56 protein-coding genes (2 of these 56 cut by a window edge) are annotated in these 57,671 nt (G+C 51.2%); 33 read left to right on the forward strand and 23 right to left on the reverse strand.

The window, feature by feature from the left end; all coding sequences use genetic code 11:
• From F608_RS0114135 to F608_RS0114160, 6 genes are all read right to left on the reverse strand, one after another.
• A protein-coding gene (locus F608_RS0114135) for an efflux RND transporter permease subunit (RefSeq protein WP_022666300.1) crosses the window boundary here: on the reverse strand, positions 1-2,864 show its 5' portion. Its footprint begins 403 nt before the window's first position; 2,864 of the gene's 3,267 nt are visible here — the first part of the coding sequence; its start codon is at positions 2,862-2,864; the stop codon falls past the left edge of the window.
• Positions 2,861-4,012 (reverse strand): efflux RND transporter periplasmic adaptor subunit, encoded by a 1,152-nt coding sequence (locus tag F608_RS0114140; protein WP_022666301.1) that lies wholly within the window; start codon positions 4,010-4,012, stop codon positions 2,861-2,863. Before F608_RS0114140 ends, F608_RS0114135 begins: the two co-directional genes overlap by 4 nt.
• 161 nt (positions 4,013-4,173) lie before the next feature.
• Positions 4,174-4,674 carry a hypothetical protein gene (locus tag F608_RS0114145; RefSeq protein ID WP_022666302.1) on the reverse strand — a complete coding sequence of 167 codons (501 nt, stop codon included), beginning with the start codon at positions 4,672-4,674 and terminating at the stop codon, positions 4,174-4,176.
• A 339-nt stretch (positions 4,675-5,013) separates the two neighbouring features.
• Entirely contained in the window at positions 5,014-6,264 is a 1,251-nt protein-coding gene (locus tag F608_RS0114150; protein WP_022666303.1) for a thiolase family protein, read from the reverse strand.
• Between the two features lie 41 nt (positions 6,265-6,305).
• A complete protein-coding gene (locus F608_RS0114155; protein WP_022666304.1) occupies positions 6,306-8,114 on the reverse strand; it encodes an acyl-CoA dehydrogenase in 1,809 nt (602 codons plus the stop codon).
• A 22-nt stretch (positions 8,115-8,136) separates the two neighbouring features.
• Positions 8,137-8,994: a 3-hydroxybutyryl-CoA dehydrogenase gene (locus tag F608_RS0114160; protein WP_022666305.1), complete on the reverse strand. Its 858-nt coding sequence runs from the start codon at positions 8,992-8,994 to the stop codon at positions 8,137-8,139.
• Positions 8,995-9,281: 287 nt separating this feature from the next.
• Here F608_RS0114160 and F608_RS0114165 point away from each other — a divergent pair, with 287 nt between their 5' ends.
• A complete protein-coding gene (locus F608_RS0114165) occupies positions 9,282-10,856 on the forward strand; it encodes a sigma-54-dependent Fis family transcriptional regulator (RefSeq protein ID WP_022666306.1) in 1,575 nt (524 codons plus the stop codon).
• Positions 10,857-11,134: 278 nt separating this feature from the next.
• Here the strand turns inward: F608_RS0114165 and F608_RS0114170 are convergent, their stop codons facing one another.
• Positions 11,135-12,106: an integron integrase gene (locus F608_RS0114170; RefSeq protein WP_022666307.1), complete on the reverse strand. Its 972-nt coding sequence runs from the start codon at positions 12,104-12,106 to the stop codon at positions 11,135-11,137.
• A gap of 128 nt (positions 12,107-12,234) precedes the next feature.
• Between F608_RS0114170 and F608_RS0114175 the strand changes: the two genes are divergently transcribed.
• The 11 genes from F608_RS0114175 to F608_RS0114225 all read left to right on the forward strand — a co-directional run bounded on the left by F608_RS0114175 (position 12,235) and on the right by F608_RS0114225 (position 20,501).
• Positions 12,235-12,771: a SecDF P1 head subdomain-containing protein gene (locus F608_RS0114175; RefSeq protein WP_153307509.1), complete on the forward strand. Its 537-nt coding sequence runs from the start codon at positions 12,235-12,237 to the stop codon at positions 12,769-12,771.
• Between the two features lie 115 nt (positions 12,772-12,886).
• Positions 12,887-13,315 (forward strand): hypothetical protein, encoded by a 429-nt coding sequence (locus tag F608_RS0114180; RefSeq protein ID WP_027362758.1) that lies wholly within the window; start codon positions 12,887-12,889, stop codon positions 13,313-13,315.
• A 334-nt stretch (positions 13,316-13,649) separates the two neighbouring features.
• Positions 13,650-14,588 (forward strand): tetratricopeptide repeat protein, encoded by a 939-nt coding sequence (locus F608_RS0114185; protein WP_027362759.1) that lies wholly within the window; start codon positions 13,650-13,652, stop codon positions 14,586-14,588.
• A 73-nt stretch (positions 14,589-14,661) separates the two neighbouring features.
• Entirely contained in the window at positions 14,662-15,075 is a 414-nt protein-coding gene (locus F608_RS0114190) for a hypothetical protein (protein WP_153307510.1), read from the forward strand.
• Between the two features lie 164 nt (positions 15,076-15,239).
• A complete protein-coding gene (locus F608_RS0114195; RefSeq protein ID WP_022666312.1) occupies positions 15,240-15,455 on the forward strand; it encodes a hypothetical protein in 216 nt (71 codons plus the stop codon).
• Entirely contained in the window at positions 15,452-15,832 is a 381-nt protein-coding gene (locus F608_RS35730) for a transposase zinc-binding domain-containing protein (protein WP_084681153.1), read from the forward strand. The genes F608_RS0114195 and F608_RS35730 overlap by 4 nt, the downstream gene beginning before the upstream one ends.
• Before the next feature lie 676 nt (positions 15,833-16,508).
• Positions 16,509-17,057, forward strand: coding sequence for a CD3072 family TudS-related putative desulfidase (locus F608_RS0114205; RefSeq protein ID WP_341833813.1), 549 nt, complete (start codon positions 16,509-16,511; stop codon positions 17,055-17,057).
• Positions 17,058-17,191: 134 nt separating this feature from the next.
• On the forward strand, positions 17,192-18,277 hold the full coding sequence (locus F608_RS0114210; protein WP_022666315.1) for a hypothetical protein: 1,086 nt from the start codon (positions 17,192-17,194) through the stop codon (positions 18,275-18,277).
• Positions 18,278-18,326: 49 nt separating this feature from the next.
• Positions 18,327-19,118: an ABC transporter substrate-binding protein gene (locus tag F608_RS0114215; RefSeq protein ID WP_022666316.1), complete on the forward strand. Its 792-nt coding sequence runs from the start codon at positions 18,327-18,329 to the stop codon at positions 19,116-19,118.
• A 13-nt stretch (positions 19,119-19,131) separates the two neighbouring features.
• Entirely contained in the window at positions 19,132-19,794 is a 663-nt protein-coding gene (locus tag F608_RS0114220; RefSeq protein ID WP_022666317.1) for an amino acid ABC transporter permease, read from the forward strand.
• Positions 19,782-20,501, forward strand: a complete 720-nt coding sequence (locus tag F608_RS0114225; protein WP_022666318.1) for an amino acid ABC transporter ATP-binding protein — start codon at positions 19,782-19,784, stop codon at positions 20,499-20,501. Before F608_RS0114220 ends, F608_RS0114225 begins: the two co-directional genes overlap by 13 nt.
• Before the next feature lie 169 nt (positions 20,502-20,670).
• Here the strand turns inward: F608_RS0114225 and F608_RS34850 are convergent, their stop codons facing one another.
• Entirely contained in the window at positions 20,671-21,243 is a 573-nt protein-coding gene (locus F608_RS34850) for a class I SAM-dependent methyltransferase (protein ID WP_022666319.1), read from the reverse strand.
• 166 nt (positions 21,244-21,409) lie between these two features.
• Positions 21,410-22,186: a class I SAM-dependent DNA methyltransferase gene (locus F608_RS31990; protein ID WP_022666320.1), complete on the reverse strand. Its 777-nt coding sequence runs from the start codon at positions 22,184-22,186 to the stop codon at positions 21,410-21,412.
• Between the two features lie 780 nt (positions 22,187-22,966).
• Here F608_RS31990 and F608_RS0114240 point away from each other — a divergent pair.
• Both F608_RS0114240 and F608_RS0114245 read left to right on the forward strand, forming a co-directional pair.
• Positions 22,967-23,647 (forward strand): FadR/GntR family transcriptional regulator, encoded by a 681-nt coding sequence (locus tag F608_RS0114240; protein ID WP_022666321.1) that lies wholly within the window; start codon positions 22,967-22,969, stop codon positions 23,645-23,647.
• A gap of 42 nt (positions 23,648-23,689) precedes the next feature.
• On the forward strand, positions 23,690-24,487 hold the full coding sequence (locus F608_RS0114245; RefSeq protein WP_022666322.1) for a sulfite exporter TauE/SafE family protein: 798 nt from the start codon (positions 23,690-23,692) through the stop codon (positions 24,485-24,487).
• Between the two features lie 96 nt (positions 24,488-24,583).
• Here F608_RS0114245 and F608_RS0114250 read toward each other — a convergent pair whose 3' ends face one another.
• Positions 24,584-25,282, reverse strand: coding sequence for a GntR family transcriptional regulator (locus F608_RS0114250; protein WP_027362762.1), 699 nt, complete (start codon positions 25,280-25,282; stop codon positions 24,584-24,586).
• 204 nt (positions 25,283-25,486) lie between these two features.
• Between F608_RS0114250 and F608_RS0114255 the strand changes: the two genes are divergently transcribed.
• The 8 genes from F608_RS0114255 (at position 25,487) to F608_RS0114295 (ending at position 34,589) form a co-directional block, all read left to right on the forward strand.
• The gene (locus tag F608_RS0114255; RefSeq protein WP_022666324.1) at positions 25,487-27,247 is read left to right on the forward strand and encodes a thiamine pyrophosphate-binding protein; all 1,761 of its coding nucleotides are present in this window, start codon (positions 25,487-25,489) and stop codon (positions 27,245-27,247) included.
• A gap of 132 nt (positions 27,248-27,379) precedes the next feature.
• Entirely contained in the window at positions 27,380-28,399 is a 1,020-nt protein-coding gene (locus tag F608_RS0114260) for a TAXI family TRAP transporter solute-binding subunit (protein ID WP_022666325.1), read from the forward strand.
• A 138-nt stretch (positions 28,400-28,537) separates the two neighbouring features.
• The gene (locus tag F608_RS0114270; RefSeq protein WP_022666327.1) at positions 28,538-30,436 is read left to right on the forward strand and encodes a TRAP transporter permease; all 1,899 of its coding nucleotides are present in this window, start codon (positions 28,538-28,540) and stop codon (positions 30,434-30,436) included.
• Complete coding sequence (locus F608_RS0114275) at positions 30,433-31,605, forward strand: NAD(P)/FAD-dependent oxidoreductase (protein ID WP_022666328.1); 1,173 nt, start codon at positions 30,433-30,435, stop codon at positions 31,603-31,605. Before F608_RS0114270 ends, F608_RS0114275 begins: the two co-directional genes overlap by 4 nt.
• The gene (locus tag F608_RS0114280; RefSeq protein ID WP_022666329.1) at positions 31,598-31,897 is read left to right on the forward strand and encodes a (2Fe-2S)-binding protein; all 300 of its coding nucleotides are present in this window, start codon (positions 31,598-31,600) and stop codon (positions 31,895-31,897) included. The genes F608_RS0114275 and F608_RS0114280 overlap by 8 nt, the downstream gene beginning before the upstream one ends.
• Positions 31,881-33,266: an NAD(P)/FAD-dependent oxidoreductase gene (locus F608_RS0114285; RefSeq protein ID WP_022666330.1), complete on the forward strand. Its 1,386-nt coding sequence runs from the start codon at positions 31,881-31,883 to the stop codon at positions 33,264-33,266. The genes F608_RS0114280 and F608_RS0114285 overlap by 17 nt, the downstream gene beginning before the upstream one ends.
• A gap of 1 nt (position 33,267) precedes the next feature.
• A complete protein-coding gene (locus tag F608_RS31995; RefSeq protein ID WP_022666331.1) occupies positions 33,268-33,948 on the forward strand; it encodes an aspartate/glutamate racemase family protein in 681 nt (226 codons plus the stop codon).
• A 62-nt stretch (positions 33,949-34,010) separates the two neighbouring features.
• Positions 34,011-34,589: a class I SAM-dependent methyltransferase gene (locus tag F608_RS0114295; protein WP_022666332.1), complete on the forward strand. Its 579-nt coding sequence runs from the start codon at positions 34,011-34,013 to the stop codon at positions 34,587-34,589.
• Between the two features lie 284 nt (positions 34,590-34,873).
• On the opposite strand, the gene F608_RS0114300 is transcribed toward F608_RS0114295, so the two are convergent.
• Together F608_RS0114300 and F608_RS32000 are read right to left on the reverse strand one after the other, a co-directional pair.
• Positions 34,874-35,575, reverse strand: coding sequence for a YkgJ family cysteine cluster protein (locus F608_RS0114300; protein ID WP_022666333.1), 702 nt, complete (start codon positions 35,573-35,575; stop codon positions 34,874-34,876).
• Positions 35,576-35,719: 144 nt separating this feature from the next.
• Positions 35,720-36,568 (reverse strand): hypothetical protein, encoded by an 849-nt coding sequence (locus tag F608_RS32000; RefSeq protein ID WP_022666335.1) that lies wholly within the window; start codon positions 36,566-36,568, stop codon positions 35,720-35,722.
• 121 nt (positions 36,569-36,689) lie between these two features.
• On the opposite strand from F608_RS32000, the gene F608_RS32005 reads away from it, so the two are divergent.
• From F608_RS32005 to F608_RS0114340, 6 genes are all read left to right on the forward strand, one after another.
• Entirely contained in the window at positions 36,690-37,571 is an 882-nt protein-coding gene (locus F608_RS32005) for a LysR substrate-binding domain-containing protein (RefSeq protein ID WP_022666336.1), read from the forward strand.
• Positions 37,572-38,082: 511 nt separating this feature from the next.
• Positions 38,083-38,607, forward strand: coding sequence for a GNAT family N-acetyltransferase (locus tag F608_RS0114320; RefSeq protein ID WP_022666337.1), 525 nt, complete (start codon positions 38,083-38,085; stop codon positions 38,605-38,607).
• 631 nt (positions 38,608-39,238) lie between these two features.
• Positions 39,239-40,012, forward strand: a complete 774-nt coding sequence (locus F608_RS0114330) for a carbon-nitrogen hydrolase family protein (RefSeq protein WP_022666339.1) — start codon at positions 39,239-39,241, stop codon at positions 40,010-40,012.
• 76 nt (positions 40,013-40,088) lie between these two features.
• Positions 40,089-40,736, forward strand: a complete 648-nt coding sequence (locus F608_RS0114335; protein WP_022666340.1) for a class I SAM-dependent DNA methyltransferase — start codon at positions 40,089-40,091, stop codon at positions 40,734-40,736.
• A gap of 72 nt (positions 40,737-40,808) precedes the next feature.
• Positions 40,809-41,531, forward strand: coding sequence for a 4Fe-4S double cluster binding domain-containing protein (locus F608_RS35735; RefSeq protein ID WP_084681156.1), 723 nt, complete (start codon positions 40,809-40,811; stop codon positions 41,529-41,531).
• 88 nt (positions 41,532-41,619) lie between these two features.
• Positions 41,620-42,216 (forward strand): DJ-1/PfpI family protein, encoded by a 597-nt coding sequence (locus F608_RS0114340; protein ID WP_022666341.1) that lies wholly within the window; start codon positions 41,620-41,622, stop codon positions 42,214-42,216.
• A gap of 232 nt (positions 42,217-42,448) precedes the next feature.
• Here the strand turns inward: F608_RS0114340 and F608_RS0114345 are convergent, their stop codons facing one another.
• The 7 genes from F608_RS0114345 to F608_RS34855 form a co-directional block, all read right to left on the reverse strand.
• Complete coding sequence (locus F608_RS0114345) at positions 42,449-43,129, reverse strand: MlaD family protein (RefSeq protein WP_084681157.1); 681 nt, start codon at positions 43,127-43,129, stop codon at positions 42,449-42,451.
• The gene (locus F608_RS0114350) at positions 43,126-43,584 is read right to left on the reverse strand and encodes a DUF1178 family protein (RefSeq protein ID WP_022666343.1); all 459 of its coding nucleotides are present in this window, start codon (positions 43,582-43,584) and stop codon (positions 43,126-43,128) included. The genes F608_RS0114345 and F608_RS0114350 overlap by 4 nt, the downstream gene beginning before the upstream one ends.
• Positions 43,585-43,691: 107 nt before the next feature.
• Entirely contained in the window at positions 43,692-45,056 is a 1,365-nt protein-coding gene (locus tag F608_RS0114355; RefSeq protein WP_022666344.1) for a B12-binding domain-containing radical SAM protein, read from the reverse strand.
• A complete protein-coding gene (gene ahbB, locus F608_RS0114360) occupies positions 45,046-45,534 on the reverse strand; it encodes a siroheme decarboxylase subunit beta (protein WP_022666345.1) in 489 nt (162 codons plus the stop codon). The genes F608_RS0114355 and ahbB overlap by 11 nt, the downstream gene beginning before the upstream one ends.
• 26 nt (positions 45,535-45,560) lie before the next feature.
• Positions 45,561-46,670, reverse strand: coding sequence for an S-methyl-5-thioribose-1-phosphate isomerase (mtnA, locus tag F608_RS0114365; RefSeq protein ID WP_022666346.1), 1,110 nt, complete (start codon positions 46,668-46,670; stop codon positions 45,561-45,563).
• Positions 46,671-46,737: 67 nt separating this feature from the next.
• Entirely contained in the window at positions 46,738-47,385 is a 648-nt protein-coding gene (locus F608_RS0114370) for a DUF2959 domain-containing protein (protein ID WP_033398489.1), read from the reverse strand.
• Between the two features lie 179 nt (positions 47,386-47,564).
• Complete coding sequence (locus F608_RS34855) at positions 47,565-49,700, reverse strand: diguanylate cyclase (RefSeq protein ID WP_022666348.1); 2,136 nt, start codon at positions 49,698-49,700, stop codon at positions 47,565-47,567.
• 455 nt (positions 49,701-50,155) lie between these two features.
• Between F608_RS34855 and F608_RS0114395 the strand changes: the two genes are divergently transcribed.
• The 4 genes from F608_RS0114395 (at position 50,156) to F608_RS0114415 (ending at position 52,220) form a co-directional block, all read left to right on the forward strand.
• Positions 50,156-50,686, forward strand: coding sequence for a GNAT family N-acetyltransferase (locus F608_RS0114395; RefSeq protein WP_022666351.1), 531 nt, complete (start codon positions 50,156-50,158; stop codon positions 50,684-50,686).
• 148 nt (positions 50,687-50,834) lie between these two features.
• Positions 50,835-51,245 carry a hypothetical protein gene (locus F608_RS0114405; protein ID WP_022666353.1) on the forward strand — a complete coding sequence of 137 codons (411 nt, stop codon included), beginning with the start codon at positions 50,835-50,837 and terminating at the stop codon, positions 51,243-51,245.
• Positions 51,242-51,745, forward strand: coding sequence for a hypothetical protein (locus tag F608_RS0114410; protein ID WP_027362771.1), 504 nt, complete (start codon positions 51,242-51,244; stop codon positions 51,743-51,745). The genes F608_RS0114405 and F608_RS0114410 overlap by 4 nt, the downstream gene beginning before the upstream one ends.
• Positions 51,746-51,806: 61 nt before the next feature.
• Positions 51,807-52,220 (forward strand): GNAT family N-acetyltransferase, encoded by a 414-nt coding sequence (locus F608_RS0114415; protein ID WP_022666354.1) that lies wholly within the window; start codon positions 51,807-51,809, stop codon positions 52,218-52,220.
• Between the two features lie 259 nt (positions 52,221-52,479).
• Here the strand turns inward: F608_RS0114415 and F608_RS0114420 are convergent, their stop codons facing one another.
• From F608_RS0114420 to F608_RS34860, 4 genes are all read right to left on the reverse strand, one after another.
• Positions 52,480-53,352: an aspartoacylase gene (locus tag F608_RS0114420; protein WP_161626863.1), complete on the reverse strand. Its 873-nt coding sequence runs from the start codon at positions 53,350-53,352 to the stop codon at positions 52,480-52,482.
• Between the two features lie 19 nt (positions 53,353-53,371).
• Positions 53,372-55,102 carry a TRAP transporter permease gene (locus tag F608_RS0114425; RefSeq protein WP_022666356.1) on the reverse strand — a complete coding sequence of 577 codons (1,731 nt, stop codon included), beginning with the start codon at positions 55,100-55,102 and terminating at the stop codon, positions 53,372-53,374.
• 138 nt (positions 55,103-55,240) lie between these two features.
• Positions 55,241-56,185: a TAXI family TRAP transporter solute-binding subunit gene (locus tag F608_RS0114430; protein WP_022666357.1), complete on the reverse strand. Its 945-nt coding sequence runs from the start codon at positions 56,183-56,185 to the stop codon at positions 55,241-55,243.
• A 265-nt stretch (positions 56,186-56,450) separates the two neighbouring features.
• Positions 56,451-57,155, reverse strand: coding sequence for a GntR family transcriptional regulator (locus tag F608_RS34860; protein ID WP_022666358.1), 705 nt, complete (start codon positions 57,153-57,155; stop codon positions 56,451-56,453).
• A 219-nt stretch (positions 57,156-57,374) separates the two neighbouring features.
• On the opposite strand from F608_RS34860, the gene F608_RS0114440 reads away from it, so the two are divergent.
• A protein-coding gene (locus F608_RS0114440) for a GntR family transcriptional regulator (RefSeq protein WP_022666359.1) crosses the window boundary here: on the forward strand, positions 57,375-57,671 show its 5' portion. Its footprint extends 432 nt past the window's final position; 297 of the gene's 729 nt are visible here — the first part of the coding sequence; its start codon is at positions 57,375-57,377; its stop codon lies off the right edge, out of view.

Genomic DNA, 57,671 nt, shown 5'->3' on the forward strand with positions numbered 1-57,671 from the left:
ATGATGCCCACCCCGGTCATGATGATGCCGAAGGGGGAGTTGATCACCGCAAGGCCCCAGAAGGCCCCTCCCAGGGAGAGGATAACGCTGGTTAATATGATGGCGGGCTGGACCACCGAGTTGAACAGGGTCACCAGGATCAGAAAGATGAGGAACAGGGCCAGGACAAATGCCCTGGACAGGAACTCTTCGGCATCTTTCTGCTCTTCGTTTTCCCCGGTGAACTTGTATTTATATCCCAGGGGCAGTTCCATCTCCCTGAGCAGCTCTTCCACCTGGACCCGGGCCACGCTTCCCGGAACCTTGGTCTCGTCCACGTTGGCCTTGACCGTGACCACCCTTTCGTGATTTTTGCGGATGATGTCCCCTATGGTGCCCCTGTACTCAATATCGGCCAGGGTGGTCAGGGGAATAATCTGCCCTGAGGGGGCCGGGATCATGAGTTTATAAAGCACATCCGAGACCCTGCGGTCGGGCTCGGCCAGCATGACCATGATGTCAAAGTCTTCATCCCCTTCGTAATAGGTGGATACGTCCAGGCCGTTGTAGGCGGTTTTCAGGGCATTGCCGATGGCGCTGGTGGTCAGGCCGAACAGGGCGGCCTTCTGCCGGTCGATGATCACCTGGACCGAAGGCAGGCCGCCCTGGTAGTCATCCCTGACATCCTCGACATGGGGAACGGATTCAACGATCTTCTTCATTTTCTCCGCGATCCGGCTTAGGACAATAAAATCATCCCCGGAGATTTCAATGTTGATGGGCGGGCCTGTGGGCGGGCCTTCCTGCTGCTCATCCACGGTGATTCTGACCCCGGGAATCAGGGCCACCCTTTTGCGGATCTCTTCCAGATCATCTTTGGCCGGGGTCTTTCGTTTTTCAAAATCTATGAACTGGATCCCGATATGGTTGGGCAGATTGGAGTCAAATGCCGAAGATCCCCCGGTGTTCTGAACCACCCGGGTATAGATATGCTCGACATTGTTGATGTTTGAGGGGGCCATGAATTTCGTGCCGTTCCGGGTCTCGTGCTCCTGGAGGGCAATGGCTTCGTGGTAATCTTTGCTTTCAGAACCGGTGATGGCCATTTCCACCTGTTTGACGGTCTGGTCGATGAAATCCAGGTCTGCCCCTTCCGGTGTGTCAATGTTCACATAAACGGATCTGGGATCAATGGGCGGGAAAAATTCCACGGGCTTTTCAACCCCGATCCTCAGCATCCAGATCTGGTAAAGAAGGATCAGGACCAGGAAAGATGCGGCAAGCACGGTGATCTTATACTTGAGGGCGAGTCCCAGGATGCCGGAATAGGCCTTTAAAAAGACGCCTTTGATCTCAATGGGCTTTTCCCCCTGATCCTGGATCTCTTCCGGGGTCAGGGCCTTGCCATTGGATTTTTTGTCTTTCATGAAATAGGCGCACATGGCCGGGTTGATGACCATGGCCACGAACAGGGAAGAGGTAAGGGTGACGATGAGGGTAATGGGCAGGTAGCGCATGAACTCCCCCATGATCCCGGGCCAGAAGAGCATGGGACAGAAGGCGGCCAGGGTGGTCAGGGTGGATCCGATGACCGGCCAGGCCACCTCTCCCGTGGCTTTCATGGCCGCCTCGACCCTGGGAACTCCCTGCTGCATATACCGGAACACATTTTCAATGATCACAATGGCATTGTCCACCAGCATGCCCAGGGCAAGGGTAAGGGAAAAGAGGACCACCATGTTCAGGGTGATCCCCAGGGCACTGAGCGCGGCAAAGGAGAGGAACATGGAAAAGGGGATGGCAAGGCCCACCAAAAGGGCGTTTCTGATCCCCAGGGCAATGAAGAGGACCCCCACCACCAGGATCAGGCCTGTGATGATATTGTTCTCCAGGTCGGCCACCATGTTCTTGATGTCCTTGGATTTGTTCATGAGTTTGGAGACGGTGGTGTTCTTGGGGAAGGTTTTTTGGGCCTCTTCAATGATATGGTCGATTTTGTCTGAAATGGCAACGATGTTCTCCCCCACCCTTTTTTTCACGGCAATATTGATGGAATCCACCCCGTTGAGCCGGGACCGGGAGGTTTCCTCCCGAATGCCGTCCACCACCCGGGCCACGTCCTTGAGATATACGGGACGGCCCTGGTGGGTGGCCACTACAATGGTAAGGATCTCCTCCGGGGTTTTAAATTCTCCGGGCACCTTGAGCTGGTATCTTCCATGGCCCAGGGTGATGGCTCCCCCCGAGGTGTTCTGGTTTTCACTGGTTACGGCCGCCTGGAGGCTGGTGATGGGGATCCTGTAATAGGCCAGCTTGTCCGGGTCCACCTCCACCCGGATTTCCCGGTCCTGGCCTCCGGTGACATCCGCTTCCAGAACCCCGGGAACCCCTTCGATATCATCCTTGAGATCATCGGCAATTTTTTTGAGCATCCTGGGGCCGCAGTCCCCGGCCAGGGAATAGATCACAATGGGCATTTCCGAAATATTGACCTCATACACGGAAGGGTCGTTTTCCAGATCCGTGGGCAGATCGTTTTTTGCCTCATCCACCTTGTCCTTGACCTTGGTCAGGACCTCGTCAATATCGGTCCCGGGCAAAAATTCGATATTGATCTGGGACAGGCCCTGGGAAGAGACCGAAGAGATGTTTTTCACCTTGTCCAGGCCCTTGAGTTTTTTCTCGATTTTTATGGTGATGGCCGTTTCAATATCCGAGGCAGACACTCCCCTATAATCGGTCTGGACAAAAACATAGGGGATGGTAATGTCCGGGTCGCTTTCCCGGGGCAGGGAAAAATAGGCGGACAGTCCGATGCCCGTGATGATTACAGCAAGGACCAGGACGCTGATTCGGTTCTTTACCGCCGTATCCGAGAGAATCATGGATTGAGCCCCTCCATGGTTTTGGCCGTTGCCGTCACATTGACTTTTTCTCCGTCCTCAATGATCCTGTGGCCCATGACCACCACATGTTCCTGGGGCTCAAGGCCCTGAACGATCTGGGTTTTCCATCCGTCCTGGAACCCGGTCCGGACCGGCCGGAAATGGACCATCCCCTGTTTTTCCACAAAGACCCCGGTCTGGTTTTTCAGGCTGACCAGGGAGTACATGGGGACGGCAAGGCCCTGGGGATCCGTATTCTTCACGACAGAGACCCGGACAAACATATCGGGAAGAATCTGGAGGTCTTCATTGTCCACCTGGATCTCAAGGGTGTAAAGCCGGGCCATGGAATCCGTGCTCTTGTATAGATAGTGAAACTCCCCCTGGTAGGGTTTATTCCCCAGGGCGTCAATGGTCATGTCAAAGGCGGTCAGTTTTCTGACCGCGTCCACATCGGATTCAGGAATCCCCACTTCAATTTTCAGTTTATCCATTTTAAGGAGTTTCACCACAGGATCGCCCACGGCGAGAAAACTGCCCGGTTCGATATAGGTTCGGTCCACCACACCGTTCATGGAGGCTCGGATGGTGCAGCGTTCCAGATTGAGTTTGGCGTTTTCCATGGCTGCCCGGGTGGTTTTTACCCGTGCGGCAGCATCGTCCAGCTGGGACTGGGTGACAAACTGCTTGCCCGAAAGGGCGGCAAACCGCTTTTTATTGATCAAAGCCGTCTCATAGGAGGCCAGGGCCGAATCATAGGAGTTCTGATAGTCCCGTTGGTCGATGACGGCCAGGATATCCCCCTTTTTTACCTGGCGGCCCTGGTCGATCTTCCTGATAACCTTTCCCTTGACCTCGGACACCACCTCCAGGGAGATCCAGGGCTTGGCCACCCCGGGAAGGCTGATCTTTTCCGTGAGCATCTGGGGCACGAGTTCCAGGGTGGTGACATTGGTCAGGGCCCTGTGATCACCGGTCTGTTTGAGGCGCAGGGCCTGAAGGTCGGCTTTTTTGGCGGCAATTTTTTTGTTCAAGGGCAGAATCACAAGCACGATTACCACCAGTACTGCGGCAAAGGGAATGGCCCGCCAGATCAGGGGAAGTAGAGATTTGAAAAAAGAGGAAGATTTCCCGGTTTTGGATTCCATTTAAAATATCCTATATTTTGGGTTTAGTGGCCATTAACATATTACCGATTCCAATGATTTCAAGAGCCGGGGTTTACATGAAAAAAAGGTGGTGATTTGCCCGGAATGGAGCATATATACGAAGATTCCAGCCTAGGTTGGAATTGAATGTGATCTTTGACTCATGCTGTCCGGGCCAGGGTCATTACATAGGTTTCCTGAACAATAAAGGCATCGGTGGAAGCCCGGTGGCGTGTCAGGCTGAATTTTTCGATGATTCCGGTCTGGGTCTCATGCCAGATTTCCATCTGATCTTCCGATAAAATTCGCTCAAGGGGACTGACGGAAAATTGCCGGCGCAGCCCTGCGGCTTCAAAAAGCCGGGTCACCCAGGGCTTGTCCACGGACCATCCGTCCGTGTAGACCACACTGCCGTCCAGAAGCCGGTTCAGCTCCTCTGCCACCTTTTTTGGAGGACTGCCGTGCCGGTAGAGAACCTTTCTCGGGATTTTGTGAACAGCCTCAGCTTTTCTGTCCCAGTGGGTCCATTTTCTGGTTGGAAGTATCAATTTGCAATACCGGTGATCCGGTTCCATGGCCAGGCCGATTTCAATGGGATAGCTGAGCTGTCCGAAACCTGAGGCTTCCACATCAATGATAAAGGGTCTGAAGTTTTTTTTCATAAGACCTGGATCAAAACCTAAAGGGTGCCCTGCTTTTGCCCATGCCCCTAGCGCAGAGATCGATTTGCATGGACGGCGAAAAAAGACTCCATGCCTCCCGGAGGAAGGGGACAAACTCAAAACTGCGGATCTCAACCATGACATACCAGGACCCTGGTTTTTGTCAAGGAAAATCAGGGTGCCGAAAACTTCGTGCTATTCGTTTCCTTGGTGGTTTTCCCATTTTCCATACAAGATTAGGAAATCCACGAAGAGCTCCCTGCCAAACCGGCTCCGGGGCCGGTTTGGCAGGGAGTCGTTTCCCCCCAGCCGTGGGGAAGCGGCCTGTCTTCAGGTGATCTAGATCATCTCCAGGGCACAGGCCATGGCCACCCCCCCGCCGCCGCAAAGGGTGGCAAGACCCAACGTATTGCCCCTCTTTTTCATGGCATGGATCAGGGTGACCATGATCCGGGCGCCGGTGGAACCCACGGGATGGCCAAGCCCGATGCCGGAGCCGTTGATATTGGTGATTTCCCGGTTGAGGTTCAGATCTTTTTCACACCCCAGGTACTGGGCGGCAAAGGCCTCGTTGACCTCGATCAGCTCGAAATCCTCAATGGCAAGGCCTGATTTTTCCATGAGGTCGTTCACGGCCGGAACCGGGGAGAGCCCCATGACGCTCGGATGGCAGGCCCCCATGCCGCTGGCTTTGATCCGGGCAATGGGCGTAAGACCCAAATCCTTTGCCTTGTCTTCGGACATGATGATCATGCCCGTGGACCCGTCGTTGATGCCCGAGGAGTTGCCGGCCGTGACCTTGCCGGTCTTGGGAACAAAGGCAGGGGGCAGGGAGGCCAGTTTCTCCATGGTCATGCCCGGCCTGAAATGCTCGTCCCTGTCAAAGACAAGGGGATCTTTCCTGCGCCGGGGAACATGGATGGGAACGATTTCTTCGGCAAAGGAGCCGTCATCGTTGGCCCGTTCCGCGTTGTTGTGGCTGCGCAGGGCCACCTCATCCATTTCCTCCCGGCTGATGTTCATGTGCTGGGCAATAAATTCGGCAGTATGGCCCATGATATAGGGTTTGCCCAGAAAATGGCTTGCCGGGGCCTTTGAGGTATCCACGGGGCTGGTCTCATCAAAGGGCAGGAGATAGGATCCGCAATGGAGGGCATGGATCATGGCATCCACGAACTGGGTGTCCTGGAGCCGGCATCCCCATCTGGCCCTGGGCACGGTATAGGGCACCCCTGACATGTGCTCCACGCCCCCGGCCAGGATGATTTCTGCCATGCCGGCCTGGATCATGGCCGCACCCGAAAGCACGGATTCCATGCCTGAGATGCAGACCCGGTTGATGGTGGCTGCCGGGACCGTGTCCGGGATACCGGCCATGAGGGCGGCCACCCGGGTGGTGTTGAGGGTGTCATGGTGTTCCACACAGGTGCCGTACCTTACATCGTCGATGAGTTCCGGATCAATTCCGGCCCGTTGGACCGCCTCTTTCATGGTCACGCTGGCAATGGCGGCTCCGTTCATATCTTTTAAGCTGCCTCCGAATGCGCCGATGGCGGTTCTGCAGGCCGAAACAATGACTATATCTTTCATTTTACCTTTCCTTATCAATGGTTGATTTTGAGTTCCCGGATCTATCCAAAAGAATCGTCGGATATCTCCAGGGCCGAGGGGTCACAGACCCGGATGGCCTCCATCTTCCCCCGGGTGGCCGGAAGAACCGTGTTGATGAAAAACCGGGCGCTTTTCACCTGTCCCTCATAAAAGGCGACCTCCTTTTTTTTGACCTTTCCTCCCAGTTTTCCCACGGCAATGGAAGCCCGCCAGAGCAGCATCCAGGCCATGAGGGTGTCGCCGATGACATCCAGGAAGGGCCGGGCATAGGCAAAGGCCTCATTGACCTTTCCCTTTCCCAGGTCTGCGCCCAGTTTCTCTGCGGTTTCCAGCAGCCGGGTCAGGGTGGCTTCAACCTGCTCCGACAGGGCGGAAAGGCTTTCTTCCTTTTTGGCGGCGTCAATTGTCTTTTGAACCTCGGCGACCAGGTCCATAAAAGCCCGGCCATTGTTAAGCCCCAGTTTCCGGCCCAGAAGATCCATGGCCTGGATCCCGTTGGTCCCCTCGTAGATCTGGGTGATCTTGCAGTCCCGGAGCAACTGCTCCTGGGGATATTCCCTGGTGAACCCGTACCCGCCAAAGACTTCCAGGCCCAGGCCGCACAGCTCAAAGGCACGGTCCGTGATATATCCCTTGGCCACGGGAATCAGCACATCAATGAGACCCTGGCACTTTGCCTTTTCCCCTTCCGTTGCTGCGGTCATTATCCTGTCCTCCATGAACCCCACGTAAAACAGGAGGGATCTCATGGCCTCGGAATAGGATTTCATGGTCAAAAGGATGCGCCGGATATCCGGGTGCTGGATAATGGGAACGCCGGGGGAGTCTTTGGGGGCGGTCAGGGCCTTTCCCTGGATCCGTTCCCGGGCATAGTTCAGGGCGTTGAGATAGGATGCAGACACACAGGCAAATCCCTGCATGCCTACGTGGAGGCGGGCCTCGTTCATCATGACAAACATGGCGCTCATGCCCTTGTTTTCCCGGCCCAGCAGGGTGCCTCGGCAGAGACCCTTTCCTCCCAGGGAGAGGGAACAGGTGGGACTGCCGTGGATGCCCATTTTCTCCTCGATCCCGGTACAGACCACGTCGTTGAAATCCCCCATGGTCCCGTCTTCATGGACCCGGAACTTGGGCACCAGGAAGAGGGAGATCCCGGCCGTGCCCGGAGGCGCCCCTTCGATCCGGGCCAGGACCGGGTGGATAATGTTTTCCACCAGATCGTTTTCCCCGGAGGAGATAAAGATCTTGTTCCCGGTGATGGAGTAGGTGCCGTCTTCATTTTTCACGGCTTTGGTGGTCAGCGCCCCCACGTCGGAGCCGGCCTCGGGTTCGGTCAGGAGCATGGAGCCCCCCCATTTCCCGGTGTACATATTCTTGAGGAAGAGTTTTTTCTGCAGGTCCGTACCGAACCGTTCCACCAGTTTCCCGGCCCCGTGGCAGAGGATATTATGGAGCATGAAAGGGTAATTGGCCCCGTTAAAAAAATTGTTGGCAGCCAGGGCCACGGTTGAGGGCATGCCCTGCCCGCCCCACTCCGGATTGTCGCACATGGCAATCCATTCCCCTTCCCTGAAGAGTTTGTAGAGTCTGTGAAAGACCTTGGGCACTCGCACCTCTCCGTTTGAAAATGTGCATCCCTCCTCATCCGCCTCCCCGAGGCAGGGAAGCATCTCCTTGACGGCCAGGTTCCTGGCCTCGGATACCACCAGATCAATGGTTTTCCGGTTAAAATCCTCAAACACCTCATGTTTGCTCAACTCCTCCACATGGAGCTGCTCGTGGAGTACGAAATCGATGTCTCTCCTGTCTGCCACCACCTGCTGGGCCATAAATCCTCCAGATTAAAATTTGTTATTTAGTGTAGTCGTAGAACCCCTTCCCGCTCTTTCTCCCCAGGTATCCGGCCCGGACCATCTTCCTGAGCAGGGGCGCCGGCCGGTACTTGTCTTCTCCAAGTTCCCTGTGAAAGCCTTCCAGGACCAGGAGAATGGTGTCCAGCCCCACCATGTCGGCCAGGGCCAGGGGGCCTATGGGGTGGTTGGCCCCCAGGGTCATTCCCTTATCAATATCTTCGGGGCTGGCAATTCCCTCGGCCAGGACGAAGATGGCTTCGTTGATCATGGGGCAGAGAATCCGGTTCACGGCAAATCCGGGGGCTTCCTTGACTTCAATGGCGGTCTTGTTGATCTTTTCCACAAAATCTTTGGCAATGTTCAGGGTGTCGTCGCTGGTGGAAAATCCCCGGATCAGTTCCACCAGTTTCATGATTGGAACGGGATTGAAAAAATGCATGCCGATGAACCTGTCCGGCCTCCGGGTTACGCTGGCCATTTCAGTGATGGAGAGTCCCGAGGTGTTGGAGGCCATGATGGTCTCCTTGCGGCAGATATTGTCCAGTTCCTGGAAGGTCTGTTTTTTGATGTCCATGATTTCAATGATGGCTTCGATGACCATGTCTGCATCCTGGGCCGCCATGGACAGGTCAGTGGTCCCTGTGATCCGGTCCATTACAGCGTCTGCCTCATCCTGGCTGATTTTTTCCTTGGACACGGCCCGGGTAAGATTGGTTTTTATGGTGGTCAGGCCGTTTTCCACAAACCGGTCTTCCATGTCCCGGATGATTACTTCAAAACCGGCCTGGGCCGCAGACTGGGCAATCCCGGCACCCATGATCCCGGCACCCAGGACGGTGATCTTTTTGATTTCCATTGATTCTCCTTTAAAAAAGCGAAAAGAGGTTTTTCACCTTTTTCATTGTTCGGGTTAAATAAAAGAGCACAGATCCTGAAGAAAGAAGAGCATGAAATGTGCCAGAACAGGAAAAGCTTATTTATCAATTGTTTAGAGTAAATCAATTTTTGACAGGATCCATTATCTGTGCTATGGAAAAGAAAAATCTGTTCTATTTTACAGAATCATCTTAAACTGGAACATGGAACAGAAATACGCGGGTTCCGGGAAAAAAGCATTGCTTATTTACAACATTGAAGGATGACATGACAGAGAACCAATCCCATTCCAAGGATGCATGGGTGGATGAAAAGGACTTTTTCAGGGAAGCCACCCTGCGGCTCTGCTCCAGCCTGGACGTGGAGCGGGCCCTTTTCCAATGCCTGGTCTATATTCAGGAGTATATCCCGGCCGGCCGTATGGGATTTCATGTCTACCACCGCGAAGCCGGGGTTGTGGAAACCATTGCCCATGCCACCCCGGAACAGTACGAGGCGGTTTCCATGAAGATTCCCCTGTCTGCCCGGGGCAGAAAACAGGTGGAGGAACAGCGCCTGGACCGGGTCAGGGTCATAGAGCGCCTGGGAGAGGATCCAATCACCGGACCCGTGGCAGACCGGCTTCAGGCCTGGGACCGCTCCGCCGTGGTCATGGATCTGGTCCTGGAAAAAACCATGCTCGGGGTTTTCTCCGTGTTCAACAACGGCCGGGAAAACTTCTCTCCCCGCCATGTTCATCTCTTAAGCCTTCTGGTCAAGCCCTGCGCCATTGCCCTGACCAATGCCCTGCGGTTCAGGGAATTGAAAAACCTCAAGGAGCGCCTGGCCGACGATAACCGGTACTTCCAGGAAGAGTTGAACCGGATGTCCGGGGAAACCCTTGTGGGTACGGGTCAGGGACTGAAAGAAGTCATGGACATGGTCCTCCAGGTCGCCCCCCTGGAGAGCCCGGTTCTGCTTCTGGGGGAGACCGGCACGGGAAAAGAGGTCATTGCCAATGCCATCCACAATCTGTCCCTGAGAAAGGAAGGCCCTTTTATCCGGGTCAACTGCGGGGCAATCGCCCCCTCCCTCCTGGACTCTGAGCTGTTCGGGTATGAAAAAGGGGCCTTTACCGGGGCGGTAACTCGGAAACGGGGGAGAATCGAGCGGGCCCAGGGCGGCACCCTGTTTCTGGACGAGATCGGGGAACTCACGGCCGGGGCCCAGGTCCGGCTGCTGCGGGTGCTCCAGGAAAAGGAGATCGACCGGGTAGGAGGCTCTGAAACCGTCAAGGTGAATATCCGGATCATTGCCGCCACCCACAGGGACCTGGAAAAGATGATGGCCGAAGGAACCTTCCGGCCGGACCTGTTTTTCCGGCTCCGGGTCTTTCCCATCGCCATCCCTCCCCTGAGGGAAAGAAAGACGGACATCCCGGACCTGGTCCGCCACTTTATCCAGAAAAAATCCGGGGAGATGAAGCGGAACAACATCCCTACCCCCTCTTCAGGGGCCATGGAAAGGCTTTTGAATTACCACTGGCCCGGCAATATAAGGGAATTGGAAAATGCCGTGGAGCGGTCTTTGATCCTTGACCGGGGCAGCCATCTCCTTTTCAAGGAGATCACCACCCAAGGGAAGGAAGCTCCGGCTCTGCCGGAGATTGACCCTTCCCCGGCTTTGGCTGAAAATCTGGAGCTGGACCGGGTCATGTCCTCTCACATCATCCGGGTCCTGGACATGTGCCGGGGAAGGGTGGAGGGGGACAAAGGCGCGGCCAGGATTTTGAACATCCATCCCTCCACCCTGCGCAAGCGGATGAAAAAGCTGAACATCCCGTTCGGCCGGAAAAAAATCTGAGGGGAACAGCTCCGGCAAGAAAAGGACCACAGCCAGGGATGGAAAAGGGGACAGGCAAAGGCAAGGAGCCGGCGGTTGGGAACTGCGGCTCCGCAGCGGGCAGAATTCCAACAGGCTCTACATTCCGCTCCGCGAAAGGGTGAAACTCGCTGACGCTCAAACAGATCACCCTTTTGCCGCTCCGCTCCATCAAGAGCCTGTAAGGAATCCCCCGCGATGTCTCCACCGCAGTTCCCAACCGCCTCCCGGTCTGTGAAAAGAATCCGTCAGGATCCTGTTCAAAGATCATCAAGGGGGCTTGGTACGCCATGTCCTCCCTGCTGAAGGACATGGGTATATATCATAGTTGTGGAAACGTCTTTGTGGCCCAGTAGTGCCTGGATTGTTCTGATATCAGTGCCTTTTTCCAGAAGATGGGTTGCAAAGCTGTGCCGGAAAGTGTGGGCGCTGATCTTTTTGTTAATGCCCAGTTGTTTTACCGCTCTTTTAATGGCTTTGTTGACCAGGCTGGGATCTACATGATGACGTCTTGTCTTATTGATTCTTGGATCCTTTGATAATTGCCGTGAAGGGAATACGTACTGCCAGGACCATTCTTTTGCCGCATTCGGGTATTTTCTGGACAGGGCGTGGGGCAGATAGACTTCACCGTAGCCATTGATCAAATCCTGATCGTGCCAGCTTTTTACCTTGCGCAAATGATTCTCGAGAAGGGGAAGAATAGTGGCCGGAAAAGTCGTTACCCTGTCTTTTGCCCCTTTCCCGGAACGGACAATTACATGCTTCATCTGAGCGTCAATATCTTTCACCCTGAGGCGGACGGCTTCCTTGATTCTCAGCCCGCTGCCGTAAAGGAGCTTTACGATCAGTTGAGGGATTCCCTGCATGATGCCGATTATGCTGCGGACTTCTTCGCGGGTCAATACGACAGGAATGTTTGGACTTTTTCTGGACCTGACAGCATCTATCCGGCCTTCCAAAGGCGCCTGCAATACCTTTTTGTATAAAAACACCAGGGCATTCATGGCCTGGTTCTGGGTTGACGGGGCAACATGCTTTTCCACAGCAAGCCAGGTTAAAAAACGCTCCACTTTTTTTTCTCCCCCATGCAGATCTGCCCTGGATTTCATATTGTGAAAAAGAATGAATCTTTTGATCCAGTCGCAATAGGTCTTTTCCGTATGAATGGAGTAGTGCCTTACTCTCATCACATCCCGGACCTGCTCCAGTATCTTTTTTTCTTTTGGCATTGACATTTATCAATTTGGGTGGGTAATTCTATGTAGGGAAATTTTACCTGATAATAGGCGATTTTGCAAATTATCAGGTAACTTTGACATGATAATCAATGGTTATAATTTCAAAGGTAGTCGCCTCTATGAAAAAAATTGTTGAAACCACAATATGCTTCGTTTTGTTTCTATCTTTAACAAGTAGTTTATCTTTTGCTAAAAATAATAGTTTCTTCCAAATTCATCTTGTTCACCCAGAAAATGAAAAAATTGCTGACAGAGATCCATCAGAAATAGATGGTTACACAAAATACATCAGGAAAAAAAACGATTATCCTAAGGTTGTCTGGGTAAATGATACCATTGAGCTTGATATATCTGATTTAAAATCTGTTACTTATGAACCCAACACTCCCAATTTCCCAAAAATTGACAAAAAATATAAAATGATTCCATCGCAAAAAATAAATTATTCTTTCAAAAAAGAAGGGGCCAAAAAATTTGCACAGATAACGAATCGACTTTCGGGACAAAGAATTGCAATTATCATTAACGGAACTCTTTTTGCTGTCCCAGCTATATCTTCACCAATTACAGGCGGCGAAGCCTCATTAATTACCATTATTCCAGAGGAAAAAATCAAAAAGATTGTTGAAGAATTAAATGAAAATCTTACAAAATAAAAAATTATAACCCATCACTGGACGGGACCGCGAGGAACTCAGCCGCCTTTTTCAACTGGCGTAGCGCGGCCCGTCAGTTCAACCGTTAGCTGTAAAAATATAGGATAAGATTTTATTGGACATTGAACTTCGCCAGACATTGCGTCGCAACTGGATAGAATGCATTCATCATTTTGCTTCACCAAAGTTGCAGAAATTATGGGTTTCAGGACACCCTGAGATCTTAGTTACTTTCACTGAATGTATGTGCCAATACTTTGATGACCTTAATCTTTCTGACGGTCTTAAATCTGCAGTTTATGAAGGCTGGTTGAACCAAGATGAAGTTCAGATTGTGACAAAATTTCATGAATTGGCCGATAAGTACAATCCTACTATTATGAGTGATCAAAATGTGCTAGATGATCCCAAATGGAATGATATAGTTAGAGAAGCACAAAAAGCCTGGATAGCTCTGAAAAAGCATTTAACAGATAGGGCTGAACTTGATTTTATGAAAGAATTGGAACAGCAGTTTGAAGTCACAAATAAAATCGACAGCTAACCAATCATTGGACGGGACCGCGAGCAGCTCAGCCGCCTTTTCAAGCGCTGTGGCGCGGCCCGTCAATTCAACCGTTATAGTCAACTTTATACATTATCATCCTGATTTTTGAGATTCAATTTCGTAAGGGAGGTTTATAATATATTAAATTGATTGTTGATTTTTTGGTCCGGGGATGGTTAATCTCCAATAAACTTGATTATCGTTTTTTGATCAGCCTGTCTGGATTGGTTGGATAACATTCAAATTTTCAAGTTATCCAGTTAAAAACTGGATAATAAACAGATATACAGAACCACACATTATATTGTTATGTTTTTAATCCGGAGGTTTAGTGAAGAAATTAAGTATATCCATTATGAATTATTTTATCATTTGTTTAATAGCCATAATGATTCAAAGTGCTGCTGTTGATTGCAAAGAAAATCAGACCGAAATTGATACTTTATTAAATACCGGCATTGACCTTTGCATAGAAGGAAAACAACAAAAAGGAATCGAATATTTTAATGATCTTTTAAGAATTAGCCCCAACAACTATTTGGCGTATTTGAACCGGGGAATTGCATATTTTACATTATTTGAAGATGATAAAGCTTTGGCAGATTTTATCAAATGCACAAAATTGGAACCTTATAATCCCCAGGCATTTTTTCAGTTAGGGTATTTGAAAAGTTCCCAGGGAATACTCGAAGAAGCTAAAGATTACTATACAAAATCAATTGAAGTAGATCCTAATTATTTAAGGGCATATGGGGCAGTTGCAATTATAAAAGCAATGTTGGGGCAGGTTGATGATGCAATAAAAGATATGAACAAAGCGATTTCTATCGACCCTGAATATCCATTGTTATACATAATTCGAGCTCAAATAAGTGAATTGAAATGTAATTGTCTTGAGGCAATAAATAACTACAGAAAAGCCATGGTTTTTAATCCAGAAGCATTCAATTCAAACCTTGAAATCGCTTGGATTTTGGCAACATGTCCTGATGAAAAATATCGAAATTTAGATATGGCTCAAACACTTTTAATGAAGGCCAAAGACCGAAAAGATGATAAGGTCAAGAAGGTAATGGCAGCAATTCATGCGGGACTCGGTGATTTCCAAAAAGCAATAATCTATCAAAAAAAATTTATTGAAACGAGCAAACAGAGAGTACTAAAAAGGAAAATCGATAAAATAAATTTAAAAAATGATCTAAAGGACTATTTAGACCAATTAAAATCATATGAAAATCATAAGCCTTGGTACTCAAAACCCATAACATAACAAGCGCTTGCACCGGACCGCTTGGGGCGCGCTCCGCTTTCCCCCCAAGTTCCCTCCCGTTGGTCGGCGGCCCGTGAGCTTCATCGTTATAACCACAATGAATGAATTGAATGAAATAAAAGATGAGAAGGGTCTCCTTCTCAAACTATTTGAAACAGACCATTTAAATGTTCCTGAGCGGAGCAATTTGCCAAATGGAATAATTCGGAAAAGTGTCGTACAAAAATTAATTGAAAATCATCTAAAAAACCATGGATGGTTTCCTGGCAAGAAACAAATGCCCGCAGGAGACGCTGGGGGTGAGTATTACCAGCTTGAGTTTCAAGAAGACGGCAAAGCAATACTCCATCACAATTTTGAGTATAGCTATTTAAAATTCAAACATAAGAGCGTGAGATACGATTCGATAGATGATTTGATTCAATCCTATCTGGTCGAAAAACAAAAAGAAGGTTTGGATGGTCTGAAGATAGACTGGAAATCTTAATAGAAGTTATAACAACCGCATAGACAGCGGACCGGGAAAACGATGCCATTTTTAGCTTTTTCGTCGTCATCATTGAACTTAGCATTTGCGTAGTTCTCGGTCGTTTTCCCGTCCGGTCAGCACCGCGTTGTACGAATGATGACAGGTCATCAGGAATCTAAATCATGGGAAAAGCCAAGAGGTTAAAGCGTCGCAGGAAAGAAAAGAAGAGTTTCGAACAAGCGTTTTCAGAGAGGTTTACGCAAAATTTCATCAAGGGCATCAAGGATACACCCGTGTGGGATGAGATGGTGGAAGAATTCGGTGAAAAAAGGGCATTAGAGCTTTTAAAGGAGTGCAAGGCAGAAATCAAACCGGGACTGCCCCCAGGAATGGAATGAAACCAGGCATCGTACAAAAAATCTTCAAGGATCACTTTGAGGCCTACCGTAAAACACGGGTGCTGGGCAGAAGACGGTACCATGCCGCAGGCAATATCATAACTTGCCGGACGTCTGAAAAGGGATACCATATTGAGGCCTGTCCCAACGGGGACTATGAAGTTTTAATGCACAACTCCTGCAAGCATCGCAGCTGCCCTTTATGTGGTTCAACAGAAACCCAGCTCTGGCTGGAAAGACGTAAACGTCAGGCCCTTGATTGCCGGTATTTTCATGCAGTTATTAACATGAGTCATGACCTTCGTCCTTTATGGCGATACAACCGAAAAGTATTTACCAATAAAAGGTATCATCCTGGTATAGGAAAAGAATCATAAAAGTCTCACAAAAGTATCGCATCAAAACAACTTTGAAATCGGCCTAGAAAATAAGACCTAACACGGCCGCACCATTCAATCGGTCAATCACTTATAACATGTTTTCCCTCTAACTTATCACCCCCCTATACAGCCTCTAATTTCCATTGCGCTGGAGGGCAAAATCATTCCATGAAATATCCGGGGACAGAGTCTCTACAGAATCCCACTCGATGTCTCCGCCGCAGCCTACCCCGGCCTCTCCGAGGCTTTGTCCTGTGACGATTATTCGGGATTTTTATATAAAAGGTGATCGGTAAGGCTGTGAACTTTCAAGTTGCCGGCATCCGAGGCCGGAGGGGGGAATGGGGTAGAGCCGGGTTCAACTTTTTGCGGCCGCAGGACGCGGAGGAGTAAAAAGTTCACCCCAAAGCCGGGCAGGACGTCCGGCTTTGGATAAGGCGGCACCCCATCTCCTCTTCGGCCGGCCGCTGTATCTGATCCTCAAATTTTTCATTCACTCTTTTATTATGCAAAGGATAATTCCCCATACTTGCTTGACAAAACGGAGCTTCCTGTCCTACATCCTGATACTGTGGGTTTCACTGCTGCGGATGCAGGCCCGTTCATTGCTGCTGCCCGGCTTTTACCCGGTTTTGTTTAAAGGAGTCATGCTCATGAAACGCGGAAAAAAATCATCTTTCTGGCCCATTGTATTCTGAATGTGAACGCCAAGGTTGACGGGCTGGCCTCTTATCCGGCTGCGGTCCGCGGGCTTGTAGATTTTTTAACGGATCATGAAGTCGGCATGATTCAGTTGCCCTGCCCGGAAACCGAGATCCTGGGGGTGCAGCGCTGGGGGCATGTCAAGGATCAGTTGTCCCATCCCTTTTTCTCGGACTGCTATGCCCGGCTTCTTATCCCCTTTGTCCGCCAGGCGGCCATGTACCGGGAGCAGGGATACAATCTTCTGGGGATTGTCGGTGTCGACGGCAGCCCTTCATGCGGGGTGAAAAAGACCTGCCGTTCCGGACAGTGGGGCGGTGATTTTCTGGATTCCAAAGAGACCTGGAAAAAAGTGGAAAATCTTAAATGGGTGAAGGAACCCGGGATCTTCATGGAAACCTTTCAGAAAATGCTCGCGGAAAAAGAGCTTTCCCTGCAATTTTACGGTCTGGATGAGGCGGAGGCAAAAGCCTCTCTTCCCGGGCTGATTGATGAATTGTCCCGGGTCCTGGACGCCTGATATACTTTCTGCCCGGGAGTCCTGCTTCTATTTATTTTTCCAATAGACCCTTACAAATCCATTCTGATAAACGATTTGACGGATGTTTTCCTGTTCCCTAAACTACAGGGCTTTAAAAAAGGAAACAGCCGTTGATGACCTATACGGATAAAGAAAACGAAGCCGCCTGCCGGCGGCGGCACCGGGCATTCTGGGAGAAGCGTTCCCAAGGCACTCCCCTTGTATTTGCCGTGGCCGACAGACCGGGCTTTGAGCCGGCTCCCTGGACCACCGGGCTTCCTCGCAAAGTCTGGGATCTCTGTCCGGAGTGGCATCTTTCCATGGTTCAAAATTACCTTGACGGCACCTGTTTTCTGGGGGATGCCATGCCGGTGGCAAGCCTCATGGTCGGTCTCGATATCACCAATACGGCCGTGCTGGCCGGCGGGGACTACGATTACAGCAGCACCGGAGACTTTATCGATTTTAAACCGGGAAAATTTGATCTGAACCGTCCTGCACCGGCCTTCACTCCGGACCACCCCCTGGCCCGGCAGCTCAAGGCCTGCTATGAAGCCGTCATCCGCCACGTGGGCCGGCGGGCCCTGGTCAATCCCCCCATGACCCTGGATGCTCTGTCTACCCTTTACGGGCTGTGCGGCAGCCAGGATCTGCTCAAGGCCCTGATCACGGACAAAGAAACCATCCGCAAGCGGGTCCGGGAGATGACCTGTACCTACCTGGATTTTTACGATTATTTTTATCAATTTTTACAGGAGGCCGGATACGGGGAGTCTGCCTGCTGGTTCCAGGTTTTCTGCGAAGGAAAGTTTGAAGGGGTCCGCTGCGACTTCAGCCTCATGCTTTCCCCGGAGATGTTCCAGGAGTTTATCCTCCCGGAGATTGCCCAGGTCTGCGATCATATGGACCACACCCTGTTTAACATGTGCTCGGTCCGGCATGCCCGGTTTATCGATGATCTCTCCGGAATCGATTCCCTGGACGGAATCTTCTGGAATCCCGAGCCCTATCTGGACGGGGTCCGGGATTTTCTGCCGGAACTCAAACGGATCAAGGAAAAGGGCATGCTTCTGGAAATTGTCTGCCACCGGGTGGATGAGGCGGTCCTTGCCGTCCGGGAACTCGGGCCGGACGGCCTTTATCTTTTGTTCGAACCCCGGTTTGAATCGCCGGATCATGGGAACCGCGCCCTGGAAAAGATTTACAACGCCTGTCTTTGACAGTGCTTTTTTTAAACCAAACAATGCATTTTAATGAAAAGGAAAACCAATGATGAAAAAGAATCTGTTTACCGCTTTTGTGTTTGGTCTGCTGGCCCTCTGTCTCACGATTTCAACGGCAAATGCCGGCTCCGGCAAATGGGAAAAGATCGTCGCCGCCAAAAAACTTGTTGTGGGCAACTGCCCGGAATATCCCCCTTTTTCCTTCAGGAACACGGACAGCAAGGTCGAGGGATTTGATTCGGATTTTGCCAGAGCCCTTGGAAAGGCCATGGGGCTTGAAGTCGTCATGAAGGATACGGCCTGGGAAGGCCTGGTCGCCGGCATGAAAAAAGGAGACCATGACATCGTGATCTCCTGCATGTCCCCGGAAGAGGCCACCCAGGCATCCAAAAGCGTCTCCATGAGCAAACCCTACCTCCGGCTCAGCGAGATTATCGTTACCCGGACCGGTGTCAAGGACATTGGATCCAAAGAAGACCTGGCCGGAAAGGTGATCGGGGTCCAGGCCAACTGCACCAGTGAAGTGGCCGTGGACAGTCTGAAAGATATGGGGATTGTGGCCTCTGACATCCGCCGGTACAACCGGAATCCTGAAGCGCTCATCGACCTTAAGAACGGCCGTACCGATGCCGTGGTTGTAGGATTTGCCTACGCCGCCACCAAGGTCAAGGGAAACAAAGACCTTAAAATCGTCAATGACCCGGTCCGGTCCGTGGAGATTGTGGTGGTCATGGATCACGGAGACGATACCCTGGTACGGCAGATCAACCAGGCCATCGACAAAATCAAGGAGAACGGGGCCTTTGACGCAGTTTCCCAGAAATGGCTGTCCCTTTAAGGGGATCTAACCTGTGGATCTGGATTTTTCCTTTCTTGTTCCCTACATTCCCCAGCTGATCCAGGCCTCAAAGGTCACCCTGATCATCGGGGTGGCCTCTTTCCTGGTGGCGCTTGTGGTTTCGGTGGTGACGGGTGTGCTCCGGTCCGGACCTCTGCCCCGGCCGGTGAATCTTTTCCTGGGATGCTATGTGGAAATTTTCCGGGGAACCCCGCTGCTGATCCAGCTTTTTTTCATCTATTACGGCCTGCCCACCTTTGGAATTGTACTGGAGCCCATTACCGCGGCAGTGATCGGCCTGTCCCTGAACTCCGGGGCATACATGTCCGAAGTGGTCCGGGCGGCCATCAGCTCCGTGGACCGGGGCCAGCATGAGGCGGCCCTTTGCCTGGGATACGGGCGCAGCCAGGTATTTATCCACATTGTCCTGCCCCAGGCCTTCCGGGTCGCCCTGCCCACCTTCATGAACTATTTTTCCACCATGATCAAGGAGACCTCTCTGGTGTCGGTGCTTTCCATCGCAGAGATCACGCGTATCGGCAGCCAGATCTACGCCCGCACCCTGAGCCCCTTTGAAATTTATATCACCATCGGAATGATCTACTTTATCATGACCTATACCGTGGCCCTGATCTCCAGGTGGATCGAGAAAAAAGGCATCAAATGGACCCCCTGATCCAGGTTAAAAATATCAGCAAATCCTTTGGCCAAACCCGGGTGCTGGACGGGATCAGCCTTTCCATCGATAAAGGAGAAATCCTGGCCATCATCGGCCCCAGCGGTTCGGGAAAAAGCACCCTGATCCGCTGCCTCAACGGCCTGGAAAAGGTGGATTCCGGCCGTGTGAACATCGGCGGAACCCTCGTGGAATCCACCCAATCGGTGGCCGGGCGGGTGGGAATGGTATTCCAGCAATTCAACCTGTTTCCCCATTATACCGTCCTAAACAATATTGTCCGCCCCCTTGAAACCGTGAAAAAGCTTCCTGCCCGAGAGGCCCGGTCCAAAGCCCGGGCGCTTTTGGAACAGGTCCGGCTGGAAGATAAGGAAGACCAGTATCCCCGGTCCCTTTCCGGCGGTCAGCAGCAGCGCCTGGCCATTGCCCGGGCTCTTTCCATGACCCCGGACATCATGCTCTTTGACGAGCCCACATCCTCCCTGGATCCGGAGCTTGCCTTTGAAGTGTTTGAAACCATCCGGACCATTGCCAGCCGTCACATGACCATGATTCTGGTCACCCACCAGATGAATATGGTTAAGAACTTTGCCAACCGGGTATTGTTTCTGGAAAAGGGAAATATTTTATTTGACGGCAGTTTTGAATCCCTCATGGCTTCAGAAAACAGCCGGATCCAGCAATTTTTAAAAAAGATCTATCCATGAAAAGAGATGGTTTTGGACACCGGATATCGGCCCAAAGGAGATCATCGTTTTGCCCGTGGCCACGGCTTCTGCCGCTCTGCCCCGAACATCCGGCTCTGGGTGAATTCTCCGGTTTCTTTGGCTTATGATGCCTGTCGCGCAATAATCAGGGTTTGATAACCCCATTTCCCTACGCTTTCCGTCCAGACATTAAGAGGCCGGGAGTGCCGTCAATCCTTTCCACACGATGTTCCGGCAGGTTCAGTGCCTCCAGCATTGTGGCTGCTTCGTCAATATGGACGCCTAATCCTGCAACACGTGTTCTGAACCAGAACAGAGACAAAGGTTTAAATACGCCCGGGATACGCCATCTGTCAACAAAGGCGCGAACACTATCCAGACGGCATCCACGCTCCGCTTCTATTATATTCAACATGCCCCCTGGCGAGAGTACCCGCAGGCACTCTCTCAGCCCATGAACTCTGTCCGGCCAGTGCTTAATTGAGGCCACACTGATAATTGCATCAAAGCAGTTGTCCGGGAATGCCAGATCCAATACCGAGCCTTGTAAAAATGTCAACCTGTCCTGCCATGCGCTGCAACGTCTTTTGGCACGGTGTATTTGTTCCAGTGCCAGATCCACTCCACATAAAGAAACATCAGAACGTCTTTTGGCAATGTGCTCAGCAAGATGTCCACCCCCACAGCCGACTTCCAGTATCTTGGCTCCATCCCCAAGGAAATCAAAAACCAGTCTGTCCATTGGTCTGGCAAGTTCCATGACCGCGGGAGCAATCACACGGTCATATATCCAAGATTCAATGGGTCTGTAAGGACTTGTGTTGTCAAATAGTACGGACATTCTCTGAGACCTTCGTCTATTTCATTCTTCCGCCAGGCAAGGTGCTGATTTATGTCGAGGCATAACGCTAATCAGCCACACGGCTTTTTTGCGTCGGCTGTATGTTTTGGCGGGTTTGTTTTGTGCCGGCCAATACAAGAACTGGTGGGCGCCTTAGGTGTTCCAAAAGCCCGGGCGTTTCAGCAATTGCTTTTGGGGTTGGGCCGGGCTCAAGAAGCCTTTTTATTGAAAAACCAGCGTCAATGAGTTCGTTTACGTAAGTTTCAATTGTTCTGTGATATTTAATAACACCATCAACGAACCAACGAGAAACACGTAAAGTTTCCTTTTTATAATCATCAACCGGCCAATGTTTCTTCGGGGCATTTTCTGAGTTGCACCACCCTTTAAGCAAAGATGTGCAGATCGGGTGTTCTACAGAAAAAATAAAGTGTCCGTTTTCTCTAAGAGATAGCCCCACTTTTTCAAATACCGGTTTGATATCTCTGATATAATGAAAGCACATTGAAGAAACGACCAAATCGAATGACCCATTCTCCGCTTTAAAATCCTCAGCGGGAACGACTGCGAAATTTGCCCTTGGATCTTTAAACCGTTTTTTAGCTTCCGAAATCATATTTTGAGATATGTCGGTGCCTAAAATATATGCTGCTTTATTTTGAAGGCAAAAAGATACAAATTTTCCAAAACCGCAACCGATATCCAAAATTCGAAGGCCATTAAGAGACGGCAGGAGACTATATACCGCAGGCTCTTCAACAGCGGTATTGAACCCGCTTTCATTCGCCCGCAGCTCCATGTAACTCCTAAAAAAATCGGGGTTATCATATATGTTCTGTTTCATATCGTTATCATGAGTTCAACATAGATTTTACGTATTTACGCAATTGCCAATTTTCAATCCTTTTCCCCAAAACCCATATGGAAAACCCCTTGAAAAGTCAAGGGATTCTGCTGATATTGATTATACGGCTTTACCGATAGTCAATATTTGAGAAGGGTGTACTCCTATATTTCACGGGGCGCACTTTGAGGGTAGTCCGGTATGAAAGGGAAGGCAGAGTATTTATCACCGGCCGGGGCAGCCTGCGGCTCCGCAGAGTGAAGAATTCTAAAAGCCTCTAAATTCCATTGCGCTGGAGGGGAAAAACTCACTTCGTTCAGACAGTTTCCCCTCTTAACCGCACAACTCCATCAAGAGGCTCTATAGAATCCCACTCCATGTCTCCGCCGCAGCCCGCCCCGGCCTCTCCGAGGCTTTGTCCTGTGACGATTATTCCGGATTTTTATACGGAAAGGGGATCGGCAGGATTGTGGACTTTCAAATTGCCGGCATCCGAAGCCGGAGGGGGGAATGGGGTAGAGCCGGGTTCCACTTTTTGCGGCCACAGGACGTGGAGGAGCGAAAAGTTCAACCCAAAGCCGGACAGGACGTCCGGCTTTGGATAAGGCGGCACCCCATTCCCTCCTTCGGCCGGCCGTTATATCGGATCCTTAGTCCTTCCGATACCCGACAGCCTGGGGCAAGTGTCTCTTTCGTTACCTAAAAAATTCCAGGTATAGTCCTTGCTTTTTATCGGTAGATACGATATTGGTTGGGCCAATTTTTGTTTAAGGAGAACGGATGGATAAACCGGTCAGCCAGCAGGTGGAGGAACAGATCCTGCAAAAAATAAAAGCAGGGATCAAAGCCAGGTCTTTACGGCCGGGGGACCGGCTTCCCCCGGAAAGGGGGCTGGCCCTGGAGTTTCGGGTGTCTCGGAATACGGTCCGGGAGGCCATCCGGACCCTGGTGGAAAAGGGGATTCTTATTTCCCGGCGGGGAGCCGGCTCCTATGTGACCGAGGAGGCCGAAGATATCATTTCCGGCCGGCTCAAAAAGAACCTGGAAAAAAGGCGGCGTCACCTGGCCGAGGTGTTGGAGGTGAGAGCCCTTCTGGAGCCGGTGATTGCGGCCCGGGCCGCTATCACCGTTACCCCGGAGGATATTGCCGGCCTGGAGGCTGTCCTGGAGCAGCAGAGGCAGGCCCTGGCCCGGGGGGAAAGTCCGGTGGCGTTTGACGAGGCCTTTCACGAGACCCTGGTCAAAGCCACGGGAAACGGTGTTCTCTGGTCGGTCTATGATACGCTTCGGGGGATTCTGTCCGAGAGCCGGGCCGAGGATCTCCAGACAAAAAGACGGGTCCTGCTGTCGGTGGAGGCCCATGAAAGGATTCTCCGGGCCTTGAAAAAAAAGGATCCCGGGGCAGCGTCCCGGGAGATGGCCATGCACATGGAGGCCGTTGAAAAAGATGTTAACCCGTAAGGCAGGGTTTCCCTGCCACGATTGATAAAGGAAATTTAAATCATGTCATTTATTCTGCTCTATCTTGCTCTTGGTGCTGTGGCCGGTGTTCTGGCCGGACTTCTGGGGATCGGGGGAGGGCTGGTCATCGTTCCCATGCTGACCTTTGCCTTTACCGGCCAGGGGTTTCCCCATGAACACATCCTTCACATGGCCCTGGGAACTTCCCTGGCCTCTATCCTCTTCACTTCCGTATCCAGCATGAGATCCCATCATAAACGGGGGGCCGTGATCTGGCCCGTGGTTATGCGGATCACCCCGGGTATCCTGGTGGGGACTTTTTTCGGGGCCTGGGTCGCCTCCCTGCTCTCGACCAATTTTTTGAAAGGATTTTTCGGGGTGTTTCTGCTCTATGTGGCCACCCAGATGCTTCTGGGAATCAAACCCAAACCCACCCGGGACATCCCGGGTACGGCAGGGATATTCAGCGCCGGATCCATCATCGGGATCTTTTCCAGCCTGGTGGGCATCGGCGGCGGGACCCTGTCGGTTCCTTTTCTGGTCTGGTGCAACACCCAGGTTCACAAGGCCATCGGCACCTCCTCGGCCATTGGATTTCCCATTGCTGTGGCCGGTACCCTCGGATTCGTGCTTAACGGACTCGGCATCGAAAACCTGCCCTCTTTTTCTCTGGGATACGTGAATCTGGGGGCCCTGGCCGGAATCGTGGCAGCAAGTGTACTGACCGCCCCCATCGGGGTAAAGCTGGCCCACAGCCTGCCCATTGACAAGCTGAAAAAGATATTTGCCCTGCTCCTCTATGTGGTGGGGACCCGGATGATTCTTTCCGTATTCTTCTAGGAAAACTTCTAATTTCAGTCCCAGAGCCCTTTCCCCCCGGCCCCGGGGAAAGGGCTCTGGGATTCTGATATCAAATACAGCCGTTCAACGCCCCGGTCAAAGAAAGGACAGGTCTGCCAGGGATTCCTTTTCTTTGATGATCAGGCGGTCCATGCCTTTAATGATATGGTCCCTGACCCCGCTGATATGGTGGGAAAGGGCCCGGGCCAGCCCTTTTTCGTCTTTGTTTTCCACCAGGACAAGGATATCCGAGTGTTCGGGCAGGGAAACGTCCATGACGGAAAGGTAAAACAGGTTCCGGGAATACCGTAAAAGAAGCACGTCAAACAGCCCCTGGAGGATATTGAGCTGGATCCGGCACCCGGCCAGGGAGGCCAGGGTCATGTGAAATTCCATATCCGTGATCATCCGTTTATGGTACTTGTCTTCAGCCACGGCCGTCTTGTACCTGTCAAAGGCCACTTTCAGCTTTTTCAGGCCCGGGCGGTCCAGGTTTTGGATGATATCCGGCACCAGGGCCACCTCGATGAGCAGCCTTGCGTTGTATACTTCCGTGATTTCCTTGCGGCTGACCTCATTGATATAATATCCCCGGTTGGGCTCGTGGCGGACGATATTCCTGAACTCCAGCCATTTCAGGGCCTGGATCACCGGGGTCATGGAAACGCCGATGCGGCCGGCCAGGTCGTTGTACTTGATTTTCTGACCAGGGACGATCTCATTGTAAAAGAGCATCTGACGGATGGCCTCATAGGCTTTGTGGGTCAGATCCCTTTCTTTTTTCTTATCAGACATGTCCATTGAATTTCGCAGGTTAACGTTCCATAAAATTTATTAAATAAAAAGTTAAAAGGCAAGCTTTTTGTTTTTAACATTCCTGTAACTTCTTTATTTTTCAATATTTAACCATTTAAATTTTTTCTTGACAAACCCGGGTTTTTTTGTGTTTAAATTTAATTAAATATTTTATAAATTTTTTTATGAAATGGAAATTTTCAGATGTTTGATAGTGAAGACAAAGGAAAAACCCCCCTGATCGGAGCCCAGGTTATCGTGGAAATGCTCCGGCAATACCAGGTGGAAGTGATTTTCGGGGTTCCGGGGGATACCAGCATCAAACTTTATGAGGCCCTGTACGATCTTAAGGCCAAAAACCAGCCCCCCGGCATCCGGCATGTCATGGCCCGGGACGAGCGGTCCGCCTCTTTCATGGCCGACGCCTATGCCAGGCTTTCCCACAGACCCGGGATCTGCGAATGCCCCAGCGGAGCCGGATCCCTTTACACGGTGCCGGGTGTGGCCGAGGCCAATGGTTCCTCCATTCCGGTCATTGCCATCACCTCGGATATTCCCCTGGCCGGGGAGGGCAAGCAGACCATCACCGAGCTGGATACCCAGAAGCTCTTTGAATCCATTACCAAATGGTCCACCGTGGTCAAGGACGTGGACAAGGTGCCGGAAATCATCCGCAGGGCCTTCCGGATCGCCACCACGGGCCGCCCCGGAGCCGTCCACATCGCCTTCCCGGAAGAGGCCCTGACCCGGGAATTTCAAGCCGGACCCGACCGGATTTACGCTGAAGAGGAATGCACCTCTTATCCGGCCTTCCGGACCCGGGGGGCCCGCTCCCAGCTGGAAGAGATGGCCGGTTTTCTGGTCAACGCCCAGAAACCGCTCATCATCGTGGGTGGAGGGGCCAACCACTCCGGTGCAGGCAGTGAGATTCAAGCCCTTTGCGAGTGGATGGCCGCACCAATGGTCTCCACCATATCCGGCCAGGGCATCCTGCCCGACGATCACCCCTTTGCCCTGGGCGTGATCGGGGACAACGGGTTTCATCCCCATGCCCATAGGGCCGTGGAAGAGGCTGATGTCCTGCTTTACGTGGGATGCAAGATGGGATCGGTCTCCACCATTAACTGGTCCATGCCCTCCCGTCCAAAGGAGCAGAAGATCCTGCAGATCGATCTCAACCCGGAGATGCTGGGCAACAATTTTGAAAATCACCTGAGCCTGGCCGGGGACGCCCGCCTGGTGGTCCGGGATCTGGTTTCCCTGATCAAGGACAGCATCTCCCAAAAGCAGGCCTCTGACTGGGTAACCGCATTGAATCTCCAGCGAAAAAGGTTCTGGGAAGAGGCAGAAGCCGGATTTTGTGCCCATCAAGTCCCCTTAAAGCCGGAACGGATCATCTCTGCCCTGAACCGGCACCTGACCCGGAACTGTGTGGTCATCTCCGATGCCGGCACCCCCACTCCCTATGTGACCCGGTTTTTACGGCTGAAAGGGGAGAGTTCCCGGTTTATTATCCCCCGGGCCTACGGCGGACTGGGATATGCCATCCCAGCGGTGGTCGGAGCCCATTTTGCCCGTCCCGACGCCCGTCTGGTGGGGCTGTTCGGGGACGGCTCCCTGGGCATGTCCGCAGGGGAGCTGGAAACCGTTTCCCGGCTCAAGATCCCGGCAGTCCTGATCCACTTTAACAATGCGGCCTTTGGCTGGATCAAGGCGCTGCAGAAGCTGCACTGCAAAGAAAAGTATTTTTCCGTGGACTTTCAGGCCAACGACCCGGTCATGGTGGCCCGGGGATTCGGGCTCAGGGCCATGGCCGTAAAGACCCCGGATGAGCTGGACCAGACACTTGAAGAGGCGTTCCAGGGCAAGGGACCCGTGTTTTTGGATGTGGCGTCCCAGCCCGAGGTGGATGAGATTCCCCCGGTGTATTCGTGGCTGAAAACGTCGGATCCGGATATCTCATGAAAAGTCTTTCCCTTTCCAGGAAGGCGGCATTTATTTCGTGAAATACCCGGGCCAAGGCAATGAAACGGTGAAAAGGCATTTGCCCACAGCCGTTAACAGATAACCAACAACCGTATATATGGGAGGAAAAAGATGAAAAAAGTATTGTTTGTGCTGGCACTGGTTTTGATCCTGGGACTTCTGCCCGGCCTGTCCGGGGCAGCTGATTATTCGGTGAAAAAACCGGCAACCCTGACCTGGGTGGCCGGCGGAGTGGGCGGCGGCTGGTACGTACAGGCTGGCGGGATTGCCCGGATGATCGCCGAACAAGAACCCAACCTGGTGATCAAAGTGGTTCCCGGAGGCGGGGTGGTGAATCCGGTCCGGGTATCCAAGCACAAGGACGACCTGGGATGGGGCATCACCTTTGTGGACAAGATGGCTTTAAAGGGTCTGGCCCCGGTGTATAAAAAACCCAACCCGGATGTCCGGTCCCTGGGAGGCATTTTCGGGATCTATCACATCCACGCCCTGGGAGCCGCCGACAGCGGCGTGACCACCATGGCCCAGCTGGCCGACAAGATCAAGGCCGGGGAAAAGATCCGGGTGGCCGCTCCCATGAAAGGCACCTCAGATCTTCCCCTGATGAAGACCATCCTGGGTTTTTACGGGATCTCCTTTAAAGATATTGAAAAGGCCGGCGGAAAAGTCTTTAATGCCGTATATGCCGATATGGTCAACCTCTACAAGGATAAGCATGTTGACTTTGTCTTCACCCATCTGGGCCTGCCGGGAGCAGCCATCACGGAAATGACCGTAAGCCGGGACAGCCGCCTGATCTCCCTTTCCGATGCCTGCATTGATTACCTGAACAAGGAACTGGGAACCCTTTCCCGGGATTCCGGCAGAAGCCTGATCCCCAAGGGAACCTATAAAGGCCAGGAAAAGGACATCCCCACAGTGGTTTCGGCAGGAGAACTGATCATCAACAAGGAGGTTCCGGACAACATCGCCTATACCATCATCAAGATCATCTGCGAGAATACGGATGAGCTTTACAAGATCAACCCGGCCAACAAGAATTTTCTGCCGGAGACGGGCTGGAAAAATGTGGCCTTGCCCCTTCATCCGGGAGCGGAGCAGTACTACAGGGACGCCGGATTTTTAAAATAAGCGGTTGATGGATATCAAACCGGGAAAAAGCCGGGGCGGCCGGCGGATCTCACTGTTCTTGCCGACAGCCGTTCCTGCTTTTTCCAAAACATTTTTCCGGACGGAAAAGACCTCCTTCATCCGGAACAGGAATCTTCCATGAGAAAACTCAACAACTGGCAGGACAAGGCCGTGGGGGCCTGGCTGGTCCTGATTTCAGTTTTCCAGCTCTATACGGCCATGTACGGGATTTATGAACCCCGGATCCAGAGGGGAATCCATCTTTTGTTTCTTCTTCCGGCGGCTTTTGTCCTGTTTCCGGCTTTCAGCGGGAAAGAGGATAATTCCAGGGTCGGGATCGGGAACTGGATCCTGGCTTTTTTATCCCTGTTTCCCTGCCTGTACGTCATCATCCGTCATGACTACCTGGCCGAACGCCTGGAATTTGTGGACGATGTCCTGGCCATTGAACTGATCCTGGGGGGGATGCTCATTCTCCTGCTTCTGGAGGCGATCCGGAGGGCCGTGGTTCCGGCCATGGCCATCCTCATTGCCGGATTTTTCGTTTACCTCTGGGCAGCCCCTTATCTTTCCGGGGTCTTTTATGCCAAACCGGTGGGGCTGGCCGAAATTATTGAAATGCAGTTCCTGATCACAGACGCCGGGATCTTCGGGTCCATTACCGGGGTCTCGGCCACTTTTGTGGCCCTGTTCGTGATTTTCGGGGCCTTTATGGAGGTCACCAAAACCGGCCAGTTTTTCACGGACTTTGCCTGCAGAATTGCCGGCAAGGGGGTTGGGGGGCCGGCCAAGATCGCCGTGGTCTCTTCCGGGCTTTTCGGTTCCATTTCCGGGGTGGCTGCCGCCAATGTTTACTCCACGGGGGTGTTTACCATTCCCATGATGACCCGGCTGGGATACCGCAGGCGGTTTGCCGGGGCCGTGGAGGCCGCCGCATCCACCGGGGGCATGCTCATGCCGCCGGTCATGGGGGCCGGAGCCTTTGTCATGGCGGAGATCACCGGTATCTCCTATGTCAAGATCGTTATCGCCGCCATGCTGGGATCCCTGCTCTACTATCTGAGCCTGGTTCTCAGGGTCCATTATACGGCCCGGAGGGAAAATCTTCTGGGATTAAAAGAAGAAGACCTGGTTTCCTATAAACAGATCCTGAAGGACTCTTATCTGCTGCTGCCCATGGTGATCCTTGTGGCCCTGCTTTTAAAGGGTTATTCTCCTTTTCTGTCTGCCAATGCCGCCATCGGGATCATCTTTATCATCTCCTTTGTCAAAAAGGAGACCCGCATGACCCCCAAACGGATCTGGGCCACCCTGAAGCTTTCCGGGTATAACATGATCATGATCGCCCTGGCCTGTGCCGGTGCCGGCATGGTGGTCTCCATCGTGACCCATACGGGTCTGGCCCTGGGGATCGCCACGGTGATCACCAACTGGTCCGGGGGGCATCTGCTGCCGGCTCTGATTCTGGTCATGGCCACCTCCCTGATTTTGGGCATGGGCCTGCCCTGCACCCCGGCCTATATCATCGCCATCACCATCGGGGGGCCGGCCCTGCTGGCCATGGGCGTGGAAATGCTGCCGGCCCACCTTTTTGTCTTTTACTTTGCCATCCTGGCCGGGATCACCCCGCCGGTCTGCGTGCCGGCCTATTGCGCGGCCGCCATTGCCAAATCCAAGCCTCTACAGACCGGGTTTGAAGCCTTTCAGCTGGCCCTTGTGGGATTTTTGATCCCCTACGTATTCATATCCAATCCAGCCCTGCTCATGGAGGGCTCTTTTCTGGAAATCCTGACGGTCGTTCTGGGGCTGGTTCTGGCCACCCTGTTCTTTGCCGGGGCGTTGAGCGCATTTTTTATCCGGCCCCTGAAGATTCCGGGCCGTCTGGTTCTCTTCTGCCTGGCAGGAGGCGTCACCCTCTTGTGCACCCGGCCCGATATCCTGAACCTTTTTGTCGTCCGCACGGCAACCCTGGGTCTGGCCGGGGCGGTCCTGTTTTTTTCCTTTGCAGAATCCAGATTAAAGGAAGCCTCCTCTTGACCGGGTCAAGACCTGAAGTCCTGATCATCGGGGGCGGAGTCATCGGGACCTCCATTGCCTTTCACCTGGCCCGGCAGTCTGTCCGGGTGACCCTGGTGGAAGAAAAGGATCTGGCCTCGGGCAGTTCCGGGGCCTGTGACGGACTGATCTTCATGCAGTCCAAAAAACCGGGGATCCACCTGGAAATGGCCTTAAAGAGCCTGGAGCGGTTTCAGGAGCTAAGCCGGATCCTTCCCGTTCCCCTTGAGTTCCGGCAGACCGGGGGCATGGTGGTCATTGAAACCGAAGAAGAGTACCGGGCCATGGAGGCCTATGCCCGGGACCAGAGATCCATTGGGCTGGATGTAAGTATCCTGGACCGGGATCAGGCCATCCAAAAAGAGCCCGGGCTTTCTCCGGATATCCTGGGGGCGGCCTGGTCCCCTCTGGACGGCCAGGTCAACCCCATGGGCCTGACCCTGGGCTTTGCCCTGGCCGCCAAAAAGGCCGGGGTCCGGATTCTTTCCCGGACCCGGGTTCTGGATCTTGTTTTCCAAAACAACCGGGTCATCGGGGTTGAAACCGGCCGGGGCCGGTTTTTCGGGGATGTGGTGGTCAATGCCTGCGGTGCAGGTTCGGCCGGCATTGCTGCCATGGCCGGCCTTTCCCTGCCCGTGAAGCCGAGAAAAGGGCAGATCGTTGTCACCCGGGCGGCCCGGCCCATGATTTCCCACTGCATGATCTCGGCCAAGTACATTGCCGCCAAGTACAATCCCGATCTGGCCCGGGAGGCCGGGGAAGGCCTGTCCATTGAGCAGACCGAAAACGGGAACCTGCTTCTGGGCTCCACCCGGGAATTTGCCGGCTTTGATACCCGGAATACCCTTGAAGGGATCCGGACCATTTTACAAAACACCTCCCGGGTGGTTCCGGGGATCCAAAACCTTGAAATGATCCGAAGTTTTGCCGGCCTGCGGCCCTGGACCCCGGACGGGCTGCCCCTGCTGGGACCGGTAAGGGGGCTTGAGGGATTTTTCATGGCCGCAGGGCATGAGGGGGACGGCATTGCCCTCTCCCCCGTCACCGGGAATCTGGTATCTAAGATGATTCTGGAACATCCCCTGGAGTTTTCCATGGAACCCTTTTCACCGGACCGGTTCCTGGATTCAAAGGAGGGCTCCCATGGCTGATTTTATGGATCTGCGCATCTCAAAATTTAAAAGGGGGAAAAGAATAACGGTCCGGGTCAACGGCCAACGCCTGGCCGCATACGAGGGCGAAACCGTTCATGCCCTGCTCACGGCAAACGGGCTCTATGGTTTAAGAAAGACCCGGAAGACCGGCCAGATCCGGGGGGCCCTCTGCGGCATGGGCGTCTGCTACGAGTGCCGGGTGACCATTGACGGGAAACCCGGTCAGCAGGCCTGTATGACCCGGGTAAAAGAGAATATGGAGATTTTCACACATGACGATCCAGTCTGATTCATTCCATGTGGTCATCGTGGGAAGCGGCTGCGCAGGACTGGCTGCGGCAGAGGTCCTGACCCGGGAGAAAATGGATGTGCTCATGATCGATGAGAACCCGGTGCCGGGGGGGCAGCTCTTGCGGGGCAGAGGGCCGGCCCGGGATGCGGCTTCCCGGCTGGATTCCTCCAAGAAAAAGGGGTTTTCCCTGATCAGGGGCCTGGAGGGTTCCGGAATTCATCTCCTTTCCCCGGCCCGGGTCTGGGGCATCTTTGACAGGGGCCGCACCCTCCTGATCTCGGAAACGTCAAAGGACGGGAAAGAGCGGATCCGGGAGATCCGGGCCGGCTCCATCATCCTGGCCACCGGAGCCCGGGAACGCTTTCTTCCCTTTAAAGGATGGACCTTGCCCGGGGTCATGTCCTGCGGGGCGGCCCAGATCCTGATCAAGACCCACGGGGTCCTGCCGGCCCAATCCACCCTGATTGCCGGTACATCCCCCCTCCAGATGGTCCTGGCCTCTCAGATCCTGCTCAACCAGGGCCGGGTAAAGGGTCTGGTGAATCTCTCCTCCTTTGGCCGGCAATTGAACATCTTTCGAAACCTGCCCCATTCCACACCCAAGATCCTGGAAGGCCTGGTTCACCAGGCCAGGATATGGCTCAGCCGGACACCCGTCCATTTTCAAACCGGGATCCTGGAGGCCCGGGGGAAAAGAGCCCTGGAGAGCGTGGTCACTTCAAAACTGGACCACAAAGGCCGGCCGGTTCCGGGAACCGAAAAGATCCATGAAACCCGGGCCCTGGCCCTGGGTCACGGGTTTGCCCCCAATGTGGAGCTGGCCGCCCAGGCCGGCTGCAGCCTTTCCCTTGACAGGTCAAAGGGGGGCTGGGCCGTTGCCATTGATGATTGCCTGGAAACCTCAGTTCCCGGCATCTACGGGGCAGGGGAGACTGTTGGAATCGCCGGCGGGAAAAAATCATTGATAGAGGGGAGGCTGGCTGCCCTGTCCATCCTGGGCCGGACAGATCCCGAACTTTTGGCCCAAAGAAAAAGGGAACAGGATTACGGGGTATTTTTGAACCGGCTCTGCAGGATCCCGAAAGAGGCCTGGGGTCTAGTCCACGACGATACCATCATCTGCCGGTGCGAAGAGATCACCATGGGCCGGATCCGCAGGGCCCTGGGAGACGGATTTGAAACCGCCGGGATCCTGAAAAAAGCCACCAGGGCCGGCATGGGCCTTTGCCAGGGCCGGACCTGCGGCCCCATGATCCTGGATATCCTGGCCGCCCTGACCGGAAACGAGGGAAACGAGATCCATCCTCCGTCCTCCCGGGCTCCGGTAACGCCCCTTCCCATCCAGACTCTTCTCCGGAGGAATTGATATGGCTGAACCTTTTATGGGAATTATCATGCTGGATACGGTCTTCCCCCGGATTCAAGGAGATATCGGAAATCCGTCCTCCTTTGATTTCCCGGTGAGATATAAAATAGTCAAGGGCGCCTCCCCGGAAAAAATCGTGCTCCAGGCCGACCCCGGGTTCATCCAGCCCATGATACAGACGGGCAGGGATCTCATCCGGGAAGGGGCCTGCGCCCTTGCCACCTCCTGCGGATTTCTGGCCCTTTTTCACAAGGAACTGTCAAAGGCCCTGTCCGTGCCCATGCTCACCTCCAGCCTGCTCCAGGTGACAAAGGTCTTTCAGACCCTGGAACCTGGCCAGGCCGTGGGGATCATCACGGCCCGGGAGCAATCCCTGACCCGGGCTCACCTGTCCGGTGCCGGTATTCAGGATATCCCCCTGGTCATCAGGGGTATGGACGAATCAGAGGAGTTCACCCGGGTTTTTATCCGGGGAGGCACTACCCTGGACCGGGACCTTTGCCGGACGGAAATGAAGATGGTGGCCCGGAACCTGGTCGAGTCCCATCCCGAGGTCGGGGCGATCGTTCTGGAGTGCACCAATATGCCTCCCTATACAGATGCGGTTCGCCGGGCCACGGGCCTTCCGGTTTATGACATCCTTACCCTGCTCAACGATTTCTGGTATACAGAAAAGGCGTGAACCCGCTGGAAAAGAAAGTTTTCATCCTTGTCTTTCCCCATTGAATCTATTATGGAATCCCCATGCCCGGGTATTACCATAAACATTCCAAAGCCTATTTTGAAAAGACGGTGGGTCTGGATCCTTCCGGATTTTTAAGCCCTTTTGTCCGATGCCTGAGCCCAGGGGCCCGGATCCTGGATGTGGGCTGCGGATCCGGCCGGGACCTGCTCTGGCTCAAAAGAAAGGGCTTTGAACCCGTGGGATTTGAACGCTCTCCGGGTCTGGCAGACCTGGCCAAAACCCATTCGGGCTGCCCGGTGATCCAGGGGGATTTTATGTCCCATGATTTTTCTTCCTTGGAATTTGACGCCGTCCTGCTTTCCGGGGCCTTTGTCCACCTTTCCAGAAAAGAGCTGGTCCCGGCGTTTCAAAATGTGCTCAAGGCCTTGGATCCCGGGGGCCATGTTTTCCTTTCCATGAAGACGGGGCAGGAGGGAAGTAGCCGTGAAAAAGGCCGGACCTTTACCCTGTGGCAGGATAAGGATCTTCGGCCCCTGTTCAAAAAGTTCAGCCTTGAAGTGATCCATTTTTCCATTAATGAGTCCCTCATGGGCACAGGTGAGGTCTGGCTGGGGTATGTGCTGGGAGGTAAAGGATGAAGCCGGACAGGATGGGGGCACTATTCCTGGGTCTCTGCCATTGTTCCCTCCGTAACAGGGGAAAACCTGACAAATCGGTAATACCGGTATCATATTTCCGTAATAAAGCTTTGATATAAAATCCAACAGCAGAAAGAGAAAAAACGATAATAGAAATTATCTTCTTTCATGCCCGACTCTCTCTTTAAGCCGGACCGTCAACAGGCGGCCCGGCTTTTTGGTGAATTGATCTCAGGACCTCTTCCGCTGTGTTTTTTAAAGGCAGAACCATAAATCAGCCGGCTTTATCCGGTCCCGGGGGTAAAACCCGGGCATCCCGTAAGCCGGGCATGCTTTTGGGTAAAGGGATATTCCCTGCAGATCAGGGGTTTTACATCCTGGATGGTGCAGGAAAACAAATCCGAGCCGGGCTGCCCAACGAGAAAGGGGCAGGATTCCGCTGATTTCCCGGTCCGGGGATCCACCCAGATCCGGTATTGAATTTTTCCGTGACCCAGGACCTCCTGTTTCACCCAGGCCAGGATATCGTCACGGCCAAGACTTTTCCATAAACAATAATCTTCTGGGGTGCAGGTATTTGCCAGGCGGCGGCAGCAGCCTCCGCATCTTCTGCAGACAAACCCGGCCTCCTGGCCTTCCACCCATACCCCGGATTCGCCCTTGAACTTTCCCGGGCGGACAGGCGTTTCAAAAACCAGGGTACAGATCTTTGCCATGTCCTTTGCATTGATATTCCTAGTTTCAAGCATATGAATCAGATAAAAACCCAAAGCGGTTTCATCCACCGGCTCATGGGGGCAGCCCTCCATCCGGCGGATCCAGTTCGTTCTGCGGCCGCTGGACATGCCGGTTTTAAAATCTTTACCCAGAATCAACGGGCCGATTTTGCGGAACATGGCGGACTGGGGACCGTATTGCCCGAAATCTGAGGCAAGGGCGTCAACGGCCTGGGAAAGTGTTAAAAAGTTCGCTGGATCCTGGGGCATGGATAAAAAACCTCATCAAATATCATGGTGGAATCAGATGAAGCAGGGTGATCCCCTGGAACGAAATGTAAACCCGGTCACCCCAAATGACAAGAGAAAAATTGCCCTGCAGGGCCCCGGGGGGATGATCCGGTTCGGGTTTTTTTAAGAAAGGAAACCCGGTCTGGAAGCCGCCGCCCCTGGAATTTTGGGCAAGTCATCGTTCAAGACTGCCGAAACCGGAACCGGTGAGGTCAGGCTGCAGGGCATGCCGGCCACGCATTTGGCGCAGACTTCCATATCCTCGGACATATACGGCCTGGCGGCAAATTTTTTCCGGTTCACCTGCAGGCGCTGATTGCATTTTTGCCGAAGAATACCGTTCAGGGTTACGGCCTGAACCGGACAGTTACGGATACATTTCAGACATTCCTGTCCGGCCTTGTGCAAACAGAGATCTTCATTCAATACCAATGGATGTTCCCCCAGATCCGTCTCTGTCACCAGGCTGCCCAACCGGCCGGAACAGCCTGAGGGTGTGATCATCTGGCCATTGATTCCGAACCGCCCCAGCCCTGAAATATGTGCAAGATGCTTGTGGGACCATCGGGCGGTCAGGGATTCGGGATCAAAATTATAGGTGGCCGGCGTTAATTCCGAAGTATATCCGGCTTTCGCTAAAGAAACCCTGATGAATTCGCTGATATCCCGGATCAGATCATTGGTGAGGGAAAGGGAGCGGCCCCAGTCATCACTGGGAAAATTCCCCTTTATATTGCCCCGGGTCAGTTCAGGGGCAAATGGAATGAAAAAAACAACAACGGTTCTGCAGGATGGAAGAAGATCCCGGGGAAGCATATGGCCGGGGGCGGCAATTCCAGGCAGAATATTGAATCTCTCATCAGCAACTGCGGTCGCCAGGATCGGATCTCTCCACCAATGGGGGAGCTGCTTTTTTTCGATTTGTCTGCGGCAGAAATCCACAATACCTTTACGCAATTGTTCAATATTCATCTTTCACTCCAATTCAGCATTTATCATCAAGTTATGGTGAGCGTCATATTGGAGGAGACTTTGACATTTCACAAACAAATGTTTATTATGTTTCCGATAAATAATATTTATGGATTCTATTATGGATTTAACACCGGACATCCTCAGGACCTTTGTGGCTGCCGCCCAAACCCTGAATTTTACCCAGGCCGCCCAGAGGGTAAATCTCACCCAGTCCGCCGTCAGCATACAGGTGCGCAAGCTGGAAGAAAACCTGGGGAAGCCGCTTTTTAAACGGATGCCCCGGGGGGTGGAGCTGACCGATCACGGGGAAACCCTTTTAACCTACGCCAACCGTATTTTGCAGTTAAACCATGAAGCAATGGCCTTATTTAAGGAACCGGATTTGAACGGCCTGATCCGCATCGGATCAGCCGAAGATTATGCGGCTCTGCATCTGCCCGGGATTCTGAGGCGGTTTGCAGAAAAATACCCCCTGGTTGAAGTCGATCTTTTCTGTGATCTTTCCAATGAACTTTTAGAAATGCTGGAGCAGGGTAAAATCGATATCTGTCTGAGAAACACCCAACAGATGGAGCCGGGAGGCGTTTTTCTGCGCCGGGAGCCTGTCATATGGGTGGGACCCAGAGATACGGAACCTGAACGGAAATCGCCCCTGCCCATTGCCGTTTTCCACCAGGGATGCATCTACCGTCAATGGGCCATCCAGGCATTGGAGAAGCAGAATATCCCTTACAGAATCGCCTATTCAAGTCCGAGCATCTCCGGGATCCTGGCAGCAGTCAGAACCGGGCTTGCTGTGGCGCCGGTGGGTGCCAGCACCTCGATTCCGGGTCTGCGCCGGATCTCCCCGGAAAAACTGCCCGAACTCCCCTCGGCAACGGTCAGCCTACATCAGTCCGAATGCCCGGATGACGGCGCCCAGGCACACCTGGTCCAATACATCATGGATGAATTCTGCGCCATGCCCCAGATTCCGGCCCGGCTGAGACCTGCCGGTTAGATGGGGGAGCCCTGTGGACCCCGAAGACGGTGGGGGCCGGCCTGGGCAGGGCGCAACTCCGCAGGGTTCACGATTGCCACAGTCTCTATCATGCCCCTCCGCAAAAGGCGAAAACTCGCATCCGCTCAAACAGTTCGCTTTTTCAGCTCCATGCCATGAAGAGTCTGTACGCAATCGAACCCGATGTCTCCGCCTGCACCCCACCCAGACCTATACGGGGTTCATAGATTTCTGAAAAATGAAAACACAGATTGTTTGGAATAAGTTAAGACGTCAAAGAAATAGGTGTACTGTCCCCGGAATTCGAAGCTTGGATCCGGATGGAATTTGGGTTTACTTTCCATTTTTTAGTTTGTAGTATGCTGATAAGTGGAAAATCGACAGTCAAAAATCAATAAGTGGAAAAAATGGACTGCTTTTTCCATATTTTTGGAATAATATCATAATATATGGAAAAATGACACGCCCATATAGCTTGTTGGGCCATTAAAAAAAGTTACAAGAAACGAACATGATAGAAGATCTTTCTAAAAATCATTTGCAGGACTTTTTCAGGTGGGTGTCGAATAAGAAGGCTGTGGAATATAGCCTCTCCGTATTTTTACCCGATAGAGATATATCCTGGGTTGATGCTTACTTGGAACAAATTCTAAATGATAGAAAATGCTGGAATCAAGTAATAAGGGTTAACGGTCATTCAATTGGATATTGTGGTTTTTCCAACATTTCTGGCCATAATCGAAGCGCTGAATACTTCATCCTTATCGGTGATGATGAATATTGGGGCAAAGGTATTGGAACACAGGCTGGTAGTCTGGTAATGGAATACGGTTTTGATGTACTGAAACTTCATCGTATCTGGCTAACCGTTTCCGACTGCAATCACAGAGCTATCAAATCTTATGAAAAACTTGGTTTCCAAAAGGAAGGCAAAATGCGTGAGGCATGTCATCGGTATGGTGCCTATCACGATAAAATCGTAATGGGCTTGCTACATAGAAATTGGCCCAACAAATCACTTAACGCAGACGGCTAAAAGCGAGGCGAATTGGACATCGTTGCAGTTTACATTTTCAGCGGCTTTCCGGCAGCTTCCGCCTCTTTATCCGCCGCTGGTTAGCTCGGTCGATATTATGAAAATTTTCCATCTATTATCACTGATAGGACGCTGTTGAGCAAAGCCCTAAAGTTATTGACAGGCTCTGCTCACGCTCCGCCTATCAATAACGTTAGAGCCGACTCGACCATGCGGACTTTAAATCAATATTCCAGACCGCATTGGGTCGAGCGGCTCAACAGCGGCCGTTAAATCATCAAAGATAAAAGAGGCACTATGATTGACAGAAGCAAATTAATGCAATGGGTAGTCGAAGCCATTAGAGATAATAATGGGTCCGCAACAATTGTTCAGATTTGCAAGCATGTTTGGTCAAATCATGAAAATGATCTTCGAAATTCTGGAGACGGATTTTATACTTGGCAGTATGACATTCGCCGGACTGGACAAAACCTTTGAAATGAAGGAAAACTTATGCCCGCTCACCAGGCGCCAAAAGGTGTATGGGTTTTAGTTAAGTAAATTTTTTCTTATTTATAACCAACTGATTTAACAGTCACTTGCACCGGAGCGGGCGTTAAATTTTAACCCTATCGAGATAACTTGATCTATGAAACTAGCAGCATTTCAATTTAAAGCATCTGAGAATATAGAAACCAATTTTGAAAAGCTCGTTTCAGCAATAAATTTGGCGACTTTAGAAAATGCAGATTTCTTACTCACTCAAGAATGTGCCTTAACTGGTTTTCCACCAGTCGAACGAAAGAATACCGCCTCGATCGATTTCGGGGAGCTTTCAAAATATGAAACAGAACTATTCGAATTAGCAACAAAAAACAAACTATCGATAGCACTCGGAACAATAGAATCTGCGAACAATTCTAATTTTAATACTGTTAAAATATCACATAAAAATAAAAGTATCTGTTCATATAAAAAAAGAGCGCTATGGGGTTGGGATTGTGATAACTTCAGCCCGGGATTCGATGAGGGAATTTTTGAAATAGAAAACATCAAAATTGGAATACGGATTTGCTATGAAATAAGGTTTCCTGAATATTTCAGGGAATTATTTGTTTCCTCTGTACCAATTTGTGCAATTAGTTTTGCTGATGTATCTGATAACCCCGATTTTGACAGATACAATCTTATTTTAGCGCATTTACAAACACGGGCTGTTGAAAATTGTATTTATATTGTATCAGCGAATAGTATTTCAAAAAATCAAATAGCACCAACTGCCATCATAGATCCAAATGGGAAAATACTCTCGAAGGCTGAAATAAATAAAGAAGAATTGATATCATTTGATTATAAAGGTCAAGATATTAGTTTCGGGCAAAAAGGAAGAATCCAACACTCAAAAGAATTATTGAAATTATAACCCATTTTTCCACGCGACCCGAAAAGCTGGGCGCGTGAAAAACCAGTTCGATGTTCAGAAAGGGCAATGAAGAATCATGGACCAGATAGATGAAATGATAACAGCCTATGACGAAGAAGCAGAGGCAACTGGTTGGTACGGTCCCGAAGTTGCCTTCGGCCTGACTTACGCTCATGTTGAACCTGGTCAGTCTATGCTGGATATTGGAATCGGCACTGGTTTGGGATCTTTATTATTTCTTAAAGCAGGTCTGAAAATCCATGGTATGGATATCTCACCGCAGATGCTTGACGCATGTCGCAGCAAAGGTTTCTCGTCTCTGCATCTGCATGACGTGAACAAGACTCCATACCCCTTCGATTCAGAAAGCATAGATCATGCCGTCTGTACTGGCGTTTTTAATTTTTTTAGTGATCTATCTCTTATTTTTGAAGAAACCAATCGCATTATTCGCAGGGGTGGATTATTTGTATTCGTGGTTGGGGATCGTTCTGAGACTGAGGCTCATGCGGTTGAAGTTGGGGCAGAGTACACAAAATCGGATAAAAGTATAACAATGTATCTCCATAGCAAAGAACAGATCGCCAAATTAACGGCGAGGTATGGCTTTGAGTCCGTGAGGGGTTTATCGTTCACGGTTTTCATGGATCGAGAAAGAACCAAAAGCATGCCTGCCAGATCTTACCTAGTGAGAAAAAGGATAGGCATCGAACCTGTCATTTAATCGGAGCGCAAAAACCGGGCGCCCGCTTAATTCATCGTTAGCTTTTAACAACATTTGTGAGTATTACATTTAATGAAATCCTTGATTGATAAAACAGAATTTATTGAAAAATTGGAGAGTTGGGGAGCAAGTATTGTTCGCGTGGCGGACACTGCCAAGCTATCAGGAATTGATACAGAACCAAGTGACCTCTTAAGCGGTTTTCATAGGGCAGTAAGTATTGCAGTCCGTCTTTCTGGTCCAATAATGAACATGATTGATAAACAACCCACTCCTCTATATTCATCCCATTATTGTCGAGTAAATGCACTGCTTGACGACCTTGCTATAAGAGCAACAAATCTTTTGCAGTCGAATTCCGCACAAGCAGTTCCCATTCCTGCGAGTCAAACACTCGATTCAGAAAAATGTACATCATATATATCTCACAAAGCCGTTGCATTAGCTGCGGGGATTGGTTGGCAAGGTAAAAGCCTTCTCATTGTAAATCCGGATTTTGGTCCGAGAGTTAGGCTGACAACAATTCTTACCGACGCTGATATCGTGCCGGATTCACCGATTAAGAATAGATGCGGAAAATGTCAGCAATGCAAAGACCATTGTCCAGCTGGAGCAATCATTGGAGCTAATACCACTAGCCATTATTCCAGCAGGTCAGAGGCTATAGACCTTAAAAAATGCGTTCATCAAGTGCGTGACGTATTTGGTAAGATCCCGGATATTACACCAGGAATCTGTGGTATTTGTATTAAAGTTTGCCCATGGGGTAATAAAACAAAGACGGTTGAACCATGAAATACAAGTTAATAATTTTCTGCACCTGATCGGTGTTACGCTGCCGCTTCACACCGACAAGTGAAAAATACGTTATCTGGAGTGATATATGAAGAAAGTGTACGTTTTATTATTTGAAGGATATGCAGATTGGGAAATCGGGCATGCTCTTGCAGAACTGAAAAGGTTGGGGCAATTTGAAGTTGTTTCTGTTGGATTTGATGAAAAACCAATTAATTCTATGGGAGGTTTGCATGTTAAACCACATCAGACTCTGAGCCAGATCAATTTCGAAGATATACTTCTATTCATCTTTCCAGGTGGCTATATGTGGGAAAAAGGGTATTCGGAACATGTAATGAATAGTTTATTGAAAGAGTTAGATAAACGAAATATTCCCATAGCTGCTATTTGCGCTGCCACGACCGTTCTTGCAAAAGCTGGAATATTAAAGGGGAAAAAACATACTAGCAATTCCCTAAAGTATATACAAGAGACCGTCCCTGATTATTCAGATGGTGACAATTATATAGATAAAATAGCAATGGCCGATCAGCATATCATCACAGCAAGTGGGTTAGGATCTGTTGATTTTACGATGGAAATACTTAAAATGCTGAATGTTTCAAGCTCTGAGATGAGGAACATCTGGTATGATGCTTTTAAGAATGGCAAATACCCTGACGATGTTGAGCATTCTGCCTAAAAAGAACGCACTTGGTTGATGTATTTATCAATAGTAATTGAGATAACAAGCCCTTTCACAGATGACAGCCAAAGAGATGGGGTTTTATCATTTTTCAAAGGCCATGAAAAATGCTCTCTTTCGAAGTGCTTTCTCGCTTTAACTGCATGTGAAGAGCACGTTAGTGCGCCAAGAATTCCGGGGACAGTATACCTATTTTGGGACCGCCTCCCACATTTCATGACTTGAATTGTCAAACATCCTGGAGTTTCCGGTATTCTTTTTGAAGCTCCCGGGCCTTGTCCTTCTGTCCCTGATCTTCCAGTTCTTTGATGATCTCCTTGAGCTTTTTCTCTATATTGGGCAGGATCTCTTCCCGGATGGTTTTTTCCATTTCCTTTCCCGAAGATTTCAGGCGGGTTTCAAGCTCGGATAATTTTTTTTTCAGGTCCTCGTATTCTTCGGATTCCTGGAAGTTTTCAAGTTCCCGGAGAAGGGAGGAAAAAGCGGTCTCCATGATTCTTGCCAGGGAATCGGCGGTCTGTTTTACGGAGTCGGCCGGAGAACTGCCCCGGACCACGGAATCCTGGGCAATGGGTTTCCCCCCGGGTTTTTCCTGCTCCAGGAGAACGGCTTTTCTTTTGGCATCCAGGGGCGAATCGCCGATAAAAAACCGGGAGTCTTCCGTGGCCAGATAGAGAAACTCCTTCTGGATCTCAACCCCGACCAGGAAATCCGCATCCCGGGTATAGGTGATCTCTTTTACCCGGCCCACGGACTGATAGCTGAAGATCACCGGATCTCCCTGTTTGAGTCCGTCCACCCGGCTGAAACGGAGGGAAAAGGCCAAGGGGCTGGTGCAGGAACAAAGAATTGCCAGGCCGACGGCCAGTCCCCAGAAAACCGGGGAGATCCTTTTCAATAAAGATCTCAATTGAGGTCCTCGTTTTCTTTTTTAATGACCGGGACTTTAAATACCGGGACTCCTTCCTTGGAGAGTACCTTTTCCTCCTCCTGGGTGGTGGTGCCCCGGATATTCTTATGCTCGGCGGCGCCGTAATGCATTTTCAGGGCTTCCTTGGTAAAGGAGGAGCCCACGTCTTCAAAGTTTTTTTCCACGTAATCCGCCACTTTTTCCGTGAGTTCGGCCATGGCTTCCTGGCTCGCCCTCAGGGCCTGTCGGGCCTGGGGAGAGGGGACATGGGCCGGGCTGCAGGATGAAGAAGACTTTTTTATGGCAATGGGATGAAGCTTCTGCACCACGGAGCAGGTTTCACAGACCGGGCACTGGAGAATGCCCTGCTCCATCTGGTTTTCAAGATCTTTTTTGTCTTCGAACCAGCCTTCAAAGGTGTGCCCGTTAAGACATTCAAGATCAAATACGATCATGATCAAGTTTCCTGCTTTTTCGGGGTTGAAAATCCTTTTTCCTATTGTCCATCATACCCATTTTCAAACAATTTTCAAATCTTTTCCGCAGGTCCGGCCGGATTCATTTACAACAGGGTCTTTAGTTGATGGATCCGGCCGACCTCTTCCTCAGATTCCACACAGGGAAAGAGGGTGTTGTTGGTCAATACCGGGTGGAGACGGATATCGAACCGGGCCTCTTTTACGGCCTGATCCCACATGGGCGTATGGGGAATGGGGGTGTAATAGGCCAGGACCGGGGTAATACCGGCCTCCCTGACCAATTCCATGGAGGATTTTACATCCCCAAGATCCTGACCGGGCAGGCCGCATAAGAGGTAGGCCCCGATCTGGTCCCGGTTAAATCCTGCGGTTTTCAGGGCCCGGACCGCCCGGGAAAACTCGTCTTTTTTCACCTTGGCGTCGTGGTTCCGGGTTCCGGCAAAATCCGTGGTTTCCAGGCCCAGGCGGATGGTTTTGAATCCGGCCCTGAACATGAGCCGGGCGGCGGTCTCATCGATTTCCCGGATATGCAGGGCATTGGGGGTATGAAACATGAGGTCCATGCCCGAAGAGCCGATCTTTTCCAGGAGGGGAAAGGCGTACCGCTCCCCGTTCACCAGCAGGGCATCGTCGTAAAAAGCAAAATTTTGTATTCCCCGGGACTCATGCCAGTGTTGAATTTCATGGAAGACATGATCCGGGGACCGTCGCCTCAATCCGGGTTCCAGAAAGGAGGAGGCGCAGTAGTCGCAGGAAAAGGGGCAGCCCCTGGAGGTGAGGATGGGGGCATAGGCCATGTGATTCTGGAGATCCAGGGCCGGAAAAGGCCAGGAGTCCAGGTCATCCGGATCCATGGGAATATCCATGTTAACCCCGGTGAATTCCCGGACAATATCGGCGATAACCGGTTCCCCGGGTCCGGATATGACCCGGTCGGCTCCGGAAAGGGCCAGGGCATGGTCCCGGCACAGGGTGGCGTAGATCCCCCCCAGGACCACCGGGACATCGGGAAATTGGGTTTTTATGCAGGAGATGGTCTCGGCCACACCCGAGGCCCAATAGGTCATGACGGAGGTGACCAGGATGAGGTCCGGCCGGTCAAGCTCTTTCAGGTCCCGGATAAACCTTTCCGGGGAGATCCCGTACCTGGAAAAGGTCTGGCCGATCTCCGGCAGAACAGATCCATGGGGCAGATAGGGGGAAATGGTGGTTTTGAAGTCAAGAGGGCTTTTGCCATAGGGCCCCCGGCCGTCCCAGAGGATTTTTGCGGGCCGGTCTTCCCCGGGATGGAACCGGTCCAGGCAGTCGAGATAGGAGACCCGGCTCCCTGCCTGGCGGAGCATGGCAGCAATGGATAAAAGCCCCAGGGGCTTGGCCCAGAAATCAAAGGCGGCAAAATCGTGGATCCAGGGATTGACGCAGAGGATATGGGGCGGATCAGTCTTCAAAGTACTTCATGGAGGTTTTTTTCAGTTCTTTCCTGGAAAAGAGCATGGAGAATTCTCTTTCTCCCACGGCATCGGATATTTTTTGGACCACGGCCCGGCATTCCTCTTCACTGCCCGCATGGACCATGGTGTAAAGGTTGTAGGGCCAGCCCGGGGCCGGGTCCCTCCGGTAGCAATGGGTGATCTCCTCAAATCCGGCCATGATGGTCCCGGTCTTTTCCACCCGGTCCTCGTCCACCTTCCAGGCCACCATGGCATTGGCCGTGAACCCGGACTTCTGGTGTTTGAGGGTGGCTCCGAACCTCCGGATCATTCCCCGGTCATCCAGGCCGGAGAGCACCTTTAAAAATTGATCCTCGGTAATTCCGATCTTATCGGCCATCTCTTTGAAGGGGCGTTGGACAACCGGGATATCCGTCTGGAGCAGGGCAATGATTTTTTTTTCAAGCCCGGTGAGTTCAGGATTGTGTTCATTCATATGGTTTCGTTTTTAACCCTATATTTTTATTTTGTTTTCTTTTCAGGAAACAGGGCCATGATGGAAGCCTCGTCCGCCCGGCAGATCCCCCGCTCGGTGATGAATCCCGTGACCAGCCTTGCCGGGGTCACGTCAAAAGCATGGTTGGCGCAGGGACTTTTTGCCGGGGGAACCAGGACCTCCCGGATTTCTCCGTTGCACAGCCCCTGGACATAGCGGATTTCGTCCGGGTTCCTCTCCTCTATGGGAATGTCCCTTACCCCGTCTGTGATGGACCAGTCAAAGGTGGAGGAGGGCAGGGCCACATAAAAAGGGATATCGTTGTCCCGGGCGGCCAGGGCCTTTAAATAGGTGCCGATTTTGTTGGCGACATCCCCGGCCCGGGTGGTCCGGTCGGTCCCGACAATGACCAGGTCCACCATGTCGTGCTGCATGATATGACCTCCGGCGTTGTCCGTGATCACCGTGTGGGGAACTCCGTGCTTTCCCAGTTCCCAGGCCGTGAGCCTGGCCCCCTGGTTCAGGGGCCGGGTCTCGTCCACCCAGACATGAACGGGAATTCCCTTGTCAAAGGCCGTGTAAATGGGGGCCGTGGCCGTGCCGTATTCAATGCAGGCCAGCCAGCCCGCATTGCAGTGGGTGAGAATGTTGACGGGTTCTCCGTTTTTTTGGTCCCAGATCTTTTCAATGAGAGAGGATCCGAATTCCCCGATTTTCCGGCAGTTGACCGCCTCTTCCTCCACCACTTCCAGGGCCTCTTTCAGGGCCACCTCGATCCTAACCTCGGGGGATGAATGCACCTGGACCGCATCCCAGACCCGGTCCACGCCCCAGAACAGGTTCATGGCCGTTGGCCTGGCATCTTTCAGGCGGCGGCATTCATCCTCAATATAGTTGTCATCCCCGGGCCGGGCCCCGTCCTGGACCAGACTGACATAGACGCCCAGGGCGCCGGTGGCGCCGATAAGGGGGGCTCCCCGGACAACCATGTCCTTAATGGTCCGGATCACCTCATCCACATGGGTCAGGTCTTTGATGATCAGTTCATGGGGCAGAAACCTCTGGTCAATGACCCGGACGATTCCCCGGGCCCGGTCAAACCAGATGGGTCTCAACTCTTTTCCGTCGACTCTCATGACATATCTCCAAAATTGCAATATAGACTAGGGGAACAGCGGACATCTCTCCAATTTATCAGAAAGATCAGAAGCTGTTTATGAACTTGTCTGCCTCCTGAATGGATCGGTTCATATCCCGGACCAGGACGGCCACGTCGCTTTCTATGGACACCACCTCATTGCCCAGGGTCCCTACGGCCTTGGCATTGAGGTTGTGTTTAAGGTAGAGTACATAATCCTTGAGTTTTTCCAGGACCGGGTACATTTTTTGGGTGGACTTGGCCATGGCCAGTTCCAGTTTCTTATACCGGATCCTGGCATCGGCCAGGGATTTTTTGCTGGAACTTTTGAACCGGGCATCCTTGATTTCCAGGATCTCCCCTTCCCATTCCGAAAACAGGTCTGCGGCCACGGTCTCCACGGCATTGATCCGCTTTTCGATTTGGGAGGCCCTGGAATCGCAGTCCTCGTAGCTGTCCTTGAGTTTGTTGTAGAAGGTCTCAAGGTCACCGCCCTCAAAGGCGTAGAGCTCCTTGATCCGGGTCAGGGCGTCCTTGAATTCTTCCTGGGCCTCGGTCTGGCTCTCCTTTACGTCCTCCACATTGTCCTTGAGCAGGTGACGCTTTTCCTTGCCGAATTTTTCCATGGCCGCATAATAGGCCGTGCTGCAGCCCGACAGCATAAAGATTCCTGCCAGAATCCCGAGTAAGATTGTTTTGCCGCTTGTTGTCATCACTATGGATATCCTCCCTGTCCTCCCTTTTTATCTAAAACAGCCGAATCCCTTTATAGCAAAAAGTGAGGATTTAATTAATATTTTTCTGGGATTCCCACTTTGATCGGAATTTCACAAAAAATGGAATCTAAAAAATTACCCTGAAAAGATGTTTTTATTTTAATTTCAACGAATTCTCACTCCCCGGCATCTTCCCGGGGAGTGTCTGTATAGATTTCAACGCGGTTGCGGCCCTTTGCCTTGGCCTGGTACAGGGCATCGTCCGCCTGTTTCATGAGGTCTTCCGCGCCATGGCATTCCCTGCAGCAGGCTACACCGAAACTGGCAGTATAGGAAAGGGGCCTGCCCTCGTCGGTTGTAAGGGATGAGGTCTCAAAGGCCGCGCGGAGCCTTTCCGCCAGATGGCGGGCCCCTTCAAGGTCGGTATGGGGCAGGCCCACGCCAAATTCTTCCCCGCCCAGGCGCCCGGGAAAATCGGTCTCCCGCATCATCTGTCCCACGGTTTTTCCAATGTCCACCAGCACCCTGTCTCCGGCTTCGTGGCCGAAAGTATCGTTGACCCGCTTGAATTTGTCCGCATCAAACATGATTACGGAAAAGGGGGCTTTATACCGCCGGTTTTCTTTCAGGGCCCCAAGGACCAGTTCCATGAACCTGCGCCGGTTGAAAAGGCCGGTCAGCCCGTCTGTGGTGGCCAGGCGCCTGAGTTCTTCCTCTTTTTTCTTCCGGTTCTTGATATCCCTAAGACTGCCCACGGCATAGTGGGACTCTCCCAGTCGGAAGGCGGCCACAGACCGCTCCACCGGAAGGGTGGTTTTGTCCTTTTTTACGGCTGTAAATTCCATGACCGAGTCGATGACAGGCCCGGTCCCGGACCGGGAGAAGTGCTTCAGTCCCTCCAGGGCCTTTTTGCAGTCTTCGGGAAGGGTGATCAGCCGGTGCATGGATCTGCCCCTGGCTTCATCGGCGGTCCAGCCGAACATCTTCTGGGCCATATCGCTCCAGAACAGGATTTGGTCTGAACTGTCAATCATGATCAATGCATCGTGGGAAGCCCTGGCCATGGCCCGCATCTGCTCCTCCCTGGCTTTGAGTTCCTCCACGGCCATTTTCCTGGGGGTGATGTCCAGGAGGGTTCCGGTGAACTTTTGGGGAGTTCCTCCGGGCCCGCATTGAACAGATCCCCGGGCTTCCACATGAATGATCTCTCCGTTGGGCCGGATAATCCGGTGGTCCATGGTATATTTTCCGCATTCATTGATGGCTTTTTCCACGGCCAGATCAACCTGTCTGCGTTCATCCTCCATCAGCATGGATCGGACAAGCTCCATGTCCGGGGTTACGGTTTCCCGGTCCAGGCCGAAAATTCTGAAGGTTTCATCGGACCACCAGAGTTTACCGGTTTTAAGATTCATGGACCAGTTGCCCAGGTGGGAAATGGCCTGGGACATGTCTAGGCTGAGGCGGATTTCACTCAAGGCATGGTTTTTCTGGATGGATCTGATCCCCCCGTACCCCACGGCAATGCCAAAGAGAAGGAGAAATGCGTCAACGGCCAGGATATAGGGCGGCAGTCCGGACCACCCTTGTGGGGGAACCGCAGCCATTTCCCATTCAGCCCCCGGGAGGATTACGGGCAGGATCACTGCCCGGGCCCCGGGCAGGAACAGGGCCGGGTCTCCATAAAAAGCAAGGAGAGGATTTCCCTTTTTCCGTATGGCCATGGACATTCCTGAAGTCCGGAGCTGGGCGGATTCGTAGAGGCGGTCCATGTCAATCACCGATGAGACGAGGCCCCAGAGATGTTTTTCCCCGTTTTTCATCACATGGACCGGGGCCCTGCCGATGAGGCCGGTGCCTCCCTGTACCAGTTTCAGGGGGCCGGATGTGACCAGCTCCCCGGATGCCAAGGCTTTCCGGACATCGGGCCACTGCCCGGGCAGGCTCCGGTAATCCTTTCCCAGGATGGCCTGATTGCCCTTGAGGGGATAGACATATCGGATGACCATATCCGGTGCGGCACCGATGTTTTTGAGCAGATTTTTTTTCTTGAATACCAGGGCGGCATAGGATTGAAATTTTTCTGCGGTGAGGTCAGGTGTACTGGAAATGAAATGGGATACCCCTTCCACTATAAGGAGGCAGTTGGAAATACTGTTTTCCAGCCTGAATCGGGTAAAGGATAATTGACGGGTGATATCAAGGTGCTGTTTCTGAAAGAAATTTTTCGTCAAAGCCCAATGGATGAATCCGCCCAGGAGCAGCGTTACCAGAGCGGTGACAGCGATATGGCGAATTATCTGTTTTTTCATGTTGAATCAATCGTTGGGAAAAGGGTTCGGGCTCCGGGTTTTCCAGATATTCAACCGGTTTTTCCGGGGAATGGCCAAGCCGGGACTTTGCATTTTCGTTCCATGGCCCTGCCCCCGGCAGCCGAAACCCCGCTGTAATCCTGTTGAATGATATTTCTATACTTATGGAGGATAATGGACCGGAAAGTAAAGCTTTTTTTGAAAAGGATTACCGGTTTTTTCAAAAGAACCCAATACGACCCATGGCCTTGGTGTTGATCTGGCCGGGGAGCCTTTCAGGAGGCTCCATCAAATCGATGGATACCGATCCGGCTCTCCAAGAATATCATAGTTTTAAAAACATATGCCTCTTTTAAATCCCTCTTTTTGAGGGTAGAATGGACCTTTTATGAAAATTAATTTCAACAAAAAAGATGATGCCGTCAACCTGCAGATGGTAAAAGCCCGGATAAAACATGGAATCAAACAAATTGAAACTAAGGCCTTTGCGCCCAGAAGATGAACTCTCTTTCAAAAATGCGGTTGCGGCATTCAGAAACAAGATGCCGGCATTTGAATTTGCCTTTGATTTTGATGAATCAATCCCGTTCCTGGAATATATCAAAAAGCTCGAAGGGTGGCCTTTGGGCAAAGGTCTGCCGGATAAATTCGTTCCGAGCACATTTCTTGTCGGGGTTGTTGACAGGCAAATTGTCGGGCGGCTCTCTATTCGGCATTATTTAAATGATTTTCTCGAAAGAATCGGTGGCCATATCGGCTATGGGGTTATCCCGGCCTGCAGGAGACAAGGGTATGCCATGGAGATGTTCAGGCAGGCGCTCCCGATTTGTTCGGATCTTGGGATACAGAGGGTTTTGATCACCTGTGATATGGATAATCTGGGATCCAGGAAGGTAATAGAAAAATGCGGTGGAATCTTTGAGAATCTAACGGAGGATCCGGAACTCAAGGTTCAAAAGCGAAGATATTGGATTGATATTCAATAATGGATGATACTCTTGACGGAGGAAGAACGATTGCCGCTGTCATCAAACAGGAACGTATGTTGGCCTGGCCAGGAAAGAAAATGAAAAGAAAAATGAATGTTAAACCAAAGCCGTCAAGGGCGAACAGGATGGGGGAAAGGGGAGACGGATGAGGGAGGCGTTTCTGAAGACGGTCAACCTTTTCAAAACCGTTCTGCCCATGCTCTGCGGCATGCTCCTTCTGGTCAGTCTTCTCCAGCAGTTTTTCCAGCACCATTACCAGGACTGGTTCACGGGAAACTATCTGCTGGATCCCATTATCGGGGCGGCTGCCGGGGCCATCTCCTTCGGGATACCCATTACCAGCTATATTGTCGGCGGGGAGCTTTTAAAAGGCGGGGTCAGCCTGATCGCAGTCACAGCCTTTATCATGACCTGGACCACGGTGGGGCTTGTCATGATCCCCTTGGAAAGCACCTTTCTGGGAAAACGATTTGCCGTGGTCCGCAATCTTCTCAATTTCGTGTTTGCAATTCTGGTGGCCGTTGCCACCGTCTATACCCTGGAAATCCTGTCATGAAGCCGGAAAAGAAAAAACTGAGCGGAAGGGTTAGGTTTTTGATCTCTGTGCTGGTGATGTACGGGGTGACCGCCCTTTTCAATATGGATACCGCAGGAAAAGCCCTGGCCTATTTTTCCATGATGCTTACCCAGGTGATCCCGATTCTGGGGCTGGTGTTTGGTTTTCTTTTCCTGGTCAACCTCTTTATCAACCCCGGATGGATCCAAAAGCACATCGGGGCCGGATCCGGTCTCCGCGGCTGGTTTTACGCAGTCATCAGCGGGATCCTGATCTCCGGGCCCCCCTATATTATCTATCCCATGCTCGGAGAACTGAAAAAACAGGGTGCCAGGAAGGGTCTGATCGCGGCCATGCTATACAACAGAAACGTAAAACCCCAGTTCCTTCCGGCCATGGTCTATTATTTCGGGATAAGGTATACGGTGGTCCTGTCGGTCTACATCATCCTGTTTTCACTGCTGACCGGGAAGATTCTCGAATTTTTTATCCGGGAGTAGGAAAGTCGAAAGGATGTCAGGTATCACTCAAATCAACAAGGATCCAAACGGATGAGGAAATATGGATATACAATACTTGGTGAATAGACCGATCACAGAAGCGCAGTTTGCCGGGCTTCTTCAGGAAACCACATTGGGGGCAAGGCGCCCCCTTGAGAACCATGAATGTATCCAGGGCATGCTGGACCATGCCGGTCTTCTGATAACCGCATGGTCAGGAGACAAGCTGGTCGGGGCGGCAAGGTCGGTTACGGATTTTCATTACTGCTGCTATCTGTCGGATTTGGCTGTGTCGGAATCGGTTCAGGCCCAGGGGATTGGGAAAGAACTGATCCGCCGGACCTTTGGGGCTCTCAAACCGGGTTGTAAGATTTTTTTGCTGTCCGCGCCCCAGGCCGAGGCGTTTTATCCTAAAATCGGTTTTACCCGGCACCACAGCGCCTGGTTGATGTCGGGTGTGGAAGAACTTCGGTAACCGGCCTGTAACGGCTCTCAAAATAAAATTCCGGTTCATGCCGGGAGGGGCAAAGAGGTTACGCTCATTCTCTAAAATCACCCATGATTATCTCCGAGGAGGGATCCCTTCTCCAGCGGCGTCCTGCCGCCCAAAGGAATCCAAGCCGCGAAAACCTTCCCTCCCCCCTATCCCTGCAGCAGAGTCCAGGTATAAGATAGAAATAAAGGAATTTGAGAGCAGCTAGATTAAGGATTCTAAGGACAGAGAACCCCTATGCTCATCGGCCCAATAGATCCTCTTTTTTAACCAGTGAAAATGCGATGTTTTTATCGTAATATGCCGCCTCATTGACAAAAACAGGGCAGAGGTTGTCTTCTCCGGCATAGGGTATGGTATCGCCAAGAATGTTTATGAACAGCGGATCTCCTTTTTTTATGGGAGAATAGTTTTTCTTTTCCAGTTCTTCATGGATAAAAAATTTTGAACCGACAACTTCATCCGGGAAAGAAACATTTTTTACATGGGTGTAAATATCAGAAAAGTTCAGGGGAAGGGCTTTCTCTGTTTCGCATCCAAAGGCAGATATCCCGTCTAAAACGGCAGTGACCGCAAATTGCATTTTCTTTATGGTTTTATGGCAATAAATATTTTGGGGAACAGGCCCGATCTCCACCCCTATGGCATGGGGGGCCATGGATCTCAGGCAAGATTGTGTCCTTTCCGACGGATCAAATGCGTAGATATTTACTCCGGGAACCCGATTTCTTACGTAGTCTGCAATGGCAAGATTGAATCGGTTGGACTCGATCATCAATGTGATTCCCATATTTGAAGTCGATGTGTGCATATCGATGATAAAGTCGGCCCCGCCTTTGGAATCAAAGTCTTTTTTAATTGTTTTTGCCAGTAAATCTTCATGGGAAGTCGGGTCGGGACGGTTTATGCTCTCATCAAAAAAACATCTGTTTAAATCCTTATCAACATACCTTCTCCCCAATGCAACCGCTTTCGGGTTTGACAATAATAGTTGTGTGTTAAAAGAAAAATCAGAAAAGTCGGTTTTGTTTTTTGTCCAGTGATGAATCAGGAAAACGCCGGTCAATTCATTCCCGTGCGTACCCCCGGCGATCAATACTTTGTCTATTTTCACTTTTTGTCCTATCTTTAATTTATTCGACGATCTCAATATCCTGTCTCCGACGACTGCGGAACCAGGTCCCGCTCAACAAGTATGAGAAGAGAAATGTTCCAATGGTAATAATCAGATATGCTTTTACGATGTCCCATGCATCTCCCTGCATGGAGAATCCCGGCACATAACCAAACAGGAAAGCGCCCAAATATAAGAATTTGGCATATTTAAACGCCACGAGGGCTGTTTTCCACATGTTTGCTTCGGCAATGGTGGCTCCGGCAAAAGCGGCAATGCAAACGGGCGGAGTGATGTTGGAATCCTGTGACAACCAGTATACGATCATGTGGGCGGCAATTAAATTTACCCCCATATGTGTGAACACAGGGACGGCCACCACTGCGGTGACCAGATAGGCAACGGTGCCGGGGACACCCATTCCAAGAACCAATGACGCCAGGGCCACCAGTAGAATGGTTAGAAAAAGACTTCCCTTGGCAAAGTCTATCATTATGCTGGTGAAAGTCAGTATAAAACCGCTGTTGGAAAGAACCGATATGATTATACCTATAATTCCCAGGGTGGCTCCGATTTTAACGCTGCTTTCCGCTCCCATGCAGACCGCATCCACGATATCCGACAGAGTCATTCTTGTTTCTCTTCTGAACCAGGAGACAAGGATACAGGAAAATATCCCGATAACGGCGGAGAGTGCTGCGGAAAAACCTGTGACCATAAAAAGGGTTATCAGGATTAGGGGAATGATATAGACCCCTTCTTTTTTAAGGATTTCCATGGCGGATTTTTCAGATTTAGTTCCTTTTATGTTCATCTTTTTGGCTTCAAAATGGACCATGACAAATACACTGAAAAAATACATCAGTGCCGGGAATATGCTGATGAGCATGATTTTTACATAGGGAACACCTGTTATTTCCGACATGATAAATGCCCCGGCTCCCATGATCGGCGGTAAAAACATCCCGCCCACAGAGGCGGCAGGTTCGATCCCTCCTGCAACATGTGGCCTGAATCCTGCTTTTTTCATCATCGGAATGGTAAAGGCCCCTGTGGAAACGGTATTGGCGATGGCACTCCCGGATATGGAACCGAACAAAGCGCTTGAAATGATGGCCACTTTGGCCGGACCCCCTGTTTTATGCCCGACCAGAGCCAAAGGGAAATCAATGAAGAATTTGTGTGCCCCTGATTTTTCCAAAAAAGAACCAAATATGACAAAAAGAAGGATAAAGGTGGCAATGGCATTGGCAACGATCCCGAATACACCGTCATCCTTGAGAAAAATGATCGTAGACATTTCAGCCAAACTGTTTCCCGGATGCGAAAAGGGCTCTGGGAAATGAATCCCCCAAACGCCGTAAACCAGAAATATCAAGCCGATTAAAACAAAAACATTTCCAATGACCCGTCTGGCAATTTCAACCCCGACAAGGATGCCGATCATGCTGATGATGCCGTCTGTTCTTGTCTCCATTCCCGCCCTGTACATCAAGGCCTCGTAATTGAGCATGAAATATCCGCAAGTTAAAATGATCATGAGAATCAAAGCATAATCAAATGATTTGCCGAACTTAAATTTGGACGGATAAAGCAGGATCCCCAATATATAGGTGATAAGGACATAGATTCCCCTGTGATATTGGGATGAAAATGGAGAGACAGCCGCAGAATAAATATAAAAAAGGGCCATGGATAAAGATAAAAGTATAAACAGATACTTATCGAACGCATTGAATTTTTTATACATATAATCCCCGAGGTTCTGATACTCAGCAAACGGAACTGGATCGATCCAATATGAAGTTTGATTCTGAAATCGCCGCGCCCCCAAACAGAATCAGGGCGCGGCACTGTTTTTAAGATATCAAAGGGTCGGATCCCATATTTAGAGAACCCCTTTGTCCTTCCAGAACTTAGCAGCCCCGGGATGCATTTTTGTCGCCATTCCGGCACCCCCGGTTTTCAGGCTCATTGCCCGGGCCGATTTATGGGCATTGGCCATATGCGCCAATCCTTCTTTGCTGAAGGTCAGATCAAGGATTTTGTAAACCACTTCGTCCGGAACATTTTTATTGACAATCCAGAGGGTTTTGTCCTGGAAGGAGGCAACGTCAGTATCCACACCTTTGTACGTTCCGGCAGGAATGATGACTTTGGAAAAGTATGGATATTTTTTGAACAGGTCAATGGATTCTCCATCCTTATAAAGATCGACAAGCGCAATTTCATTTTGCATGGCAGCCTCGGTTACCGAGGCATTCGGATAACTTACAAAAACCCAGAAAGCATCCAGCTGACCATTTTTAAAGGCATCTGAAGCCTGGCGGTATCCTATGAAATTGTGATGAATATCCTTCCAGATTCCCAATTCAGTAAAGAACAACTGGGCATTTGCGGCCGCTCCCGAACCTGCATTCCCAACGCCGATTTTTTTCCCGGCAAGATCTTTTGCAGAATGGATCCCGGAATTTTTTCTGACGATCAACTGGGCGGGTGCGCCGTAGAAAAAGGCCATGGACCTCACATCGGTATATTTTTTAGGATCATTTTTCAATTTTCCCTTTGACGCGGCAAAAACCTGCCCGGAATAGGCAAGGGAAAAATCGGATTTTCCCGAGTTCACCAGACGAATCTGTTCAACCGCACCTCCTGAAGAGTTTACAAGAAAGGTAAGATTATTCTTTTTGGCCAGTTCGGAAATGGCACTGGCATAATAAATGGCGGTTCCGCCCGCTTTTCCCCCTGTAAAAATATATTTTTGCTTTGCAGCGGCAAAAGTTGGAATCATCAAGACGGCTGTGATAAGAACAAGTACTTTTTTGAATGGCATTTCAGTCTCCTTTTTGTTTATGCGGTTTTGTTCCGGTCAAGGTGTCGGGTCGTTGCAATCCTCCTTTTAAAAATAAGCGTACAATCATTTACATCCCAAAAGAAAAATACGTTGAGTCTCGGGTGCGGATGATCCGGCAACCCGGGAGGAAATCCTTGACACAAACCAAGAAGACGAATAGATTTATCTTAAGTTTGGAAAGGATCCGTCCCTCCATTCGATGCATCGAGCGCGCCGACCTGCCAGTCCTGCGCTCGATGTTTTTTTATAACTCAAAGTATGATTCATCCTTACTCAGACTATTGATCACATGGTCCCTGCCCAGCCGGATATGTTTTCGCATCAGCCGGATGCAGTTTTCCATGTCCTTGTTTTTTAAATATGTTAACAGTTCATCATGTTCTTTAATGGCAGGGCTCATACGGCTCGGATTTGAAGTGTTCAGGGCCAGGCGCAGATAGACATGCTCCAGATTCATCCTCAGCATGTCCACCAAATTGTCATTCCCTGTCATTTTTGCGATCTGTAAATGGACGCGGGAATCGAGATAGAGCTTTTTTTTGTCATATCCGGGAGGATTGTACTCTCCATGTTCAAGGATCATATCTTCCAATACCTCCAGATCTTTCGGTGTCGAATTGGGGAGGGCGATACCTATCGCATAGACCTCCAACGCTTCTCTCACCCCGAATTTATCTGTGATCTCTTTGACACTGATGGGGTTGACGTAAAAGCCTCTAAAGGATTCCGATTTTACATGTCCCTCTTGCTCAAGCCGTGTCAACGCGTTGATGATCGGCGTTCTGGAAAGCCCGAGCGCTTCGCACAGATCCTTGTAAATTAATTTTTGTCCCGGCACCACAACTTGATGGAAGATCATCTCCTTGAGTTTCAGATAGGCCCATTCAATAAGGGGGATTTCTTTATTCGTGCGGTATTTCGGCAGATTTTGAAAGGCATTGTTTTTCAAATATTACCTCTACTCTGGTTGGATATGTGTATTTAATTTTATATAAAATACAAAATTTAATTAAATTTTTCATTTTATATATCCCGGGCCAAAATGGATTGTCAAGGTAAAAAAATCAGAATGTGTAAAAAGGGAGCTCGGGATCTCATGATTTAAATGTCTTGACAACTTTACAAATATTTTTTAGTTTATGTTCAAATCAAAGGAAAAGGACTTTTTATGCTCAACTCCAAATCCCCTGTGCCCCTGTACCACCAGCTGGCAGATATCCTGACCGAGCGGATCCGATCCGGGGAGTACAGCCCCGGCCAGATGATCCCTTCGGAGATCAGCCTGGCCAAGCAGTACGGGATCGGGCGGCCCACGGTGAGACAGGCCATGGATACCCTGGTCCGCAAGGGCCTGATCCACAGGAGAAGGGGGGCCGGCACCTTTGTGAAGCGACCCGAGGCCAAGGTGGATCTTTTCTCCCTGGCCGGCACCTCCCAGGCCTTTTTGACCCAGGGCATCCGGCCC

Source organism: Desulfospira joergensenii DSM 10085, assembly GCF_000420085.1.
Taxonomy (GTDB): Bacteria; Desulfobacterota; Desulfobacteria; order Desulfobacterales; family Desulfobacteraceae; genus Desulfospira; species Desulfospira joergensenii.

Excerpts from the sequence above, each read along its gene's own strand:
- F608_RS0114140 (WP_022666301.1), bottom strand. The coding sequence starts at position 4,012 with ATGGAATCCAAAACCGGGAAATCTTCCTCTTTTTTCAAATCTCTACTT.
- F608_RS0114145 (WP_022666302.1), bottom strand. The coding sequence starts at position 4,674 with ATGAAAAAAAACTTCAGACCCTTTATCATTGATGTGGAAGCCTCAGGT.
- F608_RS0114150 (WP_022666303.1), bottom strand. The coding sequence starts at position 6,264 with ATGAAAGATATAGTCATTGTTTCGGCCTGCAGAACCGCCATCGGCGCA.
- F608_RS0114155 (WP_022666304.1), bottom strand. The coding sequence starts at position 8,114 with ATGGCCCAGCAGGTGGTGGCAGACAGGAGAGACATCGATTTCGTACTC.
- F608_RS0114160 (WP_022666305.1), bottom strand. The coding sequence starts at position 8,994 with ATGGAAATCAAAAAGATCACCGTCCTGGGTGCCGGGATCATGGGTGCC.
- F608_RS0114165 (WP_022666306.1), top strand. The coding sequence starts at position 9,282 with ATGACAGAGAACCAATCCCATTCCAAGGATGCATGGGTGGATGAAAAG.
- F608_RS0114170 (WP_022666307.1), bottom strand. The coding sequence starts at position 12,106 with ATGCCAAAAGAAAAAAAGATACTGGAGCAGGTCCGGGATGTGATGAGA.
- F608_RS0114175 (WP_153307509.1), top strand. The coding sequence starts at position 12,235 with ATGAAAAAAATTGTTGAAACCACAATATGCTTCGTTTTGTTTCTATCT.
- F608_RS0114195 (WP_022666312.1), top strand. The coding sequence starts at position 15,240 with ATGGGAAAAGCCAAGAGGTTAAAGCGTCGCAGGAAAGAAAAGAAGAGT.
- F608_RS35730 (WP_084681153.1), top strand. The coding sequence starts at position 15,452 with ATGAAACCAGGCATCGTACAAAAAATCTTCAAGGATCACTTTGAGGCC.
- F608_RS0114210 (WP_022666315.1), top strand. The coding sequence starts at position 17,192 with ATGACCTATACGGATAAAGAAAACGAAGCCGCCTGCCGGCGGCGGCAC.
- F608_RS0114215 (WP_022666316.1), top strand. The coding sequence starts at position 18,327 with ATGATGAAAAAGAATCTGTTTACCGCTTTTGTGTTTGGTCTGCTGGCC.
- F608_RS0114225 (WP_022666318.1), top strand. The coding sequence starts at position 19,782 with ATGGACCCCCTGATCCAGGTTAAAAATATCAGCAAATCCTTTGGCCAA.
- F608_RS34850 (WP_022666319.1), bottom strand. The coding sequence starts at position 21,243 with ATGGACAGACTGGTTTTTGATTTCCTTGGGGATGGAGCCAAGATACTG.
- F608_RS31990 (WP_022666320.1), bottom strand. The coding sequence starts at position 22,186 with ATGAAACAGAACATATATGATAACCCCGATTTTTTTAGGAGTTACATG.
- F608_RS0114240 (WP_022666321.1), top strand. The coding sequence starts at position 22,967 with ATGGATAAACCGGTCAGCCAGCAGGTGGAGGAACAGATCCTGCAAAAA.
- F608_RS0114245 (WP_022666322.1), top strand. The coding sequence starts at position 23,690 with ATGTCATTTATTCTGCTCTATCTTGCTCTTGGTGCTGTGGCCGGTGTT.
- F608_RS0114250 (WP_027362762.1), bottom strand. The coding sequence starts at position 25,282 with ATGTCTGATAAGAAAAAAGAAAGGGATCTGACCCACAAAGCCTATGAG.
- F608_RS0114255 (WP_022666324.1), top strand. The coding sequence starts at position 25,487 with ATGTTTGATAGTGAAGACAAAGGAAAAACCCCCCTGATCGGAGCCCAG.
- F608_RS0114260 (WP_022666325.1), top strand. The coding sequence starts at position 27,380 with ATGAAAAAAGTATTGTTTGTGCTGGCACTGGTTTTGATCCTGGGACTT.
- F608_RS0114270 (WP_022666327.1), top strand. The coding sequence starts at position 28,538 with ATGAGAAAACTCAACAACTGGCAGGACAAGGCCGTGGGGGCCTGGCTG.
- F608_RS0114280 (WP_022666329.1), top strand. The coding sequence starts at position 31,598 with ATGGCTGATTTTATGGATCTGCGCATCTCAAAATTTAAAAGGGGGAAA.
- F608_RS0114285 (WP_022666330.1), top strand. The coding sequence starts at position 31,881 with ATGACGATCCAGTCTGATTCATTCCATGTGGTCATCGTGGGAAGCGGC.
- F608_RS31995 (WP_022666331.1), top strand. The coding sequence starts at position 33,268 with ATGGCTGAACCTTTTATGGGAATTATCATGCTGGATACGGTCTTCCCC.
- F608_RS0114295 (WP_022666332.1), top strand. The coding sequence starts at position 34,011 with ATGCCCGGGTATTACCATAAACATTCCAAAGCCTATTTTGAAAAGACG.
- F608_RS0114300 (WP_022666333.1), bottom strand. The coding sequence starts at position 35,575 with ATGCCCCAGGATCCAGCGAACTTTTTAACACTTTCCCAGGCCGTTGAC.
- F608_RS32000 (WP_022666335.1), bottom strand. The coding sequence starts at position 36,568 with ATGAATATTGAACAATTGCGTAAAGGTATTGTGGATTTCTGCCGCAGA.
- F608_RS32005 (WP_022666336.1), top strand. The coding sequence starts at position 36,690 with ATGGATTTAACACCGGACATCCTCAGGACCTTTGTGGCTGCCGCCCAA.
- F608_RS0114320 (WP_022666337.1), top strand. The coding sequence starts at position 38,083 with ATGATAGAAGATCTTTCTAAAAATCATTTGCAGGACTTTTTCAGGTGG.
- F608_RS0114330 (WP_022666339.1), top strand. The coding sequence starts at position 39,239 with ATGAAACTAGCAGCATTTCAATTTAAAGCATCTGAGAATATAGAAACC.
- F608_RS0114335 (WP_022666340.1), top strand. The coding sequence starts at position 40,089 with ATGGACCAGATAGATGAAATGATAACAGCCTATGACGAAGAAGCAGAG.
- F608_RS35735 (WP_084681156.1), top strand. The coding sequence starts at position 40,809 with ATGAAATCCTTGATTGATAAAACAGAATTTATTGAAAAATTGGAGAGT.
- F608_RS0114340 (WP_022666341.1), top strand. The coding sequence starts at position 41,620 with ATGAAGAAAGTGTACGTTTTATTATTTGAAGGATATGCAGATTGGGAA.
- F608_RS0114350 (WP_022666343.1), bottom strand. The coding sequence starts at position 43,584 with ATGATCGTATTTGATCTTGAATGTCTTAACGGGCACACCTTTGAAGGC.
- ahbB (WP_022666345.1), bottom strand. The coding sequence starts at position 45,534 with ATGAATGAACACAATCCTGAACTCACCGGGCTTGAAAAAAAAATCATT.
- mtnA (WP_022666346.1), bottom strand. The coding sequence starts at position 46,670 with ATGAGAGTCGACGGAAAAGAGTTGAGACCCATCTGGTTTGACCGGGCC.
- F608_RS0114370 (WP_033398489.1), bottom strand. The coding sequence starts at position 47,385 with ATGACAACAAGCGGCAAAACAATCTTACTCGGGATTCTGGCAGGAATC.
- F608_RS34855 (WP_022666348.1), bottom strand. The coding sequence starts at position 49,700 with ATGAAAAAACAGATAATTCGCCATATCGCTGTCACCGCTCTGGTAACG.
- F608_RS0114395 (WP_022666351.1), top strand. The coding sequence starts at position 50,156 with ATGGAATCAAACAAATTGAAACTAAGGCCTTTGCGCCCAGAAGATGAA.
- F608_RS0114405 (WP_022666353.1), top strand. The coding sequence starts at position 50,835 with ATGAGGGAGGCGTTTCTGAAGACGGTCAACCTTTTCAAAACCGTTCTG.
- F608_RS0114410 (WP_027362771.1), top strand. The coding sequence starts at position 51,242 with ATGAAGCCGGAAAAGAAAAAACTGAGCGGAAGGGTTAGGTTTTTGATC.
- F608_RS0114415 (WP_022666354.1), top strand. The coding sequence starts at position 51,807 with ATGGATATACAATACTTGGTGAATAGACCGATCACAGAAGCGCAGTTT.
- F608_RS0114425 (WP_022666356.1), bottom strand. The coding sequence starts at position 55,102 with ATGTATAAAAAATTCAATGCGTTCGATAAGTATCTGTTTATACTTTTA.
- F608_RS0114430 (WP_022666357.1), bottom strand. The coding sequence starts at position 56,185 with ATGCCATTCAAAAAAGTACTTGTTCTTATCACAGCCGTCTTGATGATT.